Annotated in this window: 49 protein-coding genes (1 of these 49 running past the window's edge); 27 read left to right on the plus strand and 22 right to left on the minus strand. The window is 63.2% G+C overall.

The annotated features are described in order from the left end of the window. Together xdhC and NKH13_RS25390 are read left to right on the plus strand one after the other, a co-directional pair. On the plus strand, nucleotides 1–1,030 hold the 3' portion of the coding sequence (gene xdhC, locus NKH13_RS25385; protein ID WP_352915248.1) for a xanthine dehydrogenase accessory protein XdhC. 65 nt of this gene lie to the left of the window's left edge; 1,030 of the gene's 1,095 nt are visible here — the last part of the coding sequence; the start codon falls outside the window, past its left edge; the stop codon is at nucleotides 1,028–1,030. 70 nt (nucleotides 1,031–1,100) lie between these two features. Continuing rightward, nucleotides 1,101–1,604: a hypothetical protein gene (locus NKH13_RS25390; RefSeq protein WP_352915163.1), complete on the plus strand. Its 504-nt coding sequence runs from the start codon at nucleotides 1,101–1,103 to the stop codon at nucleotides 1,602–1,604. 43 nt (nucleotides 1,605–1,647) lie between these two features. Here NKH13_RS25390 and dps read toward each other — a convergent pair whose 3' ends face one another. The 4 genes from dps to NKH13_RS25410 all read right to left on the minus strand — a co-directional run bounded on the left by dps (nucleotide 1,648) and on the right by NKH13_RS25410 (nucleotide 5,538). Next, nucleotides 1,648–2,136: a DNA starvation/stationary phase protection protein Dps gene (gene dps / locus NKH13_RS25395; RefSeq protein ID WP_352915165.1), complete on the minus strand. Its 489-nt coding sequence runs from the start codon at nucleotides 2,134–2,136 to the stop codon at nucleotides 1,648–1,650. Nucleotides 2,137–2,284: 148 nt separating this feature from the next. Then, nucleotides 2,285–3,538, minus strand: coding sequence for an LLM class flavin-dependent oxidoreductase (locus NKH13_RS25400; RefSeq protein WP_352915168.1), 1,254 nt, complete (start codon nucleotides 3,536–3,538; stop codon nucleotides 2,285–2,287). Beyond that, nucleotides 3,535–4,542: an LLM class flavin-dependent oxidoreductase gene (locus NKH13_RS25405; RefSeq protein WP_352915170.1), complete on the minus strand. Its 1,008-nt coding sequence runs from the start codon at nucleotides 4,540–4,542 to the stop codon at nucleotides 3,535–3,537. The genes NKH13_RS25400 and NKH13_RS25405 overlap by 4 nt, the downstream gene beginning before the upstream one ends. A gap of 75 nt (nucleotides 4,543–4,617) precedes the next feature. Next, complete coding sequence (locus NKH13_RS25410) at nucleotides 4,618–5,538, minus strand: LysR family transcriptional regulator (protein WP_352464534.1); 921 nt, start codon at nucleotides 5,536–5,538, stop codon at nucleotides 4,618–4,620. Between the two features lie 139 nt (nucleotides 5,539–5,677). On the opposite strand from NKH13_RS25410, the gene NKH13_RS25415 reads away from it, so the two are divergent. The 4 genes from NKH13_RS25415 to NKH13_RS25430 all read left to right on the plus strand — a co-directional run bounded on the left by NKH13_RS25415 (nucleotide 5,678) and on the right by NKH13_RS25430 (nucleotide 10,050). Next, entirely contained in the window at nucleotides 5,678–6,895 is a 1,218-nt protein-coding gene (locus NKH13_RS25415; RefSeq protein ID WP_352717309.1) for a urate hydroxylase PuuD, read from the plus strand. Nucleotide 6,896: 1 nt separating this feature from the next. Beyond that, nucleotides 6,897–8,210 carry a guanine deaminase gene (guaD, locus tag NKH13_RS25420; RefSeq protein WP_352915173.1) on the plus strand — a complete coding sequence of 438 codons (1,314 nt, stop codon included), beginning with the start codon at nucleotides 6,897–6,899 and terminating at the stop codon, nucleotides 8,208–8,210. A 74-nt stretch (nucleotides 8,211–8,284) separates the two neighbouring features. Continuing rightward, entirely contained in the window at nucleotides 8,285–8,788 is a 504-nt protein-coding gene (locus NKH13_RS25425) for a heme-degrading domain-containing protein (protein WP_352717312.1), read from the plus strand. Further along, nucleotides 8,785–10,050, plus strand: coding sequence for a glycerate kinase type-2 family protein (locus tag NKH13_RS25430; protein ID WP_352915177.1), 1,266 nt, complete (start codon nucleotides 8,785–8,787; stop codon nucleotides 10,048–10,050). Before NKH13_RS25425 ends, NKH13_RS25430 begins: the two co-directional genes overlap by 4 nt. A 2-nt stretch (nucleotides 10,051–10,052) precedes the next feature. On the opposite strand, the gene NKH13_RS25435 is transcribed toward NKH13_RS25430, so the two are convergent. The 5 genes from NKH13_RS25435 to NKH13_RS25455 all read right to left on the minus strand — a co-directional run bounded on the left by NKH13_RS25435 (nucleotide 10,053) and on the right by NKH13_RS25455 (nucleotide 16,430). Next, nucleotides 10,053–10,784 carry a UdgX family uracil-DNA binding protein gene (locus NKH13_RS25435; protein WP_352915250.1) on the minus strand — a complete coding sequence of 244 codons (732 nt, stop codon included), beginning with the start codon at nucleotides 10,782–10,784 and terminating at the stop codon, nucleotides 10,053–10,055. A gap of 78 nt (nucleotides 10,785–10,862) precedes the next feature. After that, nucleotides 10,863–12,284, minus strand: coding sequence for a glutamine synthetase family protein (locus NKH13_RS25440; protein ID WP_352915179.1), 1,422 nt, complete (start codon nucleotides 12,282–12,284; stop codon nucleotides 10,863–10,865). 14 nt (nucleotides 12,285–12,298) lie between these two features. Continuing rightward, nucleotides 12,299–13,681, minus strand: a complete 1,383-nt coding sequence (locus tag NKH13_RS25445) for an aspartate aminotransferase family protein (RefSeq protein WP_352915181.1) — start codon at nucleotides 13,679–13,681, stop codon at nucleotides 12,299–12,301. Nucleotides 13,682–14,245: 564 nt separating this feature from the next. Continuing rightward, nucleotides 14,246–15,220, minus strand: coding sequence for a WD40 repeat domain-containing protein (locus NKH13_RS25450; RefSeq protein WP_352915184.1), 975 nt, complete (start codon nucleotides 15,218–15,220; stop codon nucleotides 14,246–14,248). Nucleotides 15,221–15,374: 154 nt separating this feature from the next. After that, nucleotides 15,375–16,430, minus strand: a complete 1,056-nt coding sequence (locus tag NKH13_RS25455) for a CobW family GTP-binding protein (protein WP_352915187.1) — start codon at nucleotides 16,428–16,430, stop codon at nucleotides 15,375–15,377. Between the two features lie 201 nt (nucleotides 16,431–16,631). Here NKH13_RS25455 and NKH13_RS25460 point away from each other — a divergent pair, with 201 nt between their 5' ends. Continuing rightward, entirely contained in the window at nucleotides 16,632–17,354 is a 723-nt protein-coding gene (locus NKH13_RS25460) for an intradiol ring-cleavage dioxygenase (protein WP_352915190.1), read from the plus strand. Between the two features lie 203 nt (nucleotides 17,355–17,557). Further along, nucleotides 17,558–18,040, plus strand: coding sequence for a MarR family winged helix-turn-helix transcriptional regulator (locus tag NKH13_RS25465; RefSeq protein ID WP_352915193.1), 483 nt, complete (start codon nucleotides 17,558–17,560; stop codon nucleotides 18,038–18,040). Between the two features lie 2 nt (nucleotides 18,041–18,042). Here NKH13_RS25465 and NKH13_RS25470 read toward each other — a convergent pair whose 3' ends face one another. After that, complete coding sequence (locus NKH13_RS25470) at nucleotides 18,043–18,915, minus strand: AraC family transcriptional regulator (protein ID WP_352915195.1); 873 nt, start codon at nucleotides 18,913–18,915, stop codon at nucleotides 18,043–18,045. Between the two features lie 51 nt (nucleotides 18,916–18,966). Here NKH13_RS25470 and NKH13_RS25475 point away from each other — a divergent pair, with 51 nt between their 5' ends. From NKH13_RS25475 to NKH13_RS25495, 5 genes are all read left to right on the plus strand, one after another. Next, a complete protein-coding gene (locus NKH13_RS25475; protein WP_352915198.1) occupies nucleotides 18,967–19,374 on the plus strand; it encodes a DUF2000 family protein in 408 nt (135 codons plus the stop codon). Nucleotides 19,375–19,561: 187 nt separating this feature from the next. After that, the gene (locus tag NKH13_RS25480; RefSeq protein ID WP_352915201.1) at nucleotides 19,562–20,446 is read left to right on the plus strand and encodes a DMT family transporter; all 885 of its coding nucleotides are present in this window, start codon (nucleotides 19,562–19,564) and stop codon (nucleotides 20,444–20,446) included. A 68-nt stretch (nucleotides 20,447–20,514) separates the two neighbouring features. After that, nucleotides 20,515–21,537: a LacI family DNA-binding transcriptional regulator gene (locus NKH13_RS25485; RefSeq protein WP_292658373.1), complete on the plus strand. Its 1,023-nt coding sequence runs from the start codon at nucleotides 20,515–20,517 to the stop codon at nucleotides 21,535–21,537. Next, a complete protein-coding gene (locus NKH13_RS25490) occupies nucleotides 21,534–22,514 on the plus strand; it encodes a 2-hydroxyacid dehydrogenase (RefSeq protein ID WP_352915203.1) in 981 nt (326 codons plus the stop codon). Before NKH13_RS25485 ends, NKH13_RS25490 begins: the two co-directional genes overlap by 4 nt. Before the next feature lie 153 nt (nucleotides 22,515–22,667). Continuing rightward, nucleotides 22,668–23,063: a hypothetical protein gene (locus tag NKH13_RS25495; RefSeq protein WP_352915204.1), complete on the plus strand. Its 396-nt coding sequence runs from the start codon at nucleotides 22,668–22,670 to the stop codon at nucleotides 23,061–23,063. 14 nt (nucleotides 23,064–23,077) lie between these two features. Here NKH13_RS25495 and NKH13_RS25500 read toward each other — a convergent pair whose 3' ends face one another. Beyond that, nucleotides 23,078–23,851, minus strand: a complete 774-nt coding sequence (locus tag NKH13_RS25500) for a gamma-glutamyl-gamma-aminobutyrate hydrolase family protein (RefSeq protein ID WP_352915205.1) — start codon at nucleotides 23,849–23,851, stop codon at nucleotides 23,078–23,080. Nucleotides 23,852–24,135: 284 nt separating this feature from the next. Here NKH13_RS25500 and NKH13_RS25505 point away from each other — a divergent pair, with 284 nt between their 5' ends. After that, nucleotides 24,136–25,245, plus strand: coding sequence for a TRAP transporter substrate-binding protein (locus NKH13_RS25505; RefSeq protein WP_352492671.1), 1,110 nt, complete (start codon nucleotides 24,136–24,138; stop codon nucleotides 25,243–25,245). Between the two features lie 396 nt (nucleotides 25,246–25,641). Here NKH13_RS25505 and NKH13_RS25510 read toward each other — a convergent pair whose 3' ends face one another. The 4 genes from NKH13_RS25510 to NKH13_RS25525 all read right to left on the minus strand — a co-directional run bounded on the left by NKH13_RS25510 (nucleotide 25,642) and on the right by NKH13_RS25525 (nucleotide 30,155). Next, on the minus strand, nucleotides 25,642–26,667 hold the full coding sequence (locus tag NKH13_RS25510) for a zinc-dependent alcohol dehydrogenase family protein (RefSeq protein ID WP_352915207.1): 1,026 nt from the start codon (nucleotides 26,665–26,667) through the stop codon (nucleotides 25,642–25,644). A 16-nt stretch (nucleotides 26,668–26,683) separates the two neighbouring features. Then, nucleotides 26,684–28,462, minus strand: coding sequence for a TRAP transporter large permease (locus tag NKH13_RS25515; RefSeq protein ID WP_352915253.1), 1,779 nt, complete (start codon nucleotides 28,460–28,462; stop codon nucleotides 26,684–26,686). After that, nucleotides 28,462–29,046 (minus strand): TRAP transporter small permease subunit, encoded by a 585-nt coding sequence (locus NKH13_RS25520; RefSeq protein WP_352717329.1) that lies wholly within the window; start codon nucleotides 29,044–29,046, stop codon nucleotides 28,462–28,464. The genes NKH13_RS25515 and NKH13_RS25520 overlap by 1 nt, the downstream gene beginning before the upstream one ends. A 203-nt stretch (nucleotides 29,047–29,249) precedes the next feature. Then, on the minus strand, nucleotides 29,250–30,155 hold the full coding sequence (locus NKH13_RS25525) for a branched-chain amino acid ABC transporter permease (RefSeq protein ID WP_352915209.1): 906 nt from the start codon (nucleotides 30,153–30,155) through the stop codon (nucleotides 29,250–29,252). Nucleotides 30,156–30,296: 141 nt separating this feature from the next. Between NKH13_RS25525 and NKH13_RS25530 the strand changes: the two genes are divergently transcribed. The 11 genes from NKH13_RS25530 to NKH13_RS25580 all read left to right on the plus strand — a co-directional run bounded on the left by NKH13_RS25530 (nucleotide 30,297) and on the right by NKH13_RS25580 (nucleotide 43,995). Further along, complete coding sequence (locus NKH13_RS25530) at nucleotides 30,297–30,905, plus strand: CGNR zinc finger domain-containing protein (RefSeq protein ID WP_352915212.1); 609 nt, start codon at nucleotides 30,297–30,299, stop codon at nucleotides 30,903–30,905. Then, nucleotides 30,898–31,428, plus strand: a complete 531-nt coding sequence (locus tag NKH13_RS25535; RefSeq protein WP_352717333.1) for a hypothetical protein — start codon at nucleotides 30,898–30,900, stop codon at nucleotides 31,426–31,428. Before NKH13_RS25530 ends, NKH13_RS25535 begins: the two co-directional genes overlap by 8 nt. A gap of 224 nt (nucleotides 31,429–31,652) precedes the next feature. Beyond that, nucleotides 31,653–35,132, plus strand: a complete 3,480-nt coding sequence (locus tag NKH13_RS25540) for an indolepyruvate ferredoxin oxidoreductase family protein (RefSeq protein ID WP_352915214.1) — start codon at nucleotides 31,653–31,655, stop codon at nucleotides 35,130–35,132. Between the two features lie 152 nt (nucleotides 35,133–35,284). After that, nucleotides 35,285–37,606, plus strand: coding sequence for a putative bifunctional diguanylate cyclase/phosphodiesterase (locus tag NKH13_RS25545; RefSeq protein ID WP_352915216.1), 2,322 nt, complete (start codon nucleotides 35,285–35,287; stop codon nucleotides 37,604–37,606). Nucleotides 37,607–37,767: 161 nt separating this feature from the next. Further along, the gene (locus NKH13_RS25550) at nucleotides 37,768–38,538 is read left to right on the plus strand and encodes an N-acyl amino acid synthase FeeM domain-containing protein (protein WP_502908300.1); all 771 of its coding nucleotides are present in this window, start codon (nucleotides 37,768–37,770) and stop codon (nucleotides 38,536–38,538) included. A 119-nt stretch (nucleotides 38,539–38,657) separates the two neighbouring features. Beyond that, nucleotides 38,658–38,807, plus strand: a complete 150-nt coding sequence (locus NKH13_RS25555; protein WP_013528205.1) for a DUF3096 domain-containing protein — start codon at nucleotides 38,658–38,660, stop codon at nucleotides 38,805–38,807. 173 nt (nucleotides 38,808–38,980) lie between these two features. Further along, the gene (locus NKH13_RS25560) at nucleotides 38,981–39,205 is read left to right on the plus strand and encodes an aa3-type cytochrome c oxidase subunit IV (protein ID WP_292658309.1); all 225 of its coding nucleotides are present in this window, start codon (nucleotides 38,981–38,983) and stop codon (nucleotides 39,203–39,205) included. Nucleotides 39,206–39,286: 81 nt separating this feature from the next. Beyond that, the gene (locus NKH13_RS25565) at nucleotides 39,287–40,561 is read left to right on the plus strand and encodes a Re/Si-specific NAD(P)(+) transhydrogenase subunit alpha (protein ID WP_352717338.1); all 1,275 of its coding nucleotides are present in this window, start codon (nucleotides 39,287–39,289) and stop codon (nucleotides 40,559–40,561) included. Continuing rightward, nucleotides 40,561–40,983 carry an NAD(P) transhydrogenase subunit alpha part 2 gene (locus NKH13_RS25570; protein ID WP_502908312.1) on the plus strand — a complete coding sequence of 141 codons (423 nt, stop codon included), beginning with the start codon at nucleotides 40,561–40,563 and terminating at the stop codon, nucleotides 40,981–40,983. Before NKH13_RS25565 ends, NKH13_RS25570 begins: the two co-directional genes overlap by 1 nt. A gap of 6 nt (nucleotides 40,984–40,989) precedes the next feature. Further along, entirely contained in the window at nucleotides 40,990–42,387 is a 1,398-nt protein-coding gene (locus NKH13_RS25575; RefSeq protein WP_352915219.1) for an NAD(P)(+) transhydrogenase (Re/Si-specific) subunit beta, read from the plus strand. Nucleotides 42,388–42,525: 138 nt separating this feature from the next. Further along, on the plus strand, nucleotides 42,526–43,995 hold the full coding sequence (locus tag NKH13_RS25580; RefSeq protein WP_352915221.1) for a hypothetical protein: 1,470 nt from the start codon (nucleotides 42,526–42,528) through the stop codon (nucleotides 43,993–43,995). Between the two features lie 109 nt (nucleotides 43,996–44,104). Here NKH13_RS25580 and NKH13_RS25585 read toward each other — a convergent pair whose 3' ends face one another. The 4 genes from NKH13_RS25585 to NKH13_RS25600 all read right to left on the minus strand — a co-directional run bounded on the left by NKH13_RS25585 (nucleotide 44,105) and on the right by NKH13_RS25600 (nucleotide 51,180). Then, entirely contained in the window at nucleotides 44,105–45,022 is a 918-nt protein-coding gene (locus NKH13_RS25585) for a hypothetical protein (RefSeq protein WP_352915223.1), read from the minus strand. Nucleotides 45,023–45,267: 245 nt separating this feature from the next. Beyond that, nucleotides 45,268–47,739, minus strand: coding sequence for a DNA topoisomerase (ATP-hydrolyzing) subunit B (gene gyrB / locus NKH13_RS25590; protein ID WP_352915225.1), 2,472 nt, complete (start codon nucleotides 47,737–47,739; stop codon nucleotides 45,268–45,270). Between the two features lie 146 nt (nucleotides 47,740–47,885). After that, entirely contained in the window at nucleotides 47,886–50,552 is a 2,667-nt protein-coding gene (locus tag NKH13_RS25595) for a caspase family protein (protein WP_352915226.1), read from the minus strand. Nucleotides 50,553–50,610: 58 nt separating this feature from the next. Continuing rightward, nucleotides 50,611–51,180: an NADPH-dependent FMN reductase gene (locus tag NKH13_RS25600; protein WP_352915229.1), complete on the minus strand. Its 570-nt coding sequence runs from the start codon at nucleotides 51,178–51,180 to the stop codon at nucleotides 50,611–50,613. A gap of 184 nt (nucleotides 51,181–51,364) precedes the next feature. On the opposite strand from NKH13_RS25600, the gene NKH13_RS25605 reads away from it, so the two are divergent. Beyond that, nucleotides 51,365–52,738 (plus strand): cytochrome P450, encoded by a 1,374-nt coding sequence (locus NKH13_RS25605; RefSeq protein ID WP_352915231.1) that lies wholly within the window; start codon nucleotides 51,365–51,367, stop codon nucleotides 52,736–52,738. 21 nt (nucleotides 52,739–52,759) lie between these two features. Here NKH13_RS25605 and NKH13_RS25610 read toward each other — a convergent pair whose 3' ends face one another. Continuing rightward, complete coding sequence (locus NKH13_RS25610) at nucleotides 52,760–53,734, minus strand: complex I NDUFA9 subunit family protein (RefSeq protein WP_352915233.1); 975 nt, start codon at nucleotides 53,732–53,734, stop codon at nucleotides 52,760–52,762. A 105-nt stretch (nucleotides 53,735–53,839) separates the two neighbouring features. On the opposite strand from NKH13_RS25610, the gene NKH13_RS25615 reads away from it, so the two are divergent. Continuing rightward, a complete protein-coding gene (locus tag NKH13_RS25615; RefSeq protein WP_352915236.1) occupies nucleotides 53,840–54,250 on the plus strand; it encodes a hypothetical protein in 411 nt (136 codons plus the stop codon). 57 nt (nucleotides 54,251–54,307) lie between these two features. Here NKH13_RS25615 and NKH13_RS25620 read toward each other — a convergent pair whose 3' ends face one another. Both NKH13_RS25620 and NKH13_RS25625 read right to left on the minus strand, forming a co-directional pair. Then, a complete protein-coding gene (locus NKH13_RS25620; protein WP_352915238.1) occupies nucleotides 54,308–55,309 on the minus strand; it encodes an Ldh family oxidoreductase in 1,002 nt (333 codons plus the stop codon). Between the two features lie 119 nt (nucleotides 55,310–55,428). Continuing rightward, nucleotides 55,429–55,804, minus strand: a 376-nt coding sequence (locus NKH13_RS25625) for an ABC transporter permease subunit (RefSeq protein WP_352915240.1), incomplete at its 5' end; no start/stop codon positions are given.

Consider the following 55,804-nt stretch of genomic DNA (forward strand, 5'->3'; position numbering starts at 1 on the left):
GGTGGCCGGGACAAAAGGTTCGACGCCGCGCGAGACGGGTGCCTTCATGCTCGTCTCAGGATCGGCCACTTTTGGCACGATCGGCGGCGGCCAGCTCGAATATATGGCGATCGACAAAGCGCGGCAGATGCTTTTCTCCCCCCTTGAGGGGGGTGAGGAGCGGCCGGCCAATGGCCGAGAAAAAGCCAACGATTTGACTTTTTCAGCGACGAACGCCCGGAGCCATAGCGAAGGGCAGGCCGCGGAGCGGCCAGAGGGGGTCGTATCAGAAGGCACCGCCAGAGCGTCGAGCACTGCCGCGGCGACCCCACCCGGCGGCTTCGCCGCCACCCTCCCCTCAAGGGGGAGGGATATCCGCGCCACCCTCGACATCGCGCTAGGCCCGGAGATCGGGCAGTGCTGCGGCGGCAGGGTCGAGCTGCTGATCCGGCTGGTCGACGCCGCGCTTGAGGCCAAGCTTGTTGCGGAGGCGGAGGCCGAGGAGGCGCAGCTGCCGCATGTTTACATTTTCGGCGGCGGCCATGTCGGCCAGGCGCTGGCCTCGGCGGTGGCCTTGCTGCCGGTGCATGTCGTCGTTGTCGAGACGCGAGCCGAAGCGCTGGAAGGCATGCCGGAAGCGGTCGAAACCAAGCTGACGCCGATGCCTGAGGCGGTGGTTCGCAAGGCGCCGGCCGGCTCCGCCTTTGTCGTCCTCACCCACGACCACGCGCTGGATTTCCTGATCGTCGCCGAGGCGCTGAAACGCCGCGATGCCGCCTATGTCGGCATGATCGGTTCCAAGACCAAGAAGGCGACGTTTCGGAACTGGTTCCTGAAATCGGCGGACGGAAGCGAGGCGGAATTTGACCGCCTCGTCTCGCCGATCGGCGGTTATGCAATCAATGACAAGCGCCCGCAGGTGATCGCCGCGCTCGCCGCAGCCGAGATCATGACGGCGCTGGCGAGGTGTCATTTACCTGTCAACGGACTAACAGAGTACCCCAAAGCACCAAGCGGCGGTCGGTCGACCGCATCCTCGCAGACTTTTTGATGCTTTTGTACGGAAGACCTTGGCTTATGGAGCAGTTGGCGCCGTAAGACCGAGAAAACACGAGCAGCACATGTTGGTGAAACAGCTTGTCGGAGCGCTTCTGGCCGCTTTTGCGGTTTCTCTGGCGTTTGCCATAGGATCGCGCACGCGCGCTACGCGACACGCCGGCGAGCAAACACTCCGCGCCACCTGGTTTTTGCATGTGTTTGCGGTCCTGCTTGCGGGCTTTGTCGCGATAATTTTGGTTGCCGGATATAGCGAAACAAGGAGCGAGCAACTTCCCTGGGTATATGGCCTGCTGGTTGGCTTTGGTCTGACTCTGATCGGGTGGATTTGGTTCTTCTATCTTCGTGTGGTCTTTTGGAACATCGAGGGCGTAGGGATTCGACAGCCATTCGTGCCCCCACGCTTTATTCCGTGGGAAGACATCGAATGGGCTGGTCGCAAATGGACAGGAGATTTCCAGCTTTGTTCCAAGAAAACCAGCATTAGCTACACCGCGTTCCAGGGCGGACACGATGAGCTAAATCGCCGGGTGAAGCTCGAGGTGCCGAAGTTCGAGAGGAATTTCTAATCGAACCTCGGCGCGCCGAGGAAATAGCGCCGTCCAAAAAGAGCTATTCCTTCTCCTGCGTATGTGCCTCCAGGAACCACAGCAATTTGTCGAGGGAGCGTGAATAGGCGGTGAAGATGTCGGCGGTGTCGGCGTCGCCCGCACCTGCCGCTTCGTCGATTGCCGCGCGTGCCCGCTTGGCGGTTGCGGCATAGCGGTCGATCAGCGCCGCCAGATGATCTCGGGTCTTGTGGATGTCGGTCGGATAGGCCTCGAGCATAGTCGCCTTCGACACCTCCTGCGATGTGCCGAGCGCCGTGCCGCCGAGCTGTACGGCGCGCTCCGCAATGGTGTCGACATGGCCGTCGATCTCCTCGCGGAACGTGTCGAGCATCTCATGGATGGCGATGAATTGCGGTCCCTTGACGTTCCAGTGCGCCTGCTTGGTGACCAGCGCCAGATCGATGGCGTCGGCGAGGCGGGCGTTGAGAAGATCGATACACTCTTTCTTGGCGTTGGATTGCAGGTCGTTGCGGGTGGCGATGGCATCCATGGTCGGCTCCTGTGGCGGTTGCGTCCGCCTGGTTTGAAGAGGGTGAAGTTTGTGGAAGGTCAATCGAACATGCGCGCAGACGCCCATCATCGCCGCGCGGCACAGCATCCCAAAACGGCGATCTCCGACTTTCGTTCCGCTCGTCGTTTTACGCCGGCCGTTTCAAGCCCAGGTGGTCGCGCAACGTGCTGCCTTCATAATCCGTACGAAACAGCCCGCGCCGCTGCAACTCCGGCACGACAAGCGTGGCAAAGGCATTGAGTTCGCCGGGAAAATAGGACGGCATGACGTTGAAACCGTCTGCCGCGCCACCCTCGAAGCGTGCCTCGAGCTCGTCGGCGATCTGGGCCGGCGTTCCGACGACGCGCCAATGGCCGCGCGCGCCGGCGAAATGGCGGGCAAGCTGGCGAATGGACAGCTTGTCGCGGCGGGATTGCTCGATGACCAGCGCCTGCCGGCTCTGCATGCCTTCGCTGGCCGGCAGCTCCGGCAGCGGTCCGTCAATGGGATAGCGCGCGAGATCGGATATGCTGAGATAGCTGGAAAGCAGCGCGACACCGACGTCGTCCGGGATCAGTTCCTGCAATTCATCATGTTTTGCCCGGGCTTCCGCTTCGCTTGCCGCGACGACTGGCGCGACGCCGGGCATGATCTTGAGGTCGTCCGGCTTGCGCCCATAGGCAGCCAGCCGTCCCTTGAGGTCGTCGTAGAAGGCCTTCGCTTCCTCGAATGTCTGCGCCGCCGTAAAGACCACGTCGGCGGTCCGGGCGGCGAGGTCACGACCCTCGTCCGACGCTCCCGCCTGTACCATGACCGGTGAACCTTGTGGCGAGCGCGGCAGATCGAGCGGGTCGCGCACCGAAAAACTTCTGCCTTCCTGTCCACCCTGGCCTCGCCAAAGGCCGGCAACCACGGCAGCGAATTCGCGCGCCCGTCCGTAACGGTCCGCATGTGGGCGCAGACCGGTCGAGCCGAAATTGGCGGCCTCGATCTGGCTGGCCGAAGTGACAAGGTTCCAGCCGGCACGCCCGCCGCTCAGATGGTCGAGCGACAGGAAGGTCCGCGCCAGCCCGTAAGGCTCGTTGTAGCTCGTCGACGCCGTGGAGACGAGGCCGATGCGCTCCGTCTGGACGGCGAGCGCGGCAAGCAAGCTGATCGGCTCGAAGCCGATCGAGCGCGACGTTTGGCTGGCGATGTTGACATTGGCCTCGCGCACGCCGGCGGCGTCCTCGCAGAAGATCATGTCGAACTTCGCCGCCTCCGCCGTCCGCGCCAGCTGGATGTAATGGTCGATGTCGATGCCGGCCGTGACATGCGCCTGCGGATGGCGCCAGGCGGCGATGTGGTGGCCTGTCGCCCACAGGAAGGCGCCGAGCTTCATCTGGCCTCGACCGGCGCTCATTGCCGATCCTCCCCGGCAAGCCCGAGGTGGGAGCGCAGTGTCGCCGCGCTGTAGCCGGACCGGACAAGGCCGCGGCGGCGAAGCTCCGGCAGCACGAGGCCGATGAAATCGTCGAGCGCCGACGTGAGCGGCGTGTCGATGCTGAAACCGTCGCAGGCTTTCGAGCGAAAGCACTCTTCGAGCCTGTCCGCAAACATGTCCGGCGCGGCGATTATTTCGGCGCTGACGGTAACATTCATCAGCACTTTCAGCCCCTCCGGCCTGCGCCCGAAGGCAAGCGCACGACGCTTCAGCTCGCCAGCCCAGTCGATCGATCGCTCATCCAGCAGGAGGACATCGGCGGTGCGGGCGGCGATATCCATGTCGGGCTCGGACAGGCCGGACATGACCAGCACCGGCGTGTCCTGCGGCGACCGCGCCACGTTGAGCGGCCCGCGCACGGAAAAATATTCGCCCTTGTGGTCGAGAAGGTGCATCTTCTCGGGATCGAAGAAGCGGCCGCCAACTTTGTCGAACAGCAGCGCGTCTGCGTCCCAACCTTTCCACAAGCCTTGCACGATGCCGATGAATTCCTCGGCGCGCAGGCGGAAATCGTCGCCGGAAAACCCTTCCGGTCGGCTGAAATTGGCCGCCTCGCGCGGTTCGGGCATCATGCTCGCGTTCCAGCCGGCGCGGCCATGGCTGATAATATCGAGCGAAGCGAAACGGCGCGCGAGATTGTAGGGCTGGTGGGCGACCGTCAACGCTGCAGCGACGAGGCCGATCCTGCTTGTCACCGTCGCCAGGGCCGCCACCAAGGTCGTTGCTTCGAAGCGCATTTGCCGGTTCAGCCCGCCTGCAACCGGCGCGGAATCGCCGAGCAACACCATGTCCAGACCGGCCGCTTCGGCTTCTTGCACGAACCGCGTCAGCAGACTGAAGTCCAGGCCGGCGTCGGGCGGATGGGAAGGGGCGGCTTCCGGAGACAGTGAAACGGCGAGACACATGGTGGCGCCGTTGGCCATCGCTTTTCCCTGTTGAGCGAGATTCCTTGGGAATTATCTCGTCGGCTGGACGGAAAGCAACCGGCCAGCCGGCGATCATTTGCCGGCCAGAATATCCCTGATCAGCCGCTGGCAGCGCTCGGCCATGAAGTCGAGCAACAGCCGCACCTTCGGATCCTGCAGCTTTTTGTGCGGGTAGACGGCGGCAAACTGCACCGGCGTCGGCGGCGTATTGCTCAGGATCACCTTCAGCCGCTGGTCGCGGATAAACGGCTCGACCTCGAAGCGCGGCTTGTTGATGATGCCGCGGCCGGACAGCGCCCAGCCGGTCAGCACGTCGCCATCATCGGTATCGTAGGGGCCGTGCACCTCGAACTTTTGTGGCCCGTTCGGCGTCTGCAACGTCCACACATATTCGCGCGCGCCGGAATAGCGCAGCATCAGGCAATCGTGCTTCTTGCCGATCAACTCCTGCGGCTCGGTCGGCTCGCCGCGCACGTCCAGATATTGCGGAGCCGCTACCAGCACGCGCTCGCATTCCATGATGCCGCGCATCCTGAGGCTGGAATCCTCGATAATGCCCAGCCGGAAGGCAACGTCGATGCCTTCTTTCATGATATCGACATTGTGATCGGAAAGCCGGAGCCGCACCTCGATATCTGGATACCTGTCGTGGAAATCCGGGATGCCGGATGCCACCAGCCGCCGCCCGAGGCCGAGCGGCGCTGTCACCTTTATCGTGCCGCGCGGCTGGCCGGATAACGCGCTGACCGCCGCTTCCGCCTCGGTGACCGCCTCCAGCACCTGCTTGGCGCCGGAGTAGAACACCGTGCCGTGCTCGGTCGGCATCAACTGCCGCGTCGTGCGGTTGAACAGCCTGACGCCCAGGTGCTTCTCGAGCTCCTTGATCCGGTTGGAAGCGACCGCCGGCGAAATGCGCATGTCGCGCCCAGCCGCCGACAAATTGCCGAGCTCGACGACGCGGACAAAAACGGCGATGTTGTCGAGATAGGCCATGCGGCTTCCGTGGCTCTCATGTGGCTGCGTATGATCAGCCTAGTATTTTCCAATTTTTTTTGAAAGTCATCGTGCAGCTCGGCCCTTTCCGTTTGCGCTCCAGCCCGTAAAGTCAGCCGATCGGCAGGGACGATTTTTCATGATGGATTTCGCGATATTCTGGGATTGGCTGAGTTTCGCCGTGCGCTGGCTGCACGTCGTTACCGGCATCGCCTGGATTGGATCGTCCTTTTATTTCGTCGCGCTCGACCTCGGGCTGCGCCAGCGTCCGGGCATGCCTGCCGGAGCCTTCGGCGAGGAATGGCAGGTGCATGGTGGCGGCTTCTACCACGTGCAGAAATATCTGGTGGCGCCGGCCGAAATGCCCGAGCACCTGACCTGGTTCAAATGGGAATCCTACGCCACCTGGCTGTCGGGCTTCGCCATGCTGTGCGTCGTCTACTATGCCGGGGCGGACCTGTTCCTGATCGATCCGAATGTCCTTGCCATGTCGGTGCCTACAGGCATCTTGCTGTCGCTGGCGACGATCGGCGTCGGCTGGGTGGTCTACGATCTCTTGTGCCGTTCGCCGCTCGGCAACAGCGACACCGGCCTGATGCTGGTGCTGTATGGGGTGCTGGTATTCATGGCCTGGGGACTGACCCACCTGTTCACCGGTCGCGCCGCCTTCCTGCATCTTGGCGCCATCACCGCGACGATCATGTCGGCCAACGTTTTCATGGTCATCATCCCCAACCAGAAGATCGTCGTCGCCGACCTGATCGCCGGCCGCAAGCCCGATCCGAAATACGGCAAGATCGCCAAGCAGCGCTCGCTGCACAACAATTACCTGACGCTGCCGGTTTTGTTCCTGATGCTGTCGAACCATTATCCGCTGGCGTTCGGGACAGAGTTCAACTGGGTCATCGCCTCGCTGGTGTTCATCATCGGCGTGCTGATCCGGCACTATTTCAACACTAGGCATGCGCGCAAAGGCAATCCGACCTGGACCTGGCTGGCGGCGGCCGTCCTGTTCGTCGTCATCATCTGGCTGTCGACGGTGCCGAAACTGCTGACCGGCGAGGTCAAAACGTCCTCGGCGGCACAGGTCTACGTCGCCTCGGCGCATTTTCCCGCCGTGCGTGATACAGTGCTTGGCCGCTGTTCGATGTGCCACGCGGCCGAGCCGTCCTACGAGGGCATTTACCACGCGCCGAAGGGCGTGATGCTCGATACCGATGCCGGCATCGCCGAGCACGCCGGCGAGATCTACCTGCAGGCCGGGCGCAGCCACGCCATGCCGCCCGCCAACGTCACCCAGATCACCGACAAGGAACGGGCGCTGCTGGTGGCATGGTTCGAAGGCGCGGGGAAATAGCATGACCAGCACGCTGCTGCGCGGCCGCACGCTGTCGTTTTTGCGCTGGCCCGAAACTGTCGACGACCATTCCGCCTGGCGTTACGAGCAAGATGGCGGCCTGCTGCTCCGCGACGGCAGGATCGTTGCCGCGGGCGCCTATGCCGAGGTCGAGAAAAAGGCGGGCGAGGGAACAAGAAAGATCGACCACAGGCCGCATCTGCTGCTGCCCGGGTTCATCGATGCGCACGCGCATTTTCCGCAGATGCAGGTCATCGCTTCCTTCGGCGCCGAGCTGCTCGACTGGCTGAACACCTACACTTTTCCGGAAGAGACCAAATTCCAGAACGCTCAGCATGGCCGCCGTATCGCCAGGCTGTTCCTGGACGAAGTGTTGCGCCACGGCACGACGACGGTCGCGGCCTATTGCTCGGTGCACAAGGAATCGGCCGAAGCGTTCTTTGCCGAGTCGCACGACCGCAACATGCTCAACATCGCCGGCAAGGTGATGATGGACCGCAACGCCCCGGAAGGCGTGCTCGACACGCCGCAATCGGGTTATGACGACAGCAAGGCGTTGATCGAGGAGTGGCACGGCAGGGGGCGCCAGCACTATGCCATCACCCCGCGCTTCGCCATCACTTCGTCGCCCGAGCAATTGGAGATGGCGGGCGCGCTCTGCCGCGAATATCCTGATCTGCACATGCAGACGCATCTGTCGGAAAACCACGCCGAGATCGCCTTCACGCAGCAGCTTCATCCGCAGGCGCGCGACTATACCGATGTCTATGAGCATTACGGGCTGCTCGGGCGCAGAAGCCTGTTCGGCCATTGCATCCATCTGTCGGAACGCGAGGCGGATGCGCTTTCCGATAGCGGCTCGGTGGCGGTGTTCTGCCCGACCTCCAACCTGTTTCTCGGCTCGGGCCTCTTCGATTATCAGCGCTATCGCCGCCGCGAGAAGCCGCTTCGCATCGCCGCCGCCACCGATGTCGGCGGTGGCACCAACTATTCGATGCTGCGCACCATGGACGAGGGCTACAAGGTGATCGCGCTGAACGGTGAGAAGCTCAATCCGTTCCAGTCCTTCTGGCAACTGACCCGCGGCAATGCCGAGGCGCTGTCGCTTGCGGAAAAGATCGGCACCCTGGAGGAAGGCAGCGACGCCGATATCGTTGTGCTTGACGCCCGCGCCACGCCGGCGATGCGACTGCGGGTGGAGACGGCGGACACGCTCGCCGAGGAGTTGTTTCTGCTGCAGACGCTCGGCGACGACCGCGCCGTGCATGAGGTCTATGTCGCCGGCCGCGCGGCCAAGACGGATATGGCGGTTTAGCCGTCGTATGCGGCCGGCTTGACCGGGCGGCAGCCATCCGGCAAAGCGTGCGGCGAAGTTGACAGGGGAACGACATGGCCGTTGCGGACGACATCGCTCTGATCGAGAAACAGGAAGCCACGCTTGTCTTTTCGGCCTTCGATGAAGCCGTCGCTTTCGAGATCGGCTCGGCGATCCGAGATCGGGCTCTCAAGGAAAACCTGCCGATCATCGTCGATATCAGAACCTTCGACCGGCCGCTGTTCTATGCGGCAATGCCCGGCTCGAACGCTTCCAATCCGGACTGGGCGCGGCGCAAGATCAACGTCGTGCGGCGGTTCCTGAAAAGCACCTACCGCATGGTGCTGGAGCAGCAGCGCCCCGACCGCAGCTTCAAGCCCGGCGAGGGGCTGGACGTTGCCGACTACGTGCTGGCCGGTGGCGGCTTTCCCATCACTGTCAAGGGCGCCGGCGTCATCGGCGTGATCGCCGTCTCGGGCCTGCCGGAGCGTGAGGACCATGGTGTGGTCGTCGATACGCTTTGTGAGTATCTCGGCATCAATGCGCGCGAGCTGGCATTGCCGGCGGAAGCAAAATGACAGAGGTAGACCCCAAGCCCTTTCTCATTTCGATCTTCAACGCCGCCGTTGCCGCCGCCGATCCCCAGAGGACAATCAAGGATCATTTGCCGGCAAGGCCGAAGGGCCGCACGATCGTCATCGGTGCAGGAAAAGGCTCGGCGCAGATGGCGGCGGCTTTCGAGAAAGTGTGGGACCGGCCGATCGAGGGGCTGGTCGTCACCCGCTACGGCTATGGCGCGGCCTGCCGGCGCATCGAGATCATCGAGGCGGCGCATCCGGTGCCGGATGCCGCGGGGCTCGAGGCTTCCCGGCGGCTGCTCGAAAAAGTCCAGGGACTGACTGCGGACGACCTCGTCGTGGCGCTCATTTCGGGCGGCGGCTCGGCGCTGCTGCCGTCACCAGCCGAAGGTCTGACGCTGGCCGATGAGATCGCCGTCAACGAGGCGCTGCTCGCCTCCGGCGCGCCGATCGCCGCGATGAACACCATCCGCAAACATCTTTCCTCGATCAAGGGCGGCAGGCTGGCGGCCGCCGCATATCCTGCCAAGGTGGTCTCGCTGGTTGTTTCTGATATTCCGGGCGACGATCCGGCTCTGGTCGCTTCTGGTCCGACCGTGCCGGATATAGGCAGCCGTGAGGACGCATTGGCGTCGATCGCTGCCTATGGCATGAACCTGCCGGCCTCAGTCATGGCGCATATCAATTCGCCGGCGGCCGATGCGCCGCGTCCGGACGACCCGCGTTTTATCCGCAACGAGGTGCATCTGATCGCTTCCGCCGGCGTCTCGCTGGAAGCCGCAGCGACCGAAGCGACGCGCCAAGGCATTCAGGCGGTCATTCTCTCCGATTCCATCGAGGGCGAGGCGCGTGAGGTCGGCGGCGTCCACGCTGCGATCGCGCGCGAAGTGGCGACGCGCAACCGGCCATTCGCAAAGCCGGTGCTGATCCTGTCGGGCGGCGAGACGACGGTGACCTTGCGCGCGAAAGGCAAAGGCGGCCGTAACTCGGAATTCCTGCTCGCCTTCGCCATTGGCATCAGCGGCATGGCCGGCGTGCACGCACTGGCCGCCGACACCGACGGCATAGACGGTTCGGAAGACAATGCCGGCGCCTTCGCCGACGGCTCGACGGTGTCGCGGATGCGCGAGGCGGGCGTCGATGCCAAGGCCATGCTTGCCGGCAACAATGCGTGGACCGCGTTTAACGCCGTCGGCGATCTTTTCGCGCCCGGACCGACTGGGACGAACGTCAATGATTTGAGGGCGATCCTGATCAGATAGGTTCAGGCCGCCATCAGCCTTTTCACCGCTCTCATATCCTGCAGGAACCGCTCGCGTTCGGCCTGCTTGTCCGCCGGCTCGCGAATGCGCAGGATGAAGGACGGGTGGATGGTGACGAAGACACGCAAGCCATCGTCGCGCTCCACGACCGCCCCGCGCATCTTCATGATCGGCACCACCTTGCCGAGCAGCGCCTGCGCCGCCGTTGCGCCGAGCGCTACCGCCAGATTGGGCTTGATCAGATCGATTTCCTTGTCGAGCCACCAGCGGCAAGCCTGCACCTCGCCGGCGTTCGGCTTGGAGTGGATGCGCCGCTTGCCGCGCGGCTCGAACTTGAAATGCTTGACCGCGTTGGTGACGTAGACTTTCAGCCGATCGACGCCGGCATCGTCCAGGATCGCGTCGAACACCTTGCCCGCCGGACCGACGAAGGGCTTGCCCGCCAGGTCCTCCTGGTCGCCCGGCTGTTCGCCGACGAAGATCACCTTAGCTTTATCAGGGCCCTCACCGAACACAGTCTGCGTGGCGTCGTGCCATAGCGGACAGCGGCGGCAGATCTTGGCCGTTTCGCGCAGTTCAGGAATCGTCCTGGCGTCGATTTCTGTCGTTTCCGGGGATTTGCCGGTCGGCAAGCCTCTCGACTCCACCTTGGCATGGCGCGACGTGGGGGTCGTCTGCATCCTGGCGATCATGGCTAAGGCGGCCTTGTCCGCTTCTGTGATCAGAACCGGAATGAGCGAAGCCGCCGGAAGGTTCCTTCAAAACTGGTCCGGTCGGAACTTCGCCGAGCGAAGACTCTGCCGAACAGGGCCCTACACCTCGTGCAGATAGAGGTGATAATCCAGTTCGCTGACCGTGCGCGCCACGCGCAGATATTCCGACTGCTTGATCGCCACGAACGTCCGGTGCAGGTCTTCGCCCAATGCGCCCTTGAGGAAGGTCGACGCCCTTGCTGCCTCGATCGCGGCACGCCAGTCGACCGGCATCGTCGTGCGCGTGACGGCCGATTCGTAGCCATTGCCGGTGGTTTCGGGACCGGGATCGAGGCCCTCGTCAAGGCCTTTGACGATGCCTGCCAGCACCGTTGCTGCCACCAGGTAAGGATTCGCGTCGACGCCCGATGGCCGGTGCTCGATGCGGCGGTTCTTGGCATCGCCGGCCGGCACACGCAGTGCCACCGAACGGTTGTTGACGCCCCAGGTCGGCGCCACCGGCGCATAGGATTGCGAGACGAAGCGCCGCCATGAGTTGGCGTGCGGCGCAAAGACCAGCATCGATTCCGCCATCGTCTGGATCAGTCCGCCGAGCCCGCGCAGCAGCGGCAGCGACCAGCTTTCGCCGCCGGTTTCGGCAAAGACGTTCTTGCCGGCATCGTCCAGCAGCGAGACATGAAAATGCATGCCAGAGCCGGCATACTTCTCGATCGGCTTGGCCATGAAGCAAGCGGTGACACCATGCCGACGTGCCTGCGCCCGCACCAGACGCTTGAGCATGACGAGATCGTCGGCCGCCCGCATCACGTCCTTGCGGTAGTTGAGCGTCAGCTCGTACTGGCCGGGCGCATATTCCGAGATGACCGTCTCGGCCGGGATGCCTTGCACCTTGGCTGCGGCGTAGATGTCGGAAAACAGCGGCTCCATGCCGTGCAGATGGTCGACGGAATAGACCTCCGTCTTGGCCGAGCGGCGTCCGTCGAGCACCGCGTGCGCCGGCTGCACCTTACCTTCGGCATCGCGCTCGTTGGCGAGCAGGAAGAATTCGAGCTCGAAGGCGCCAGCCGGATGCAGGCCCTTGGCCGCGAGGATGTCTACCTGGCGGGCGAGTGCCAGCCGCGGGTCGGACGACATCGGCTGGCCATCGAGATGGTACATCGCCATCAGCACCTGGCCGCGCGGCGGCTGTGTGCCGAACAGCGGCACCAGTGTGCCGGGGATCGGCCACGCCCGCAGGTCGCCGTCGCCGGTCGTCCAGATCAGCCCGGTCTCGTGAACATCCTCGCCGGTGATGTCGAGGCCGAGGATCGAGATCGGCATGTGCCGGCCACCCTCGAAGATGCTCATCAACTCGTGCCGGCGCACGATCTTGCCGCGCCCGACGCCATTGGCGTCGGTCAGCACGATGTCGAACGCTTCGATCTCGGGATGAGCGTCGAGAAAGGCCTGCGCCTCGGCGGGCGTCGAGCCCGAAGGGGATGCCGTGACCAGGTTCAAACTTTGCTTGGGCGCTTGTTTCATGCCGCAAGCTTGTCTCACGCCGTAAGCTTTGCCGCAACCGCGCCGAAGGCAGTGATCAGCCGGTCCACCTGGGCGGCGCTGGTCGCAGGAGAGATCAGCATCATGTTGTGGAAGGGTGCGATCAGCACGCCGCGATTGACCAGCGCAACGTGGACCGCCGCCTCGAGCTCCGGTGCATGCGCAGCTTCCGCCTCGCCGCCATTCCTCAACGGGCCCGGCGCGCAGATGAACTCGACGCGGGCGCCGACGCGAGCAACATGCCAGGGCAGACGATAGCGATCGATGACGGCAGTCAGCCCGGCGTCGAGCCGCCGCGCCAGATGGTCCATATGGCTGTAGTTCTCGTCGGTCATGACGTATTCCAGCGTGGCGCGCATCGCTGCGAATTGCAGCGGATTGGCCGACAGCGTTGTCCCCATGCCGGAGTAGCCGGGCTCTTTCCGGCTGATATAAGCGGCATAGCGGGCCGCAACGTCTTCGCTCATCCCCCAGACGCTCGCCGGTACGCCGCCGGCAATCGGCTTGCCCAGCACGAACAGGTCCGGTTCCAGCCCGTATTTGCTTGTATAGCCACCGGGACCGGTCGAGATCGTGTGCGTCTCGTCGATTAGAAGCAGCGTGCCGGTCGCACGGGTGAGACGCCGCAAGCTATCATGAAAGCCGGCTTCGGGCAGCACCATGCAGGAATTGGTCAGCACCGGCTCGGCGATGACGCAGGCGACATCGTGGCCCCGGAGTGCCGCGTCGAGCGCCGGCAGATCGTTGAACTCGACGACATCAGTCGCGCGCGTCAGGTCGCGGAACTCGCCGGCCAGTCCCGGTCGATTCACCGCTTTCCCGGCGACCAGCCGCACCATCGTCTCGTCGACCGAGCCATGATAGCAGCCGTTGAAGACCAGTATCTTCTCCCGGCCGGTAACGGCGCGGGCAACGCGCAGCGCGAAGCGGTTGGCATCGGTCGCCGTCGTCGCGATCTGCCACAACGGCAAACCGAAACGCTGCTGCAGCAGCGGCCCGATGGCGAGTGCGTCCTCGGCAGGCAGCATGTAGGTCAGGCCGCGTCCGGCCTGCCAGCGGATGGCGCGTGCGACCGACGGCGGCGAATGACCGAACATCGAACCGGTGTCGCCAAGGCAGAAATCGTCGAGCCGGTTGCCGTCGATATCTCTGATGATGGCGCCCCTGGCACTATCGACGAGGATCGGGAACGGCGTCGGCCAGTCGTTCATCCAATGCATCGGCACGCCGCCGAAGAAGCCGGGCAGGCCATGGCCGATTTTCGCCATCGATTTTGGCCGCGCCCGGCGGAAGACTTCTGCCTCGGTCGCGCGCAACTCGGCGATCCGGGCCGGGCCGATGCCGCCGATGGAAGTCTTTGAATGGTTGATTACGTTCATGGCGGCCCTCTCAGTCGCACTTTAGACAATCGGCATCCGCCACCGCAATTGGCCGGGCGGCTGCCCTGTGTTGGGTCAGCGGTCATTTGAATGAAAACAGGCGCTTGACCGCGAGCCGCCTTCGGGCGCCAATGGCACTTCGGCTGGAGGGGACAGGATGGTGCGGGCGATCGTCTGCGCAGCAACGCTGCTGTCGTCGGTTGGTGCGGCTCTGGCGTCCGGCGGCATCTGGTGTTCCGCCGAGGATGCAGCCGTCAAATTTCAGGTCGGTGCCGGGGTCACCAGAGGCATGGGCGGGCCGACCTTCAATTTTAGCGGCGAGCTCGAAATTCTGGGCAGGCCGGCTGGCGACAGTCTGCGCAAGACGGTGTTCGAGGATCAGAATCTCACGCAATATTGGCTCGACAACAAGGAATTGCGGCTGCTCGTCTACCACGAACGGCAGGTCGAAAACGCCTACGGCTATGTCGAACTGACGATCCTGACCAAAGCCAGCGACGAAGGCGTCTATGACGGCCGCTATTTGCTCTCAATCTATGATGTTACGGCCGATACCGAAGCAGGCTACGCCGAAATATCGATGACGCCGCAATCGCCGGCAGCGCTGCCGAACGCGACGCGGCGCTCTTCCTTGTCCCACATCATGGAGGTGACGGCGCCCTTGCCTGGCCGGCGCAACAGCACTTCCCTGGCGTCGGCGAAGCGCACCGCCATCACCATGCCGTCATCATAGCCGATAGCAACGACGTCCTGGCTCGGGTGACAGGCGACGCAGGTGACCATCGCATTGCCGCGCGTGCCGAGTTCCAGCGGCGCCTTGCCCATCGGCCCGTCCTTGCCAGAAAACGGCCAGACGATCGCTGCCGGCGCGCCGGAACTCGCCAGCCATTTGCCCTTGGCGCTCCACGACAGGCTTTTGACCTTACCTGGGTAGCCGGACATCCGCATGTGCTTGCCGTCGGCGAGCTTCCAGCCATGCAGCGCGTTTTCCTGCATGGTGGTGACGACGAAGCCGCCGTCCGGCGAGAAGGTGATGCCGGTGTGGGCGCCGGCCCATTCGAGTTCGGCCGGCTTGCCGTCGGCGGCCGGGAAATGCAGCGTCGCGCCATTGTAGCGGGCAACGCCGAAGCGCATGCCCTTGGGCGAGAAGGCAAGCCCCTCGACCGAGCGCGGATGCGAGAATTCCCTGGTCTTGCCGTCGGCAAAGCGCACATAGGCAATCTTGCCCGAAGCATAGGCAATAGCGCCTTGCGGCCCGGCGGCGACGCTGGTTATCCATTTCTTGCCTGCGGTCGCCAATTCCGCTGTATTGCCGTCTGCGGTCACGGCAAAGATCTTGCCGTCCTCACCACCGGTGATCAGCCGGTCGTTCGCCGCATCATGGAAGGCGGCGAGCAGCCCGTCATTGGCCTGCACCGTCTTGTGGCCATGGTCGAGCCGATGGATTGTGCCGTCAGCCAGCGCAAAATGCGGCACGTCGCCGAGGAACACGGCGGCGAGGCAGTGGCCTTCGAGATCGAGCGGGGCGACTGTCGGCATGAGAGATCATTCCGTTTGAGATTTCTGCTGCCTCACCCTTAAGGGGTTGAGCTGCGGGTCTCAACCCGTGCTTCGGATCGTCGTGAGGAGAGACCGCCAGCGTTGCGGACTACCCCTTCTCCCACAAGGGGAGAAGGAAGAAAGGGCAGCTAAATCAAGCGGCCTGGCAGGCCTCGAAGCTTGTCTTCAGCCGCTCGGCGTCGAGTTCGCGACCGATGAACACCAGCCGGCTCTCGTGCTTCTCGCCGTCCTTCCAGGCGCGCTGGTGGTCGCCTTCGATGATCATGTGCACGCCCTGGATGACATAGCGCTCGTCATCGCCTTTCAGCGCAATGATCCCTTTCAGCCGCAGGATGTTGGGGCCTTCCATCTGGGTGACCTTCTCGATCCACGGGAAGAACTTTTTCGGGTCCATCTCGCCGCCGCGCAGCGACACCGACTGCACGGTCACGTCATGGATGTCGGAAGGGTGCGCATGATGATGATGCCCGTCATGATCGTGGCCGTCGTGATCATGGTGATTGTGGTCATGATCATGATGGTCGTGATCGTCATGCGCCTCGAGGAAGTGCGGATCATTCTCCAGCGCCCGGGACAGGTCGAACGCACCGCGATCGAGCACCTCGGACAGCGCCACGCCGGCGCGTGTGGTGCGATGGATTCGTGCCGCCGGGTTGATGGCGCGGATCGTCGCCTCCACCTTGCTCAGCTCTTCGGGAGTGACCAGGTCGGTCTTGTTGAGCACGACGACATCGGCAAAGGCGATCTGGTCCTCGGCCTCGCGGGAATCCTTGAGGCGCAGCGGCAGGTGCTTGGCGTCGACCAGTGCCACCACCGCATCGAGCCTGGTCTTGGAACGCACGTCGTCGTCCATGAAGAAGGTTTGTGCTACCGGAACGGGATCGGCGAGGCCTGTGGTCTCGACGACGATGGCGTCGAAGCGGCCGGGTCTGCGCATCAGGCCTTCGACGACGCGGATCAGGTCGCCGCGCACGGTGCAGCAGACGCAGCCATTGTTCATCTCGTAGATTTCCTCGTCGGATTCCACGATCAGCTCGTTGTCGATGCCGATCTCGCCGAATTCATTGACGATGACGGCGTAGCGCTTGCCATGGTTTTCCGAAAGGATGCGGTTGAGCAGTGTCGTCTTGCCGGCGCCGAGATAGCCGGTGAGGACGGTTACGGGGATCTGCGTCTGTGCGTCGCTCATATTGTGCCTCGAATAGGGATTGTCGGCTCCATATAGGATGTGTGCTCGGCTTTTGCACGAGGCAAACCGGTGGGCCAAAGAGAGGCTGGTATTGCCGAACTTTCCTCACATTGCCGAACTTTCATTGGCGCGGGTTGGCGGTGGGGCTTAGATAGGCAAAGGGTCATTCACCGGGGGCTGTTCGCGTTGAAGAGGCGCCAGATGTCGGACAAGTCCTTGCCACTAACCCGTCGGCAGGCGCTCGGTCTCGTTGCGGTTACCGCTGGCGGCATATTCCTGCCCGCCGGTGCAAGGGCCGGGCAGGTTTCGCCATATGCCGGGCTTGCCTTGTTCGAAGCCGGTGCCGGCGTCTGCGCCATCACGCCCGAGGTCGCCGAAGGGCCGTTCTATTTCGACCCGAAGCTCGAACGCGCCAATATCACCGAGGGCAAGAAAGGCATCGCCCTCAATGTGCGGCTGCAAATCGTCGACGCCTCCTGCCGGCCGCTTCCCGGCGCACGCGTCGATATCTGGCATTGCGACGCCCAGGGCGCCTATTCCGGCTATCCCGGACAGGGCGACGGGCAGGATATCGACACGTCTGGCCAGAGCTTTCTCCGGGGCTGGCAGAGAACCGATGAAAGCGGCATTGCTTCTTTCGCCACCATCTATCCCGGCTGGTATCGCGGCCGCACCACCCACATCCATTTCAAGATCTTCCCCGACGACCGCTCGGTGATGACCGGCCAGATGTTCTTCCCCGACAGCCTCAGCGATCAGATATTCGCCACCGTCGCGCCCTATAACGACCGTCCCGGCAAACGCGACACATCGAACGCGCGGGACGGCATTGCGCGGCAGGCCGGGCCGCTGTCTCAGGCAGCGCTGCGGGAAATGGCGGACGCCTTTCAGGCCTTGATGGTGGTCGCGGTGAAGGCCGGTTGAGAACGCCTCGTCACGTCCCCATCCAGCCATTGCGGAAAGTCGTTTGTCATCTAACTGAAATAAACATCTGGCATTAGCCACGGCGAACACCGCGATGCTTGCCGGCAAAGCTATTTTCCGAGCCGGAATGTTTTCGATCGTCATTGCCAATCGGCGGCCTGCTTCTATGCTGCCCGCACCGGTTCGGCCGAGGAGGGATGAGCATGGCCAAGGCGGACAAGACTGCAACAATGAGCCGGCTGCATTCGGCGGCGCGGCTGGCGCGCACGGCGCTCGCCGCCCGGCTTCTGGCGCATGGCTTCTATGCCGGCCAGGACCAGATCATGCTGGCGCTCGACCGCGATGACGGGCAGACGCCCGGCAATCTTGCCGGCCGCCTCGGCGTGCGTCCGCCGACCATCACCAAGACCATCAACCGGCTGCAGGCGCAGGGTTTTCTGGAGAAGCGCGCCTCGTCCGCCGATGCCCGCCAGGCGCATATTTTCCTCACCGACACCGGCCGCGAAATCATCCACGCCATCGAGAAATCGGTGAAGAAGACCGAAAAGCAGGCATTGAAGGGTCTCGACAAGAAGGATCAGAAAGCGCTGTTCAAGCTGCTTGCGCGTGTCGAGGCGAACCTGTCGAACGGCGAAATGGTGCTCCCGGATGACGAACTGGATATCGAGGACAAAATCCTAGAATAAGGTCACGCGTTCGCCGCTGACGGCCGTCGCGTCAGTGCCGACCAGCGTCCCGGCGTGACGCCGAACGCCTTCTTGAAATGCCGATTGAAATGGCTTTGGTCGCTGAAGCCGGCCGCGATGGCGATCTCTGCCAGCGGTTCGTTGGCTTCGATCATACGGCGGGCTCGCTGAAGCCGGCGCATCAACAGGAACCGGTGCGGGCTGGTGGAGAAGGTGGCGCGGAAGTGCCGCGACAGGGCATAACGGTCCAATCCGGTTATCGCCTCCAATTCATCCGAACGTACAATCCGCGCGACATTTTCCTCCAGATAGTCGCGCGCCAGGCTGGCGGCGCGCCACGCGGTTTTCGCTACCGGTTTCGCCGGCTGACCGGCGTGCCCGGCCAGGCTTTGCATAAGCTGCGTCATGAAATCGACGACAAACAGCTCGTCCAGTTCCTGATCCAGCGGCCCGAGCGCCGAAAGCAGCGTCGCGCGGAGATCGCGGTCTGTCACTACGGCATCCCCGACGAAAGGCAGTGACCCGCCGCCGAGGCAATCGAGCATCAGGGACGGCTCCAAATAGAGCATTCTGTAACGCAGGCCGTCTTCGGTGCCGGCACCGCCATCGTGCAGTTCGTCGGGATGAAGGATAATGATCTGGCCAGCCAAGCTCTGATGCGTTTGGCCGCGATAGCGGAAGCGCTGCACGCCATAAAGCGTCACCCCGATCGCATAGGTGTCGTGGCGATGGAGATCGAAGGCGTTGCCGTGGAACCGGGCCTCGATGCGTTCCATGCCGGCAGCACGGGGTGCCGGTACGATGCAGTTCTCGGCTGCTTCCACGCACAAACGTCCAAGACCTTGAAAGGCTTCCCCGTCTAGACCGTGCGGCATCGATTCACTCGCAGCCTCGGATTGGCCCCCTTTCGGATTGGAAACTGTCGCATGTTCGATACGAAATTTGCAATCGTGCTCAAGGATGATCTTCCCGTCTGGCAAAAGCTCAACGTCACCGCCTTTCTGACCAGCGGCATCGTCGCGCAGTTTCCCGACATTATCGGCGACCCCTACCGTGATCGCGCCGGCAATATCTACAACCCGCTGTCGATCCAGCCGGTCATCGTGCTTTCGGCGGACGGCCAGACGCTCGGCGCGATCCACCGGCGGGCGCTGGAGCGTAGTGTGACGGTCTCGCTCTATGTCGAGGAAATGTTTTCGACTGGGTATGATCTGGCCAACCGTGCCGTCTTTGCCGAATTTGCGCCGGAGGATGCCAAGGTGGTCGGCATCGCGCTTCGCGCCGAAAAGAAGCTCGTCGACAAGATCACCAAGGGCGCCCGCATGCACGCCTGAGTCGTCGGCCACCAGGGACAAAAACTGAGCCTGGTCGGCGGCGTTCGTTGTGCCAGCCTGTTTTGGCTTGCCGGCAGGCGACAATTGCCGCATTGGTGAGGGACTGCCTTGCTTCCCGTCCGGCCTGAAATTGAATGCTCCCCCAAGACATGACGAAAGCGCGACGTCGCCGGCGGCGATCCTGTGCATGCTTTCCGTCTACGTGTTTTTCACCTTCCTCGACACCAGCAGCAAATACCTTGTCCTGGCCGGCGTCTCGGCGCTGATCGTCGCTTGGACCCGCTTCGCGGTCCATGTCCTGATCGTCGGCGTCTTTCTGCGCGGATGGCGTGAGCCGCTGCGCTTTCGTCCCGCCAACCTGCCGGCGCACATCACGCGCGGTCTCCTCCTGTTCGGATCGACGATATGCAACATTCTGGCGCTGCGGACGCTGCAACTGGCGGAAACCACCTCGATCTACTTCTTCGGCCCGATGGTGATCACCGCGCTTGCCGGTCCGTTGCTAGGGGAATGGGCCGGCTGGCGGCGTTGGCTGGCGATCATGAGCGGCTTTGTCGGCGTCCTCATCATTACCCGGCCGGGCATCGGGGTTTTTGGCGTCGGCCATCTCTTTGCGCTCGGCTCGATGCTGTCGAACAGTTTTTACGTCATCATGACGCGCCGCATGTCCGCGACGGAAACCTCGGAAAGCCTGATCCTGTTTTCGGCGTTGGCGCCAGCCGTGCTGCTGCTGCCGACACTGCCGTTTTCGCTTTCGCTGCCGCAGGATGGCTGGCACTGGTTCATATTGCTGATGCTCGGCGTTTTCGGCGCCCTTGGCCATTGGCTTCTTGTGCAGGCCTATCGCCTTGCCACCACCACGGCCCTGGCCCCCTATCCATATTCGCAGATGATCTGGATGATCGTCTCCGGCCTGATCGTCTTCAACCAGTTTCCCGATCGCTGGACGCTGGCCGGTGCCACAGTCATCGTCGCCAGCGGCCTCTACATCGTCCACCGCGAGCACCGGCTTCGCTTGCGCAACCGCGCGACGCTGGACGCGGAGGCGGAAGCGCTGGCAAAAAAACTTTGATTTGCTCGGGATCGATGGCATAAGAGCCGGCCTTTAAACAGTTTAAATTGCTTCAGGAGCGCAGGGCGCTGGCACAGAAGATCAAGCTTTCGACCATCGCGGATGCGCTCGGCGTGTCCACGGCCACGGTCTCGCTGGCCTTGCGCGACAGCCCGCTGGTCGCCGGCGGCACCCGCGACCGCATCAAGGAACATGCCCGCGCCATCGGCTATATCTACAACCGCCGCGCCGCCAGCCTGCGCACCTCGCGCTCGGGCATAGTCGGCGTCGTCGTCCACGACATCATGAACCCGTTCTTTGCCGAAATATTGCGTTCGATCGAGAGCGAGCTCGACCGCAGCCGGCAAACGTTCATCCTGTCGAACCACTACGACCAACTCGAGAAACAACGTACCTTCATCGACACGCTTCTGCAGCTGGGCGCTGACGGCGTCATCATGTCGCCGGCCATCGGCACGCCGCCCGAAGACATAATCATGGCCGAGGAGAACGGTCTCCCGGCAGTGCTGATTGCACGCACCGTCGAAGGTGCCGACGTGCCGGTGTTTCGCGGCGACGATGCCTATGGCACCGGGCTTGCCACCAATCATCTGATCTCGCTTGGCCACAAGCGCATTGCCATGATCGGCGGCACCGACCAGACCTCGACCGGCCGCGATCGCTATCAGGGATATGTCAACGCTATGGAGTCGGCAGGGCTTGAGGTCAGGCCGTCCTGGCGCATCGCCGGCCCGCGCACCAAGCAGGCCGGCTTCGAGGCCGCCGGGCAGTTCCTGGCGCTGAAGGACAGGCCGACCGCGGCCTGCTGCTGGAACGACCTCGTCGCCATCGGCCTGATGAACGGCATTGCGCGCGCCGGGCTGGTGCCGGGCATCGACATCTCTGTTACCGGCTATGACGACCTCGAGGAGGCGGCGATCGCGACGCCGGCGCTGACCACCGTCTGGAACGGCCAGCGCGAGGTTGGCCGCCGCGCCGCCAGCGCGCTGCTCGACAAACTCAACGGACAGACGGTGCGGCCGTCGCAGGAACTGATCAAGCCGGAACTGCATGTGCGCCAGTCGACCGGCAAACCGGTGGAACGTGCATGACAAAAACCGAACAGCAAGCTGTCGCCATTCTGGTGCCGGGCCAGTTCAACGATCATGCGGTCGGCCGCATCGACGGGGCGTTCAGCCGCGTTCGGATCGAACGCGCCGATCCCTCGCTGGTCACCGACGAGATGCGCCTTACGGTGCGCGGCATAGCCGCCTTTGGCGGCATAAGCGCCGCGTTGATGGACGCGCTGCCAAAGCTCGAGATCATCGCCAATTTCGGCGTCGGCTATGATTCGGTCGATGTCCGCCACGCCGCACGGCGCGGCATCATGGTCACCAACACACCGGATGTGCTGACCGAAGAGGTCGCCGATACGGCGCTCGGCCTGTTGATCAATACCATCCGCGAACTGCCGCGCGCCGAGGCCTGGCTGCGCGACGGAAGTTGGCTGCGCAACGGCAACTATCCGCTGAGCCGGCTGACCTTGCGCGGTCGCCATGTCGGCATCTTCGGCATGGGCCGCATCGGCCTCGCCATTGCCCGCCGGCTCGACGCTTTCGGGCTGTCCATTGCCTATCACAACCGGCGCCGCGTCGAAGGCCTGTCCTATGACTATCACCCGACGCTGAAAGGTCTCGCCGAGGCGGTCGACACGCTGATCTCGGTGGCGCCCGGCGGGGCCTCGACGGAAAAGGCGGTCAATGCCGAAATCCTCTCGGCCCTTGGGCCGAACGGCGTCTTCGTCAATATCGGCCGGGGCAGCACGGTCGACGAACCAGCCCTTGCCGCCGCACTTGCCAGCGGCAGCATCGCCGCTGCCGGGCTAGACGTCTTTGCCGACGAGCCAAATGTGCCAGCGGCGTTGCTTGCCGCGCCCAACACCTCGCTTTTGCCACATGTCGGCTCAGCCTCGCAGCACACCCGCCGCGCCATGGCGGACCTGTGCGTCGACAATCTGGTCTCGTGGTTTTCGCAGCGCAAGGCGCTGACGCCGGTGCCGGAGACGGCAAATGTCAAGGCAAGGCCGTAAGCGGGTTGCCATATCTATTAACTTCAGCTTAACCCTTCGGAATCATTCTGGTCCTTCCTAGTGTATGTCCGCCTGACAGCACATGACAGCAAGATGAAGCGCGCCTCCTGATCTCTTCGAACGCGGCGCGCTTGAAATGCGCGGAGAAACAGGATGAAAACGGTTCCCGCATTGATGGCGACTGCTGCGCTGTTAGGCAGCGTCCAGCTGTTTTACGCCGGTAGCGGTCAAAGCCGCGCAGCCAGTGAGTCAACACCTTCGTCTGGCAACTACAGGCTGGTAGCCCATGGCGACGAGGCGTCTTGTGCGGTCAGCCGCGGCGCCGAGATTTCGCAAGGGCTGTCGCTGTTGACGGTTGCCCCGAATTGCCGCCGGGTGTTGCCCGGTGTCGAGCAGGCGAAGTTCTGGCGAGAGCAGGATGACGGTACGGTCACCTTCAGCGCTAACGGCACCGATCCGATCGTCATGTTCTCAGTCGCCGACGGCGATGGTTACGAATCCTACGCGCCGGCGCTGCCGCTGCTGACGCTGGCGTCGGCCGGCGACTGACGAGCGCGGCAGGACTATTCCGCCGCGGCGCGCGCGCCCGATTTCGCCGCCTGATGCAGGCGCACCGCATCGCCGAATGCGCGAAATATCTTTACCGAGATGCTGTCCGATTTGACCCAGTATTCGGGATGCCACTGGACGCCGACGGCGAAAGCCCGTGCATCGCGCACCGAAACCGCCTCGACTGTGCCGTCGGCGGCGACCGCTTCGACCTGCAGCTTCGGGCCAAGCCGGTCGACCGCCTGGCGATGCACCGAATTGACCATGATGTCGCCGGCGCCGAAGACCCCGGCCAGGCAGCTGCCGGGTTTTATCGACACGCTCTGACGGATGGCGAAGCGCTCGTCCTGATTGTCGCTCGCCGGCGCACGATGATCGAGCGAACCGGCGCGTTCCTGGATTTCGGTGGCCAGCGTGCCGCCCAGTGCCACATTCATCTCCTGGATGCCGCGGCAGATGGCGAGCAATGGCACCCCGCGCTCCACCGCCCGGCGGATCAGCGGCAGCGTGGTGGCGTCGCGGGCGGGGTCGTAGGGACCATTGGCTTCGCTGGCGTCACCGCCATAGAGCGAGGGATGAACGTTCGACTTGGAACCGGTGACCATGACGCCGTCGACGGAGGAAAGCAGTTCGTCGAAGTCGAGCCGGTCGCCGAAGGACGGCACCAGCAGCGGGAATACGCCTGCCCCCGAAAGCGCCGCTTCAAGATATTGCTGCGGCGCGGCATGCCAGGTGTAATTGTCGAACTGGCGGACGTCTGTCGATATGGCGACGAGCGGCTGGTGCATTTGGTCCGGATCCCATCGGGTGCAGCGAATTATCTGCCTGCAAAATAGGCGATCCGAAGGCGCATTTCCATGGCAAGTTTCGGCGTGTCGCGTAGGCCAGTTAATCGACCTTAGACTATAGTTGCAAGATCTGCCCAACGCCGTGAATTTCCCCGAAATGCGCCACTCAAACCGGGCTGCCGCGCTGGACTCGACTCCTTGCCTGTGTATTGTCGGGCTCGAAGCCGATCCGGGCGCCGAAGCGTCCCGAATGTCGGTCAGTGGATCCAAAAGGGAGGAACTTCATGGATCGTCGTTCGTTCATCCGCAAGGCCGGCACCGCCGGCGTTGGCGCCGCGGCCGCTGCCGCGACACTTGCCGCGCCGGCCATCGCCCAGTCCAATCCGAAAGTGACCTGGCGGCTGGCGTCGTCCTTCCCGAAGTCGCTCGATACGATCTATGGTGGCGCCGAAGTGTTTTCCAAGATGCTGTCGGAGGCGACCGACGGCAACTTCCAGGTCCAGGTCTTCGCCGCCGGCGAACTCGTTCCCGGCCTGCAGGCCGCCGATGCCACCACTGCCGGCACCGTCGAGGCCTGCCATACGGTGGCATACTATTACTGGGGCAAGGACCCGACCTGGGCGCTGGGAGCGGCGGTTCCGTTTTCGCTCAATGCGCGCGGCATCAACGCCTGGCACTATCATGGCGGCGGCATCGATCTGTTCAACGAGTTCCTGGCGACGCAGGGTCTGTTCGGGCTGCCGGGCGGCAATACCGGCGTGCAGATGGGTGGCTGGTTCCGCAAGGAGATCAAAACGGTCGCCGACCTTTCCGGCCTCAAGATGCGTATCGGTGGTTTTGCCGGCAAAGTGGTGCAAAGGCTCGGCGTGGTTCCGCAGCAGATCGCCGGTGGCGACATTTATCCGGCGCTGGAAAAAGGCACGATCGATGCCGCCGAATGGGTCGGCCCCTACGACGACGAGAAGCTCGGCTTCTACAAGGTTGCGCCCTATTACTACTATCCCGGCTGGTGGGAAGGTGGACCGACTGTCCACCTGATGTTCAACAAGGCGAAATACGACGAACTTTCGCCGGCTTACAAGTCGCTGGTGCATACTGCCGCTCAAGCGGCCGACGCCAACATGCTGCAGAAATACGACTATCTCAATCCGGCGGCGGTTAAGCGGCTGGTTGCCGGCGGGGCCAAGTTGAGCCCGTTCAGCCAGGAGATCATGGCCGCCTGTTTCGAAAAGGCCAACGAAGTCTATGCCGAGATGGAAGCCTCGAACGCGCCGTTCAAGAAGATCTGGGACTCGATCAAGGCGTTCCGCAAGGAGCATTATCTCTGGGCGCAGGTGGCCGAGTACAACTACGACACCTTCATGATGGTCCAGCAGCGCAACAGCAAGCTCTAGAACATTCTGCGACGCCGAGTGGCTCCACTCAGCGTCGCAGAAATGGGCTAAAACAAAGCGGATGCCCGGTTTTATTTGAATGCATTCCGCCCCAGGAAGACGTGGTTCTTGTCAAAAGGACCCTGAGCACGCCTCGCGTTCCTTCCCTGTCAGCCTCGGACGCACTGACTTCCCCCAGTATTCCCACCCGGCGTAAGGCAATAGAACCCAGTCGACTTGATGCGGCCACGCATCAGTTGCTGGACCTCACCCGGTTTGCAGGCCGGCGTCGGCATAGGCAGAGTTGGAGGGGTCGCCTTTCCCCGGCTTCATCAGCCGGGCTTTATCAGATTGAGGATGAAGCCATCGATGCCACGCAGAACCGCGAAGCCTGCCGGTGGCAACTGGCCCGATGGATCAGCCCTGAGGCACAACCAGGACTTTGACCTCGCCTGGCGCCGGCGGGTTGGCAATGATCGCCACCGCCTCGTCGAGGCTGACTTGTCGCGATATCAGCCGGTCTACCTCGATCGCCCCCGAGGCGATAAGATCGGCGGCCCGGCGATGGGTAAAGGGATTGAGGAAGGAGCCCAGGACCTTCAACTCGCGGAACAGCAGGTCGAACGGTTCGAACGCCGCTTTCATGCCTTGCGGCATCACGCCGACGACGACAATTGTGCCGCCCGCTTTGGCCAGCCGCATCGACTGCTCGACGGTGTCTTTCACGCCGGCGCATTCGAACACCACGTCGACGCCGCCCGGCATCAAACCCGACCGGCCGACGATCGCGTCGATGACGTCGGAAGCACCGGGATCGACCGTCGCCGTTGCGCCCAGTTGCTCGGCAAGAGCCCGCCGCGAGGCCTGACGCGTCGACAAGATGATGGTCGTCGCACCGGCGAGCTTTGCCAGCTGAACGGTGAGCAGGCCGATCACGCCGCCGCCGAGCACCGCGACCGACGAGCCCGGTTTGATCGCGGCAAGGTCCACGCCATGCAGGCAGCAGCCGAGCGGCTCGCAGAACGCGCCATGCGTCGGCGCCAGATTGCCTGGCAAAACGAAGGCCTGTTTCTGCGGCAGGACAAGATATTCGGCAAAGCCACCATCGCGATGGATGCCGATGGCGCGCAAATTGCCGCAGAGATTGACCCGGCCGGCCTGGCAATGCGCGCACCGGCCGCAGGCGATGTTAGGATCGCCGGTGACGCGGTCGCCGACGGAAAAGCCGGATACGGCAGGTCCGATCGCCTCGACGATGCCGGAGAATTCATGCCCGAGCGTCACCGGCGGCGTGCACGGGAATTCACCATGGAAAAGATGCCTGTCGGTGCCGCAGACGCCGCACGCCTCAATCCGCACCAGCAGCTCGCCCGGCCCGGCGGTCGGTTTCTCGACCTCGCACACGGCGAGGCCCCCCACTCGCTCCAGTCGCACCGCCTTCATGGCTGCCGGGCCTTCTTCAATTGAAACTCGGTGGCTGCGACAGATCGATTGCCGGGGCCGCCGGTTTCGCGGGCGGTTTTTCGTCGAAGCTCGGCGGCTGCGACAAATCCGGTGTGGAAGGTGAGGCCGGGGCAGTGCCGCCGTTGGCCGGCGGCGTGCCAAGCGGCGACAAGCCGATGCCAGGCGTTTCCGGCACCTGGTAGTTGATGGTGCCCGGATCGACGACGGTGCCTTTATAGTGCATCACCATCTGCGGGAAGGCGATGGTCAGGCCGATCATGATCACCTGGATGCAGACGAACGGCACCGCGCCCCAATAGATCTGCCCTGTGGTGACCGGCGCGATCTGCTTGCCGCTGAGCCGGTCGAGATAGGGCACGCGCGCGGCGACCGAGCGCAGATAAAACAGCGCGAAGCCGAAGGGTGGATGCATGAAGGAGGTCTGCATGTTGACGCCTAAAAGCACGCCGAACCAGATCAGGTCGATGCCGAGCTTGTCAGCCGCTGGCGCCAAAAGCGGCACGATGATGAAGGCAAGCTCGAAAAAGTCGAGGAAGAAGGCGAGCACGAAGACGAGGATGTTGACGCCAATCAGGAAACCGACTTCGCCGCCCGGCAGCGACGTCAATAGGTGCTCGACCCAGATGTGGCCATTGACGCCGTAGAAGGTCAGCGAGAACACCCGCGCGCCGATCAGGATGAACAGAACGAAGGACGACAGCCTGGTCGTCGAGGCCAGCGCCTGCTTGACCACGTCGAGCGACAGCCGCCCCTTCATCGCCGCCATTGCCAGCGCGCCGACGGCGCCCATGGCGCCGCCTTCCGTCGGCGTGGCGATGCCAAGGAAGATGGTGCCCAGCACCAGGAAGATCAGCGCCAGCGGCGGGATCAGCACGATGATCACCTGCTGCGCAAGCCTGGACATCAGGTTGATCTTCAGGCGCTGGTCGATGATCGCCACGACATAGATGAAGATGACGCCAATACTGGCGCCGAGGATATCGGCGTTGCCGCCATGGTTCGGCGCAAGGTAGCGATACGCCGCATAGGAAACCACCACCGCCGCCAGCAGCGCCGCCAGCAGCGACAGCACACCGTGGCCGAGCGTGCGGGCCTCCAGCGGCAGGGCCGGCATCGACTTCGGCCGGAAGATCGACATGAGCAGGATGTAGAGCATGTAGATGCCGGTCAAAATGAGCCCGGGGATCAGCGCTCCCTTGTACATATCGCCGACCGAGCGGCCGAGCTGGTCGGCCAGGACGATCAGCACCAGTGACGGCGGGATGATCTGGGCGAGCGTCCCGGACGCGGCAATGACGCCGGATGCCAGCCGGCGGTCGTAGCCGTAGCGCAGCATGATCGGCAGCGAAATCAGACCCATGGCGATGACGGAAGCTGCCACCACGCCGGTCGTCGCGGCGAGCAGCGCGCCGACGAAAATCACGGCATAGGCCAGGCCACCACGGACCGGTCCGAACAACTGGCCGATCGTGTCGAGCAGGTCTTCAGCCATGCCGGATCGTTCGAGCACGATGCCCATGAAGGTGAAGAACGGGATCGCCAGCAGCGTATCGTTCGACATCACCCGGCTGCCATAGAAATTATCCGGCAACGCGTGCAGCAACGGCCAAGCAAGGTTGATCGAGCCGCCCGAATAGGGCGACAGCAGTACGCCGATGAAGAAGAACATCAGGCCGTTGGCGGCAAGCGAGAAGGCGACGGGATAGCCGATCAGCAGGAAGACGATCAGCGAGGCGAACATGATCGGCGCCATGTTCTGGGCGATGAACTCGATCACGAGCGCACCTCTTCGACGAGCGCCTTTGCTTCGAGTTCAGCCTGTTCATGCACCGATATGAACGGAGTGGGATCGTCCATATGACCGCGCATAATGGCGATTTTCTTGATGATTTCGGAAATGCCCTGCAGCGCGAGCAGGAAAAAGCCGACCAGCAGGATCGCCTTAGCCGGCCAGATGATCAGCCCGCCGGAATTGTTCGACATCTCGCCGCTGCGATACGATAGCGACACATAAGGAACGAAATAGACCACCATCAACGTCACGAACGGCATCAGGAAGAAGACGTGACCGAAAAGGTCAATCCAGTGCTGCACGCGGCGCGAGAACATGCCGTAGACGATATCGATGCGGATATGGTCGTTCTGCTTCAGCGTGTAGGCGGCGGCCAGCATGAAGGCGGCGCCGAACAGATACCATTGCAATTCCAGCCAGGCGTTCGAGGACATGTCGAACATCTTGCGGATGACAGCGTTGGCGGCGCTTACCAGGATTGCCAGCAGGATCAGCCACGAAACCCATTTGCCGATGAATTCGTTCAAACGGTCAATGGTTCTGGAAAGAGCGAGAAGCCCTGCCATGCATTCCTCCCTTGTGTCAGAGCACGCCGGTTCCCTGTCCGTCGCGTCGCTGTGGACCAACGGTATGCAGTGCGTGGTTCGGCGGGTCAACATGGGACAGCCCGCATAAACACAGTTGTGAGGTGACGTTCGGCAAAATGCTGCCGCGTCCTTTGCATGTCCAAGGACATGCGGCTCTTCATCCAACCAAAGTCGGATGCGGCTCAGGCGATCTTCTGTTGGTCGCGGCCGGCGCCGATCAGCACAAGCATGGCGACGAGGAACAGGTACATCCAGCCGTCCCGCCATTCGAGCGGAAAATAGCCGGCCCATAGCGATTCGGCCATGCCGAAGGCGGCTGCGCCCAGTGCCGCCCGCAGCGGCGAGAGATAGCCGCCCACTGCGGTCACGAACAGGATCTTCAACCCGTAGACCAACCCTGTGCCGAAGCTGATGTTTCCGTAGTAGAAGGCGGCGAGCACGCCAGCCAGTGCCGCGCAAAGGCCGCCGAAAAGCACCGCACGCCGAGACACCACGCGGACATCGACACCGCACATCGCAGCGGCCTTTGGATCGTCGGATACGGCACGCCAGCTTCGGCCGAAGCTGGAATGTGTGAACCCCCACGCAGCCAGCGCAATAGCCGCCAGCACGGCGGCGCAATCGAGCAATTGGATCAGCGTCAACGTCGCCTTGAAGCTGGCATTCTGCGCGAAGACGATGGTCTGGGCCAGCATTGGCGGCAACCATAGGTCATGGGTATCGGCGGCGATGCGGCTGGCTTCCGACAAGACCAGCAATATGCCGAGCGTCGTCACCACGATGGCGTTAGGCGAGCGGTCGGCCAGCGGTTCGAAGATGCTTCGCGACAGGACATGGCTGAGCAGCGCCGCATAAAGGAATGCCGCCGCTACGCCGAGCGCGACCGATGCAAACAGCGTCAGCCACAGGGCCTGATAGCCGAACGCCGCGGTGAGGATCATCGTATGCCCGCAAAAGGCGAACAGCGCGCCATAGGCAAGATTGGTGCGGTGCAGGATGCCGTTGGTCAGCACGTAGCCGAAGGCAAGCAATGCATAGAGCGCGCCCGAATGCAGCCCGTTCAGAACCTGCTGGAAGAAATAGAGCATGCAAGACCCTCGATGCATGCCCCGCAATCGGGGCAGAGGTTTGGGACGAACGACATTCTCAATACGGCGATCGCCTCAGTGAGGAGCGTTGCACCCGGAATCTAACTTGTCAAACGCGATTTATCGGTTAGATTTCGCCGTATGACAGTATCCTGGACTCCGCACCGCTTCACCGGTGGCATGCTTGCGCTCGACACGGCGAACACCGTCGTTTTGCGGAACGATCCGGAGAAAACCTTCGACCGTTTCGACGATCCGGCCGAGATCGCCCGCTTTGCAGAAGCGGCGAGCGGCTTTCGCGCCGCCGAGCGCGGCGGCAGGCGGCTCGTTGCGCCGGCGCCTGAAAAAATCGCACCGGTGGTGCTGTCGATTCGCGAGACGACCGATCGGCTGTTTCGCGGCGCGGTGTCGAAAGATGCGATCGCGACCGGCGATATGCCAAAATTCCTGGAAGCCTGCGCCGATGGCCTCGCCCATAGCCGCACCGAAATCGGCACGCCTGGAAAACCGTTCGGTGATCCGGCGACGCCGATTGCCTTCGAGGCGGCGCTCGCGGTCTCGGCGCTGTCGCTGCTGCGCGGCGACACAATCGCCAGGCTGCGGATATGTCCCAACTGCAGCTGGCTGTTTGTCGATAAAAGCCGCAATTCCAGCCGCCTCTGGTGCGACATGGCGGTGTGCGGCAACCGACAGAAGGCAAACCGATACTATCGCCGCCGGACCGCGGCCAGGGAGGTCACCAATGTCTAAAAGATTCTCGCGCGCGATGATTGTCGTCGCGGCGTTGTTCGCGGCGGCCGCGCTCGGCGCCTGCCGTGATTCCGGCAAGGACCAGCTGTTCGCCATTTCCGGGAAGCTGTTCGAGTTCAATTACCGGCTGGGTATCGCCACCTATGTCATCACCCTCAATCCGCTGCGGCCGGTGGGTGAGGGGCAGGTCGCTGTGGTCTCCTTCCAGAACCCGGCCGGTGGTGATCCGATCATCGTCACCCAGAAAATATGGCCGAAGCTGCCGCATGTGACGCTCACCAGTCCGCCACTCACTTGTGTCGTCAAGGACAAGCCCTATGCGGTGTCGATCCGCATCGAGGATTCCAGCGGCAAGTTGCTGCAGAGTTTCGAGACCACTCTGACGTCCTCGCTCGACCAGTCGGTCTTGCCCGACCGGCCTCTGGTGGTCGGGCCAGTCTACGAGCTCAACAAGGACTTGGCCGGCCATGTCGACGGCAAGCTGCCCGGCGAACCGAAGCCCAGTTGCCCAAAGGCTGCATGATGCGACACCAGCGGCACCGACCGCCGCCGGAATTTTCGTGCTCGGCCATCCTGCCCGACAGGCGTTTCGTGGCGCCACACGGCCGCGCACGGATCGTTTGTTGCGGACCGCCTGGCACCTTCGATTTTGTTTGACCTCCCCGGCAAGGGAAGAAAGACTGTGGGCACTCGACTCCGACGTTGGCCGCGCACCTCCAGGCGCGGCCTCCGCACAGGAAATGCCTGATGACGCTGCACAATGTCGCGCTCGACGACAAGTTCGACCTGGCAAAGGAGCGCATCTTCCTGTCGGGTGCCCAGGCAGTCATCCGCATGCTTCTGATGCAGCGCGAGCGCGACCGCCGGGCTGGCCTGAACACCGCCGGTTTCGTCTCCGGTTATCGCGGCTCGCCGCTCGGCGGCCTCGACATGCAGCTGTGGAAGGCCAGGAACCAGCTCGCTCAGTCGGACATCGTCTTCCAGCCCGGTCTCAACGAGGAGCTCGCCGCCACCGCCTGCTGGGGCTCGCAGCAGGCCGAATTGCTGGGCGAGGGCACCCATGACGGCGTTTTTTCGGTCTGGTACGGCAAGGGTCCGGGCGTCGACCGCTCCGGCGACGTGTTCCGCCACGCCAATCTCGCCGGTTCGTCGAAACATGGCGGCGTGTTAGCCCTGATGGGTGACGACCACATGGCCGAATCCTCAACCAACGCGCATGCCACCGAGTTTCTGTTCGTCGACACCATGGTGCCGATCCTCAATCCGGCCGGCGTCCAGGAGATAATCGACTACGGCCTCTACGGCTTTGCCATGTCCCGCTTTGCCGGCACCTGGGCGGCGATCAAATGCGTCAAGGACAACATCGAATCGACGGCCTCGGTCGATGCCGCGCTCGACCGGCTAGATATCGTCATCCCGGACTTCGACATGCCGCCCGGCGGCCTCAACATCCGTAATGAGATCGACATGCTCGGTCAGGAAGAGCGGTTGCATGAATACAAGCGCGCCGCGGCTTCGGGCTTCATCCACGCCAATGGGCTGAACCGGATCGTCTATTCGGGCGGCAGCAGCCCGAAGCTTGGCATCGTCACCATCGGCAAAAGTTATCTCGACGTTCGCCAGGCACTGGAAGACATCGGCATCGATGAAGCGGCCGCCAATCGTATCGGTATCAGGCTGTTCAAGGTCGGCTGTCCGTGGCCGCTCGACCTGCAGCACATCGCCGACTTTGCTCGCGGCCTCGACACCATCGTCGTCGTCGAGGAGAAACGCTCGCTGATCGAGGTGCAACTGCGCGAGAACCTTTACGGCACCGCGACGCAGCCGGTCATCGTCGGCAAGAAGGACGAGCGCGGCGACTGGCTGTTCCCGGCCAAAGGCGCGCTCGACCCCAACGATATTGCCATCGCGCTCGGCGAGAGGATTTTGCGAACGATCGGCCCGTCGGAAGAAATCGCTGCGCGGGTGGCGAAGTTGCGCCAGTTCCAGGCGATGCTGGCCGACACGTCAGACATCGCCTCGCGCACGCCCTTCTTCTGCTCCGGCTGCCCGCATAATTCCTCGACCAAGGTGCCGGACGGCTCGCTCGCAGCCGCCGGAATCGGCTGTCATTTCATGGCGCTGTGGATGGACCGCAATACGGTCGGCTTCACCGCCATGGGCGGCGAGGGCGCGCAGTGGGTCGGCCAGGCGCCGTTCTCGAAGCGCGAGCACATCTTCCAGAATCTGGGCGATGGCACCTACAACCACTCGGGTGTGCTGGCGATCCGTTTCGCGCTGTCGACCGACGCCAACATCACCTACAAGATCCTCTACAATGACGCCGTCGCGATGACCGGCGGTCAGCCGCACGAGGGCGGCCTGACGGTGGACATGATCGCCAGGCAGGTGCGCGCCGAGGGCGTCGAGCGCATCGCCATCGTCACCGACGAGCCGGACAAATATACCGGCAAGGTGGAATTTCCGGCCGGCGCCACCATCCACCACCGCGACGATCTCGATCTCGTCCAGCGCGAGTTGCGTTCGGTCAAAGGCGTCTCGGTGCTGCTCTACGACCAGACCTGCGCCGCCGAGAAGCGTCGCCGCCGCAAGCGCGGCACCTTCCCTGATCCCGACAAGCGCATCTTCATCAACGAACTGGTCTGCGAAGGCTGCGGCGATTGCGGCGTGCAGTCGAATTGCGTCTCGATCCAGCCGGTCGAGACCGAATTCGGCCGCAAGCGCAAGATCGACCAGTCGAGCTGCAACAAGGACTTCTCTTGCGTCAATGGTTTCTGCCCGTCCTTCGTCACCGTCCACGGCGCCAAAATCAGGAAAGCTGAAGGCATAGCCGGCGCGGCCGACCCGCTCGCGGGGGTGCCGGCGCCGGCGCAATTTACGCTCGGTGAACAAGGCTGGGCGGCGATCATAGACGGTGTCGGCGGCACCGGCGTCGTCACCATAGGTGCAGTGCTCGGCATGGCCGCGCACCTGGAAGGCAAGGGCTGCGGCATGATCGACATGGCCGGCCTCGCCCAGAAGGGCGGCTCCGTGTTCACCCATGTCCGCATCGCCCGCACGCCGGACGACATCCACGCCATTCGCGTATCGGCCGGCAAGGCCGACCTCGTGCTTGGCTGCGATCTCGTCGTTTCGGGTGCCAAGAAGGTGCTGGCCGCGGTGCGCGAAGGCCATACCATCTTCCTCGCCAACACCGCCGAGATCATGCCGGGCGAGTTCGCCCGTTCGGCCGATTTCACGCTGCCCGTCGAGCGGCTGAAGAAAGCGATAAGAACTGCCGCGGGCGACGACAGGGCGCATTTCTTCGACGCCACCCGCACCGCCACCGCGCTGTTCGGCAGCTCGCTTGGCGCCAACATGTTCATGCTCGGCTTCGCCTTCCAGCACGGCGGCTTGCCGCTGTCGGCGGAGGCGGTCGAGAAGGCGATCGAGCTCAACGGCGAGGCGGTGGCGATGAATGTCGCGGCATTTCGCTGGGGCCGCCGCGCCGCCCACCAGCCGGATTTCGTCCGCAGCCTTCTCGCCCAGCCGGGCAAGGCCACGCAGCATGCCGCCATTGCCGAGACGCTGGACAATATGATTGCTCGCCGCGTCGCCTTCCTGACCGCCTATCAGAACGCCGCCTATGGCAAGCGCTATGCCGACAGACTGGCGGCGCTGCGCAAGGCCGAAACCAATGCTGTGCCTGGGTCGACCGTGGTGACCGAGGCTGCCGCAAAGAACCTGTTCAAGCTGATGGCGATCAAGGACGAATACGAGGTGGCGCGGCTTTATACGGACAGCTCCTTTGCCGCAGAGCTCGCAAAGCATTTCCAGAGCTACGACAAGCTCGAATTCCATCTCGCACCGCCGATCATGGGCAGGCGCGGCAGTGACGGCAGCCCGAGGAAATCGAGCTTTGGCCCGTGGATGATGAACGGGTTCCGCCTGCTGGCGGCGATGAAGGGCCTGCGCGGCACCGCTTTCGACCTGTTCGGCTACAGCGCCGAGAGGCGTATGGAGCGGCAGCTTCTTGCCCTCTATGAAGCCGACCTGGAGCTTGTCGCCGGCGCGCTGGCGCCGGGCAAGATCGAGGCCGCTGCCGCGCTTGTTTCGGTACCGGCGCTCATCCGCGGCTTTGGCCACGTCAAGCGGGCCAGTGCCGAAAAAGCCGCCGGCGAACGCCAGCGTCTGCTCGACCGCCTTTCGACGGCGCCGCTGCGGCCGCAGCTTCAAGCCGCCGAATGATTCCGCACCGTGATACGCCTTGTTTACCTGAACTGTAGTTTCCCTGTTTCCGCAGCGTCACCAATGGATGCCGGCAGGGCTCGAAACGCCGCTCTAAACCTTTCTTAAGGCCAATGTGACACTGCTGGGTTCCCCAGGGTTGGGATCCAGGCGTGAATCTGAGACGAAAAAACGAGATTCCGGTCGACGTTTACATTCCGTTCGTGGAAACTCTGTTTCGCGACGGGTTCACGCTGTCGATCGGCCTTGTTGCGCAGACACTCCTCGTCATTCTGGTCTATTGGAAGACCATGGACTTGGCGTATCTTCTAGTTGCCGCTGGGCTCATCATTGTCGGTACTCTGCGCCTTCGCAACATCCGGAAATACGGGCGACTTCCTTCCCCCACGACATGGGAGGAAGCGCACAATCGTGAAAACGATTACATAATTTTTGGTTCGATGCATGGTTTCATGCTTGGCGCATTCTGTTTCGTCAGTATCTATCTGGCAAATGACAGCCACGACAACTATGCCGAAATAGCCTCTGTCTGCGTCACGTTGGCATCGGTCACGTCGATTGCCGGCCGCAATTATGGTTCGCCGCGCATGGTTATGATTTTTATCATAACCACCACATGGCCCATATCGCTTGGCTTTATCCTGCGCGGCGATATCTACCACATCATCCTCGGTCTGATGTCGGCCCCCTTTCTGTTTGCGATCAAGCGGTTCGCCGACATCGTCCGCGAGGTCCTGTTTACCGCCTTGTCGGAGGAAAAGAAGGCGAACCGCATCGCGCAGCGTTTCAACCGCGCGCTCAACACCATGTCACATGGCCTTGTCATGCTTGGTCCCGACGGCCGGGTGGCGGTGGCCAATGCCGAAGCCGCGCACCTGATGTCGCTCAAATCGCCCGATGCGCTGCTAGGCCGCTCCATCCACGGTCTGCTGATGCGCGGCGCTGCAGGCGGCATGTTGGCGCCGAAGGATTGCCGTTACATCGAAGCCCAGCTGACGCGTGCGTTGCGCGAGGGCCGCGACCGCAAGGTCCTGGTCTCGCTCGCCAACGGCCAGCACTATGAATTTTCTGCCCGGGAAGGCAGCCAGGAACTGGGCGTCGTCACTTTCGAAGATGTGACCGCCCGGGTCGAGGCGGAAGACAAGATCCGCTTCATGGCGCGCTACGACAGTCTCACCGGCCTGCCCAACCGCGCCTACTTCCACGAGTTGGTGGTGGAAGCCATGGCCTCAGGGGATCCCGACCGTCTCTGCGGGCTGGTGGTGCTCGATCTCGATGATTTCAAGAGCGTCAACGACACGCTCGGCCATCCGGTCGGCGACGGATTGATCTACGCCGTTGCCGAGCGGCTGGCGGCAGTCGCTGGGCCAGGCATCACCGTCAGCCGCTTCGGCGGCGACGAGTTCATGATCTTCTTCGAGCGTGTCGAGGATGAAAGCCACCTGAACGGCCAGGTTGATGAGATCTTTGTCAATCTACAGGGCGAGGTCGATGTCGCCGGCCACGGATTACGCATCCAGGCCAGCGGCGGCGCGGTGCTGTCGCGGGTCAAGGATACCGACGTTGACGCCATGATCGTCAAGGCCGACCTTGCACTCTACAAGGCCAAGGAGCTTGGCAAGAACGGTTGGCGGCTGTTCGAGGCCTCCATGGATGCTGCCTTTCGCAGCCGTCAGCTGATGAAGGCGGATTTGCGCAGCGCCGTGGAAAACAAGGAATTGCGGGTGGTCTATCAGCCGATCGTGGCGATGAGCACGATGCGTATCGCCAGTTGCGAGGCGCTGTGCCGCTGGGATCATCCCGATCTCGGGCCGATCTCTCCCGGTATCTTCATTCCTCTGGCGGAGGAAATGGGCATCATTTCCGACATCAGCACTTTCGTCCTGCATGCGGCGTGCACCGAATGCGCCAAATGGCCATCCCAGACCAGCGTATCGGTCAATCTCTCGGCCAAGGATTTTCGTAACCGCGACGTTATCCAGAAGGTTCGCGAGGCGCTTGCCGGTTCCGGTCTGCCGGCCGGCCGCCTCGAGATCGAAGTCACCGAGACGGCGCTGCTCGACGACAAGTCGCTGACACGCCAATATATCGAGGAATTGAAGCGGCTCGGCGTGCGTATTGCACTAGACGATTTCGGTACCGGCTATTCGAGCCTGAGCTATCTCCACAAACTGCCGCTCGACAAGATCAAGATCGATCGCTCGTTCCTGATCGACGTCACCCAGAACAGCCGGTCGCTCGAATTGCTCAAGGGCATCGTCAACCTATCGCGACCGCTGGGACTTTCGGTTACCGTCGAAGGTGTCGAGACCTTCGAACAGCTCAAGATCCTAGCATTGCAGGTCAAGCCGGACCTGGTCCAGGGCTTTCTGTTCGGGTCGGCACTCAGCGCGTCCGGCATCGAGACGATGTCGAGCACCGTCTGGCCCTTCGCCAAGGACATCCAGACCGCAAGGAAGGCGCCGCGGCGCTGACTTGCGCTGAAAAACCGCGTATTTTAGTATAATTTTATTAATTGTTAACCTTAACGAGCGGTAAACGACCTCCTACTTATTTTCATCTTTACATCTCATGACCCGTCCGTAGTGTCGGCTGGTGGCGGTAATCGCGGGGAATAGAGTTCATGTGTGCCCAGTTGAGTTCGCTCGGCCATGCGGCGGGCGCTGGTGGGAAAGATGCGTCCGAGACCATGTCCAGCTTCGCGCAACATGTTTATGCGCTGCTTGACCGGACGGAGTACCGACGCTGTGAAAGCGGCGAGGACTTCGAAAGCATTTACAGGCTGCGCTACAATTCCTATCGGATGAACGATCTGGTGCCCGAGAATGCGTCCCGTCAGGTCCATGACGAGTTTGACGAACTGCCCAATTGCCATACGTTCGGAATCTACATCGATGGGCGGCTGGTCAGCACAATGCGCCTGCATAACGTGTCTGCTGATAACGCGACATCACCAGCGCTCAGCGTCTACAAGGACTTGTTGATGCCGCGTCTGGCGGCCGGCGAAGTCTTTATCGACCCGAGCCGTTTTGCCGTGGACGCCGAATGGTCACGGCTTTACCCGCAGATCCCTTATGTGACGCTGCGCCTTGCCGGCATGGCTTGCTTCCATTTCGGCGCCCCTTATTGCATATCCATGATCCGCGAGGACCATGCGGCTTTCTACAAGCGCATCTATCGGGCGCGACCGATCGGCGATGCGCGGCCCTATGCCGGCGTGATCAACTGTTTCGCGCTGCTTTATCAAGCCGATGTCCTGGCGATCAAGAACGAAACCTACGCCCGCTTTCCGTTCTTCCGCTCGACGCCGATGGAGCAGCGCATGTTGTTCGATACGCCCGGTGCCGGCGAACTCGCCCCGCTGACCATCCTGCCCACCGCCAAGTATTTTCGCGAAGCCGCCTGAACGAGCTCATGGAGCCTTCCGGTCGCTTCGGCGTTCTGGGCAAGGGTGCTGGTGGTAGGTTGGCATGGCCGACATCCGCCACGCATCGCTTCGACTGCGATCCGATCAAAGGAACCGATATGACCATTTCCACGCTCGCCCTTACCCCGCTTATCTCGCTGATTGCAGGCGTGCTGATCCTGGTGATGCCGCGGCTGCTCAATTATATCGTCGCCCTTTATCTGATCGTTGTCGGCCTGCTCGGGCTGTTCCCGCATCTCGCCGGCTAACGACATCGGCAATGGCGGACCTGCCATCCATTGGGATTGGTATCGCCGCGCTCCGCGCAGCGATTTCAAGTTTTGCTTGAGATTGTTGGCTGCGGCGATGCGGCATTAGCGCCATTGCCCTTAACGCGGCTTTTCGCTATGTGCCTGAAAGATGTCTTCGAAGGGGTATTCCTATGGCTGAACACACGCCGACCGGTCCTGTCGAACTGGGCGCGAAGATGGACTATGCCGAGCATGATCGGACCTATGCAGGCTTCCTCAGGCTCGCGAAATACGGATCGCTCTTTTGCCTCGCTGTGCTTCTGGCAATGGCTTTCGGCTTTTTTGCGGGAGGCTTCTTCTCAGGAACTATACTGTTCGTTCTGATCCTGGCCGTCGGCGCCTTTATTCTCCGATAACTCCTCCAACCTTTGTCGAAGGCACCGCCCGGGGTCGGTCGGCGTCTTGCGGTAGCGGGTTCCGGCCGAAAGGATCATGCGGTGGGACAGACGGTTTTCATCCCTCGTGAGCTCGACGCGAACGAGCCGCGTGTCGCGGCCTCGCCCGACACGGTGAAGCGGCTGGCGGCACTGGGTTTCGACGTGATTGTCGAAACCGGCGCCGGCACGGCGTCGCGCATTCCCGACGAGGAGTTCGCCAGGGTCGGTGCCACGATCGGCAAGGCCGGCGATGCAGCCAGGGCTGATGTGGTGCTGAAGGTGCGCCGCCCCACGGACGCCGAGCTGAAGGGCTACAAGTCCGGCGCCGCTGTCATCGCGATCATGGATCCCTACGGCAACGATGCTGCCGTCGCAGCCCTTGCCAGGGCCGGTGTTACTGCCTTCTCCATGGAGTTCATGCCGCGCATCACCCGCGCCCAGTCGATGGACGTTCTATCCAGCCAGGCCAACCTCGCCGGCTATCAGGCGGTGATCGATGCGGCTGCCGAATATGACCGGGCGTTGCCGATGATGATGACGGCGGCGGGCACCGTACCGGCTGCGAAGGCGTTCGTCATGGGCGTCGGGGTCGCCGGTCTGCAGGCCATCGCCACCGCGCGCCGCCTCGGCGCCGTGGTCACCGCCACCGACGTACGTCCCGCCGCGAAGGAGCAGGTCGCCTCGCTCGGCGCAAAATTCCTGGCCGTCGAGGACGAGGAGTTCAAGGCGGCCGAGACGGCCGGCGGCTACGCCAAGGAAATGTCGAAGGAGTACCAGGCCAAGCAGGCGGCGTTGACCGCCGAGCACATCGCCAAGCAGGATATCGTCATCACCACGGCGCTGATCCCCGGCCGTCCGGCGCCGAAGCTGGTTTCGGCGGCGATGGTCGCCTCGATGAAGCCGGGCTCGGTGATCGTCGACCTTGCGGTCGAGCGCGGCGGCAATGTCGAGGGCGCCGAAGCCGGCAAGGTGGTGACCACGGCCAACGGGGTAAAGATCGTCGGCCATCTCAACGTTCCCGGTCGCGTCGCCGCCTCCGCTTCGCTTCTCTATGCCCGGAACCTCTATGCCTTCCTCGAGACGCTGGTCGACAAGGCGGCGAAGACGCTTGCCATCAACCACGACGACGAACTGGTCAAGGCGACGATGCTGACCGATGGCCGCAAGGTCGTGCATCCCGCCTTCGTCAGGGCTGAGCAGGAGCCGCCAAAGGGCCAACATGTCGAACCGCCGGCCATTCCGGCCAAGACGATGGTTGCCGAGGCTTCGGCGAAGCCGGCTGCGAAGAGGCCGGCCGCTTCGAGGAAGCCCAAGACCACCGGAGGGATCGCGTGATGGATCAGACCCTGCAGAAAGCCCTCGACCAGCTCGACCAGGCCACAGCTGCCGTGCGGCTCGCCGTGCAGAACCTTGCCGTCGCTCCCGGCACTGAGGCGGCCGGCGACGCCGCGCACGCGCTGTCTGGTGGCGCCATCGATCCCTTCGTCTTCCGCTTCGCCATCTTCGTGCTGGCGATCTTCGTCGGCTACTACGTCGTCTGGTCGGTGACGCCGGCGCTGCACACGCCGCTGATGGCGGTCACCAACGCCATTTCCTCCGTCATCGTCGTCGGCGCGTTGCTGGCCGTCGGCATCTCGGCCTCAGGGCTTGCCACCGGTTTCGGCTTTGTTGCGCTGATGCTGGTATCGGTCAACATCTTCGGCGGCTTCCTCGTCACCCAGCGCATGCTGGCTATGTACAAGAAGAAGGAAAAGTAGGCCGCTATGAACGCCAACTTCGCCTCCTTCCTCTATTTGGTCTCCGGCATCCTGTTCATCCTGGCATTGCGCGGCCTGTCGCATCCGACCACCAGCCGCCAGGGCAACATGTACGGCATGATCGGCATGGGCATTGCCATCGCCACGACGCTGGCGCTCGCGACCCCTTCGGCCGGGCGCTTCGCGCTGATCGTGGTTGGGCTGCTGATCGGCGGCTCGGTCGGTGCGGTCACGGCACGGCGCATTGCCATGACCTCGATGCCGCAGCTGGTCGCCGCCTTCCACTCGCTGGTTGGTCTTGCCGCGGTCATGGTGGCGGCCGCCGCCATCTATGCGCCGGAAAGCTTCGGCATCGGCACCGTCGCCGATATCCACGCCCAGGCGCTGATCGAGATGAGCCTTGGCGTCGCCATCGGCGCCATCACCTTCACCGGCTCGGTCATCGCCTTCTTGAAGCTCGACGGCCGCATGTCGGGCAAGCCGATCATGATCGGCGGCCGTCACTTCATCAACGCAGCCCTGGGCATTGCGCTGATCGTGCTGATCGTGCTGCTCGTCACCACTGAATCCAAGCTGGTCTTCTGGCTGATCGTTGCCGCCTCGCTGGTGCTGGGCGTCCTTCTCATCATCCCGATCGGCGGCGCCGACATGCCGGTCGTCGTGTCGATGCTGAATTCCTATTCGGGCTGGGCCGCCGCCGCACTCGGTTTCACGCTCGGCAATCTGGCGCTGATCATCACCGGCGCACTGGTCGGCTCGTCGGGTGCCATCCTGTCCTACATCATGTGCAAGGGCATGAACCGGTCGTTCATCTCGGTCATCCTCGGCGGCTTCGGCGGCGAGACATCAGCCGCTGCCGACGACGGCATCGAGCGCACGGTAAAGCAGGGCTCAGCCGAGGATGCCGCCTATCTGATGATGAATGCGCAAAAGGTCATCATCGTGCCGGGCTACGGCATGGCCGTCGCCCAGGCACAGCACGCGCTGCGCGAGATGGCCGACAAGCTCAAGGCCAACGGCGTCGACGTCAAATACGCCATCCACCCCGTCGCCGGCCGTATGCCCGGCCACATGAACGTGCTCTTGGCCGAAGCCAACGTGCCTTATGACGAAGTGTTCGAGCTGGAGGACATCAACTCTGAGTTCGCGCAGGCCGACGTCGCCTATGTCATCGGGGCCAATGACGTCACCAATCCCTCGGCTCGTGACGACAAGTCCTCACCTATCTACGGCATGCCGATCCTCGATGTCGACAAGGCGCGCACCTGCCTGTTCGTCAAGCGCTCGCTCGGCTCCGGCTATGCCGGCATCGACAACACGCTGTTCTACAAGGACGGCACCATGATGCTGCTCGGCGACGCCAAGAAGATGACCGAGGAGATCGTCAAGGCCATGGATCACTGAAAAGGCGTCGTTGCCAACTCACTGCCGGTCGTCGAATACAGCCCGGCTCCGCGCCGGGCTTTTTCTTGGCTGTTACCGGTTCTGAAGCTACGATGCCGACCCCGTCGTGTTGCTAACGGCGTCATCGTGGAGGTGCTGGTGCCCGACCCTGGTCCTGCTGCATCGCCGGCCGCCGATCTGACCGCAGCAGAGAAGGCGCCACGCAAGCGCAGCCAGGCGGTGGTGGTCGTGCACGGAATGGGCGAACAGCGGCCCATGGACACGTTGAGGGGATTTGTCCAGGCCGTATGGAGCCACGATCCGGCCCGTGCTCCGTTCTATGCCCATGTCGCCGATCCGGCCGACCCGATGGGTGCGAAAATCAACCAGAGCTGGATCACGCCCGACAGCCGGACCAATTCGCACGAGCTTCGCCGGATCACCACGCCCTATGATGTCGATGGCCGCCGCACCGATTTCTACGAGCTTTACTGGGCCGACATCACCCAGGGCACGACCCGGAGCCGCCTTGCGGCCTGGGTGACGACCCTGCTCTGGCGCAAGCCCGCCGATATTCCGCACGATGTGCGCAAACTCTATGTCGTCACGCTTTTGGCCACCATCGTCGTCCTCGGCGCGGCGCTGGCGCTCGCAACGTCGACCTGGCAAGGCTACATCTCCTGGACGACCGGCGTGCTTGTCACGGTTCTGGCGTCGTTCGTCATCTGGTCGGTGGACCAGTTTGGCTTGCCTTATTTCGGCGATGTCGCCGCCTATGTCCGGGCCGAAGCGGCAACGGTCGAGAAGCGGGCGCTGGTCCGCGAGCGTGGCCTCAAGCTGCTGAAGCGCCTCATGATCGACGACGCCTATGACCGCGTCGTGCTGGTCTCGCACAGCCTGGGGTCGATCATCGCCTATGATCTGCTGCAGATATTGTGGGCCGATTTCAGGCCTCGAAAGCTGGAAGCCATTCGCGACAGAGCGCGGCTGAAGGCGATCCACGCCGTGGATAAGGCGACGCTGGCCGCCGATGCCTCCGCTTGGCCCGACAGCCTCGACGACCTCCCCGTATTCCGGCGCAACCAATGGGAGCTCTACCGGCAGCTTCGCGTCGGCGACGTCGATCATCCGCTGCCGTGGAAGATCAGCGATTTCGTCACGCTCGGCAGTCCGCTGACCCACAGCGAGTTTCTGATGACCTACAACCTCGCCGAATTCAGGCGCGGCATCGCCGAGCGCCTGTTTTCGGCATGCCCGCCGATCGCCGACAGGGCGGCGGGCGGGACCATGCTCTACCAGGAAGGGCGCAGCCATTCCGGCAAGCCGCAGCGGGCCGTGCATCATGGCGCGGTGTTTGCCGCGACGCGCTGGACCAATATTTTCGACAGGGGCAATGGCTGGCTGACCGGCGACCCGATTTCAGGGCGGATGACGGAGAACTTCGGTCCCGGCGTGGAAAACGTTCAGGTCGAGCTGCGCGGCTCGCGCGGCCGCGTCTTCACGCACAGGCTCTATTGGTCGCTGGTGGCGAGCGGTGTCGAGATCAACGCGCCGGCCGGCGCACAGCCACGCTCGCACCTAGCCGTGCTGCGCGATGCGGTCGATCTCGGCCGCAAGCTGGGGGACTGAGCTTTCGTCGGCGGCGAGCAGCGCACGACAATGCTGCGCCGGCAGTTCAAAGCAAGGTCCCCTTCGAGGGTAATCTTCCCGACGCGGACCGAGTTCGCTTAGTCACCGATCAACGATTGGTCAGGAAAATCGCTTCCTCGTCGTCGCGCTGCCTGCCGCCAAGTGCTGCAGCCGCGCTGGCAATGAAGGCCCCGACGACCAGCGAAAGCGCGCCAATCAGCGAGAAGGTGGCGCCTGCCTTTCTGGCGGTGTCTGCCGCCTGCTGGGCCTTGACCTTGGCGTCCTGCGCTTTGGCGATTACCGCATCGACGCGAGCGGTGGCATCCGCTTCGGACAGGCCTGTGCGGGCGGCTACTAGCCGCGACAGATAGGTCTTGTCGTCGGCCGATATTTCGCCTGCTGCGCCACTCGCGATCAGAATGCGCGATGCCTGCGCGGTTGCCGCGGCGTCGCTCTCCGGATTGGCGGCAGCGAGCCTTGCCGGATCGGCCGGGCGGAACAGCGTATCGACGAAATACGATGTGGCGTTGTCAGTCGAGGCGCTACCCGCGTTTGCAGCAGCACCTGCCGAAGCACCCAGTGCCGCGCCGGATGCCACAGTCGAAGCGGCCTGGACACCGGTACCTATCGCGGCCGAAAGCGCCGTGCCGAGCACGCCGGCGACGAGCAGCGTCGCCAGCGCCCAGGCCAGGAAGCCGTGAGCGGTATCGCGGAAGAAGACTTCATCGGTGTGGATGCCGACCCATTTGGTGCGCAGGCGTCCGGCGAGGTAGCCGCCCAGGGCCGACGACAGCCACTGCACGACGATCAGCCAGACGGCGGTGGAAACGGCGAAAGTGGTGACTGACGCACCCGAGCCGGACCATGGCGACACCATGCTCAGCCCAAGCCCGGAGCCGAGCAGCATCAAAGTGAAGGTAAGCGTCGACGCAGCAAAGGCGCCGGCGACGATTGGTCCCCAGCTGACGGCGGGGGAAGCGGATTCCGCCGGTGCGGAAACGTCGACAGCTGTTACGGTGGACTGCATCGAAGCCTCCCTACCGTGCGAACAGCATGATCAGAATAATGATCGGAATTGGGACTCCGAGAAGCCAGAGCAAAATGCCACGTCCCATGGATGCCTCCTGCGGCGATTGTGATCGACTACAATGCCTTGAAAGCCTTTCCGTTCCGGCGGTCCTGGTGATCTTTGTTGCTTGCAGCAGTCGGCATTGGTGCGCCGAGGCGCACCAATGCACTTCATGCCTGGCGGCTGGGTATCTGGATCGCGGCTCAGATGTCCAGATTGGCGACCGACAGCGCATTTTCCTGGATGAATTCGCGCCTTGGCTCGACCTCGTCGCCCATCAGCCGCGAAAACAGGGAGTCCGCGTCCGTTGCGTCATTGACCCTTACCTGTAAGAGCGAGCGCACATTCGGGTCGAGCGTCGTTTCCCAGAGCTGCTCGGCGTTCATCTCACCAAGGCCCTTGTAGCGCTGCATGGTCAGGCCCTTGCGGCCGGTGGCAAAAACGGCGTTGAGCAGTGCGAGCGGCCCCGAAATGGTTTCGGAGACGTCCTTGCGGCGCAGCACTGGCGGCTCGCCGTAGATTTCTGCTAGGCGCGGCGCATAGCGGTCGAGCTGGCGTGAGTCGGCGGAATTGATCAGCGCCAGATCGAGATGCGCGAATTCCTTGACGCTGCGCACCGTACGCTCGAAGACGTAGCCGCCGATGCCCTCGTTCGAGGTCGACATGCGGCCTGTCCAGCCACGCTCGGTATCCTCGGCGATAATGTCGAGACGGCGGGCAACACGCTCGGCCATCTCGTTGGCGCGGCCGAGATCGGTGAAGATCTCCGGGTTGAGCGCGCCGGCAATCGCTGCCTGCTCGACCACGCCTCTGTTATAGCGCGTGTGCAATCCGTTGATGAGCTGGCGGACAGCTAGGGCGTCGTCGATGGCGCTGCGCAGGTCCTGCCCGGCCCGCACCTCGCCCGTGCTGAGCGCAAGCGACGCCTCTTCCAGCCCCGAGCCGATCAGGAATTCCTCGAAGGCGGCTTCGTCCTTGATATATTGCGAGCTCTTCCCTCGCGTCACCTTATAGAGCGGCGGCTGCGCGATGTAGAGATGACCGCGTTCGATCAGTTCCGGCATCTGCCGAAAGAAGAAGGTCAGCAGCAAGGTGCGGATGTGGGCGCCGTCGACGTCGGCGTCGGTCATCAGGATGATCTTGTGGTAGCGCAGCTTGTCGGCATTGAACTCGTCCTTGCCGATCGAGGTGCCGAGCGCGGTGATCAGCGTGCCGATCATGTCGGAGCCGAGCATGCGGTCGAAGCGGGCGCGCTCGACATTAAGGATCTTGCCGCGCAGCGGAAGAATGGCCTGGTTCTGGCGCGAACGGCCGCCCTTGGCCGAGCCGCCGGCGCTGTCACCCTCGACGATGAAGATTTCGGATTTCGCCGGATCGCGCTCCTGGCAATCGGCCAGTTTGCCGGGCAGCGAGGTGACGCCGAGCGAACTCTTGCGGGTGATGTCGCGTGCCTTGCGCGCGGCTTCGCGCGCGGCAGCGGCCTGGATAACCTTCTCGATGACCGCCTTGCCCTCGGTCGGGTGCTCCTCGAGCCAGGTGCCGAGCGCTTCGTTGACGAGCCCTTCGACCACCGGGCGAACCTCGGACGACACCAGCTTGTCCTTGGTCTGCGAGGAGAATTTCGGGTCGGGAACCTTGACCGATAGCACTGCCGTCAGCCCTTCGCGGCAATCGTCGCCGATCAGCGCCACCTTTTCCTTCTTGGTCAGGCCTGAGGAATCGCCATAGCCGGTTATCTGCCGCGTCAGCGCACCGCGGAAGCCGGCCAGATGCGTGCCGCCGTCACGTTGCGGGATGTTGTTGGTGAAGGCCAGCACGTTCTCGTGGTAACTGTCGTTCCACCACATAGCGACTTCGACGGTGATCCCATCGCGCTCGGCGCGGATCGCGATCGGCTTGTCGAGCAGCGGCTTCTTCGTCCGGTCGAGATATCTGGCGAACTCTTCCAGCCCGCCATCATAGTGCAGTTCATGGCGCACGATGTCGGCATGGCGGGCATCGGTCAAAACGATGCGCACGCCGGAGTTCAGAAAGGCGAGCTCGCGCAGCCGGTGCTCCAGCGTGCCGTAGTCGAACTCGACCATGGTGAAGGTTTCGGACGACGGCAAAAACGTGATTTCGCTCCCGCTGCGCCCTTCATAGGTGCCGGAGACCTTGTGTTGTTCGTAGGTGCCGGTGACCCGCAGCGGCGCGTCCGCATCGCCATGCGTGAAGCTCATCTCGTAGATCTGGCCGTTGCGGCGGATTTTCAGTTTCAGCCAGGCCGACAGCGCGTTGACGACCGACACGCCAACGCCGTGCAGGCCGCCCGACACCTTGTAGGAGTTCTGATCGAACTTGCCGCCGGCATGCAGCTGCGTCATGATCACTTCGGCCGCCGAAATGCCTTCGCCGGTGTGGATATCGGTCGGAATGCCGCGGCCATTGTCGATGACCGTCACCGAGCCGTCCGGATTGAGCGTCACCGTCACCAGGTCGGCATGGCCGGCCAGTGCTTCGTCGATGGCGTTGTCGACCACCTCATAGACCATGTGGTGCAGGCCCGAGCCGTCGTCGGTGTCTCCGATATACATGCCCGGCCGCTTGCGAACGGCATCCAAGCCCTTCAAAACCTTGATGGAATCGGCGCCGTATTCGGCTTCAACGCCGTTGGCGATGTCGGTCTGTTCGCTCATGAAAACCTGTCTGATTGATGCCGTGTGCAGAGCGCGAAAAATCGGCTTCGAATCGCGCATTCCTAATGTCATAGATATAGGCGCAAAAGGCGGTTTTTCCAAGGTTTGCAGGCATTTCCGAACGGAATGACCGTCGCGTCGGCCGGCTACCGGCGCCTGGCTTCGATCCTGGCCAGCCGCTCCCGCAGGAACTTGACCATGAACTTGTATCGCGGCGCCAGCCGACCGGTCCGGTCGAGCTCGAGCGTCATGTCGAGCGCCTTGGAAAGCACGGCCTTCGGGTCCTTTGCGACTTGCGCGTAGTCGATATAGGCGACCACAAGGTCGCGTTGCCGGGTGGCGTTGTCCGGATCGGACCGGGCAAGTTTCTCGCGAATGGCCAGGCTGTCCTGAAGGGCTTGCCGGGCTCCCCTGACGTCGCGCTGCCTTAGGCGCAGCGTGGCGACTTCGGACAGCGTTATCGATAAGTCCCGCTGCCAGTCGGAATTGGCGGGATCGAGCTTGGCCAGCCGCTGCGCAATCGCGTAACTGTCAAGATAGGCTTTCAGCGCGCCTTTGTGGTCGCCCTGTATCGCCAGGACGCCGGCGACCTTCTCGAGGCAAACGGACAGGTCGCGTTGCCAATCGGTGTTGCTCGGGTCGCCGGCGGCGAGCGCGCTGGCTTGTGAGAGTGCCTCACGATAAGCCGAAAGTGCCGCCGGCCAATTCTCCTGGTCGCTCAGCGCGTTGCCGATCTTGGCGTTGCCGACCGACAGGTCGCGTTTCAGCTCGGTGTCGTCCGGATCGCGTTTCGCCAGTTGCTTGACGATCGCCAGACCTTCCTTGTAGGCCGCCAGCGCCCCGGCGGCGTCACCGCGTTCGCGCAGCAGGTCGCCTATCGTATCGTGGCTGACCGAGACGTCACGCTGCCGGTCGGCGTCTCCCGGTTTGTCCGCCGCCAGCGCCAGCCGCACCTTCAGGCTCTCTTCATAGGCCGCCTGTGCGTTGTCCAGTTGGCCTGCGACATGGGCAAGGTGACCGATCTCGTCGTAGGTGATGGTCAGGTCGCGCTGCAGTTCGGCACGGTCGGGCTCTCCGGCGGCGAGCTGTTTCTTGATCGACAGGCTTTCCTGGTAGACCTCTGCGGCGCCGGCCAGATCGCCTTGCGTCGCCAATACGTTGCCGATCTTGTCCTCGGTCATCGCGAGGTCGCCGAACCACTCCAGATTGTCCGGTTCTGCCTCGGTCAGGCCCTGCAGAATGGTCTTGGCCGTCTCATAGTTTTGCAGAGCTGTCGGCAGATTGCCTTGCGCCATCCGCACGTTGCCGAGCTTGACGTGGCTGACGGCGAAGTCGCGCTTCACGTTGGGATCGGTTTCATGATGCGACCGCCGCTCGAGATCGGCTTGCAGCGCCTCGAAGGCGTGGCCGGCCGCATCGATATTGCCGACCGTGGTATAGAGCTTGCCGAGCTCGTCCAGCGTGCGGATCAAGCGGTCAGCGTCGTCGAGCGACAGCACCACCTGCCCGGCTTCGCCATAAAGCGCGAGCACGGATTCATAATCCTTGATGGCTGTGGGGTAGTCGAGGTCGGCGCGCGCCGCCCCGCCGGACAAATAGCGCGTCGCGGCTTCGGAGAGCGTGCGGCTGACGAAATTGGCCTTCAGCGCGTTGCGCGAGACATTGTCGATCTCGGCTGCCTCGGCGAGCTTTTTGCGCGCCGCATCGAACGCTCCCAGCGAAAGCTGCTCTTCGGCCTGCCGGCGCAAAGCCGACACTCTGAGATCGTCGGATCCAAGCGTCTGCATTTCGCTCCGCACCTTGACGAAGGCGTCGGCTGCCTCACGCAGCCTGGCGTTCAGACTGTCCGCGGAGAGGTGGCCGGAATCGGAACTGATCAACGCGCCATAGAGCGGTGCCAGCGGCATGTCGGCGTCGCTGGCGATCTTCTCCACTTCGCCGCGCATCTCGGGCGTCACCTCGGCCATGGCCAGCAACAGGCGTTCGCGTTCCGGCAGTTTCTCCTTGGCCGAGGCGGCAAAGAACAGCTGCGGCAGGCCGCTCTCGACATAGGGCAATTGCTTTCCGCGCGAGAGATCGTAGACCTCCTGTTGCACGAGCGTCAGCACCGAGCGGATCTCGAGACCTTCGGTGCCGAGATATTTCGTCAGCGCCGCGGTGAACGGCGAATTCTGGCCGGTCCCATCCGCTGCGGTCTCGCCGGGCGCCGCCGAGAAGGCAAACAGGATGTTTTCTGCCCGCCCGATGCGGCCAAGACCCGGCCGGACCTTGTCGCTGACCTCTTTTACCAGCGCCGTTGCGCCGCGACCTTCGCCGCCCGTAGCCGCAAACGGATCGCTGCGGCAGGCATCGAGCACGATCAGCCCGACCTTGCTGGTGGCGGCGACGGCCGCGCGGATCACCTCCAGCGGCAGGCTGGTCCTTTCCAGCGTAGCGAGCGACGACGCGTCTGCATCGACCGGCAGGAGCCGATTCTCGCCGGCGATCTCGACGCCGTGGCCGGAGAAGAACACCAGTGCCACGTCGGCGCCTTTGGCATCCTCGCGGAAATCATCGAGCGCCCGGCGCATGCGCCGCAGGTCGCGGTTGGTTTCGAGGAAGACCTCGAAACCGAGCTTCCTCAGCGCCGTTTCCATGACCTCGCCGTCATTGACGGGATTGGCGAGCGGCCGGATCAGCCGGTAGTCGTTCTCGGCGATGACCAGCGCAACGCGCCGCTCCGCCATGGCAGCGGAGGCCGTCGAGAGGATCAGCAGCAAGGCAAACAGAAAACGCAAATCGAACCGCCCCGGCCCGGTCATTTGCCGGAGCATTCCATCTCTTTATGGCATGAGCAAGTTATGGCATCGGCAAGTTCGGCCGTTCGCGTTGTCAGCCGACCCGCATCGGCCTCAGCGCTTCGCTCCAGCGGAACAGCTCGTCCAGCATGGTCCTGGCCCCGCCGAGCACCTGCTCGCTGGGCAGGAAGGCGCCGGTCTCATCGAGCAGCTTCTGGTACATCGGCAGCGCCACGCCTTCCGGAATCGGCATGACGCCGACGGCGGTCAGCAACGGTTTGACCGCCTGCGCCGCTCGTAAGCCGCCGGAGACACCGCCGTAGCTGAGGATGGCGGCCGGCTTGTATCGCCATTCCCTGAGCAGGTAGTCGACCGCGTTGACGATCGCGGGGGCGGCGAAATAATTGTATTCCGGCGCTACGAAGACGAATGCGTCGGCGGCGTCGATTGCTTTCGACCAGGCTTTCGTGTGGCTGTTTTCGTATTTGCCGAGTCTCGGATGATGCGGTTCGTCCAGCACTGGCAGGTTGAAGGCGGCGATATCGGTGAGCAACGGCTCGAATTTGCCGTGTTCGCGCGCAAAACTTTCCAGCCAGTTTGCGAAAACGGGTCCGGCGCGACCCGGCCGCGTGCTGCCGATGATGACGTTCAACTGGTGCTTCATGGCAGGCTCCCGCCGGTTAGTGGCATCTGTGGTGCTGCCACCTAAGACACGCAGCCGGACACAGCAAGCAGGCACTTTCCGGTGCCCCGGTCACATTCCAGAGAGCGGATGCTTCGCCTTGTCGTCCGGTCACATGGACGCCTGCCTTGCACGCCACTACATTGAGGTGTCAGCGGAGCAAGTCATGGACAGTCAGCCCGTCCCCTTCGTCCCGCCAGCGCCGAAGCCGCGCACCGCGCCGCCCTCGACGTTGGAGATGATCCGCATCGTCTACCGCAATCCGCTCGAATTGTGGGGCGAGGCGACCTACAACGAGCCCTGGATTTCGGTGACCGGCGTCGGCGGGCCGCTGGTCATCGCCAACGATCCCGGCCTCATCCGCCATGTGCTTGTCGACAACGCCAAGAACTACAAGATGGCGACGGTGCGCCAAAAGATCCTGCGGCCGATCCTGCGCGACGGCCTGCTTACCGCCGAAGGCGAAGTGTGGCGGCGTTCGCGCAAGGCGATGGCGCCGGTGTTCACGCCGCGCCACATCTTCGGCTTCGCCGAGCCGATGCTGAAACGCACGCTCGAATTCGTCACCCGTTACGAGCAAGGTGGCACGTCGGATATCGCCCACGACATGACGCTGCTCACCTTCGACATCCTGGCCGAGACACTGTTTTCGGGCGAGATATCGGGCGAACCCGGCAGCTTCGCCAAGGAGATCGACCGCCTGTTCGAGACGATGGGCCGGGTCGATCCGCTCGACCTTTTGCGTGCGCCCGACTGGCTGCCGCGCCTGACCCGCATCCGCGGCCGCAAGACCATGGCCTACTTCCGCAAGATCGTCACCGACACGGTGCAGATGCGCGAGGCGCGGCTGAGGCGCGCTCCGGACACGGTGCCGCAGGATTTTCTCACGCTGCTGTTGAAGGCGGAAGGACCGGGCGGGCTGACCCGGGCCGAGGTCGAGGACAACATCATCACCTTCATCGGCGCCGGCCACGAGACTACAGCCAGGGCGCTCGGCTGGACGCTCTACTGCCTTGCCGAAGCGCCGTGGGAGCGCGAAAAGATCGAGCACGAGATCGATGCGGTGTTGGCGCGTGAGCCCGACCCGACGAAATGGCTCGACGCCATGCCGCTCACCCGTGCCGCCTTCGACGAGGCGCTCAGGCTCTATCCGCCGGCGCCGTCGATCAACCGCGAACCGATCGAGCCCGAAACCTGGAACGGCCTCTACATACCGCGACGTGCCGCGGTGCTGGTGATGCCGTGGGTCGTTCACCGCCATCGGAAATTGTGGGACCGGCCGGACGCTTTCATGCCGGAACGCTTTCATCCGGGGAACCGCGAAAAGATCGACCGTTTCCAGTATTTGCCGTTCGGCGCCGGCCCCCGCGTCTGCATCGGCGCCAGCTTCGCCATGCAGGAGGCAATCATCGCATTGGCGATCATGCTGTCGCGCTATCGTTTCGATACCACCGCACAAACTCGCCCCTGGCCGGTGCAGAAGCTGACGACGCAGCCGCAAGGCGGCCTGCCGATGCAGGTCACCCGGCGCGCGTCGTAGGCAACCGCACGTCCGTTCGTGTTATGCGGCGGACTTGCGTTGGAACTGGCCGGCGGCGCGGTAGCGCCAGAGATAGCTTGGCAGGATGGTTCCGATCGACCGTGGCTGGATACCGAGGCCGGCGAGCGTCCTGTTGTCCTTGACGGCGGCATCCGACACCACATTGTGCTGGCGCAACAGCAGGACCTGGTCCTTGGTCAACAACGGATTGGGCAGCAGCCCGAGAATTGATGCCTGGAGGTTCGCCAGCCACCATGGCACGGGCAGCAAAAACCGCTTGCGTTCGATGATGACAAGCAGCTCTTGCATGCATTCCTTGAAGGTAAGCACCTGCGGCCCACCGAGTTCATAGATCCGGCCGCCCTGGACCTTGCCGTCGACCGAGTGCGCCACCGCTTCGGCGACGTCGCCGACGTAGACCGGCTGGAATTTCGTCTGCCCGCCGCCGATCAGCGGCAGCACCGGGGAAAAGCGGGCCATGTTGGCAAAGCGGTTGAAGAAACCGTCCTCCGGCCCGAAATTGATCGATGGCCGCAAGATCACGGCGTCCTGGACCGTCTCCAGAACCGCCTTTTCGCCGAGCGCCTTGGTACGCGCATAGTCCGATTGCGCGTGGAGATCCGCACCCAGAGCCGAGATATGGGTGAGGCCGGCGCCGACGGCGCGCGCCGCTTCGGCGATAGCGCGCGTGCCGAACTCGTGGACGGCAGTGAATTTCTGCCGGCCGGCTTCATACGGGATTGCCACCAGATTGACGACATGGTCGGCGCCTTGCACGGCGCGGTCGACCGACCAGCGCACCCGGACATTGGCCTGCACCGGCTGGATCTGCCCGACATTGCCGAGCGGCTGCAGGTGGCCGGCGAGATCGGGCCGGCGGCAGGCGACCCGGATGCGGTAGCCGCGCTTGGCCAGCGCCCGCACGACATGACGACCGACAAAGCCGGAGCCGCCGAAAACGACGACGAGCTTTGGGGTCTGAAGGATTTCGGTCATGGCTGGCTCCGGCGGGCTATCCAGATGGCTTGATTGAAGCCGTTTCATAGTCGGTTTCGCGCCAAAGGCAAAGGGCGACGATAGGTCGCCCGGCATTGTTGAAGCATGGTTTTCCGGATCCGTTCGAAACGGCAGAAAATCCTGCCGACGCGCGGCTTTGGGGTGACTCCATTCGGAACAGGAACCTTTGTTCGGTCGGCGATTTTAGATGTATGGTTTGATTCCGAATGGAGGATATTGCCGATGACGACAAAATGCGTTGCGATCTTCGCTCTGGCTTTCGCAACAGGCTGCAGCATTGGCCCTTCGGCGTTCGCCGGAAACCGGCATCACCACCAAGCTCAACCCGAACGCTACGTTCCCGCCAATGGCGACATCATCGACATCCTGTTCGGTGGCCCGCGTTACTATGACAACCACTTGTTCACAACGGCCGCCGAACCCTGCTCCTACAACAGAGTAGGACCGGAAGCGAATGCGCTGAACGTCATCAACGATCATCATTGCGGGAAGTAGGCTCGCGCTGCCGGATCGGCCGGCGTCGTCAGCCACTCATCGGACAAACGATTTTCTTCAGGATGAATAGCGGGCGGCGAACTCGGAAATGCGCTGCACCACGGCTTTCGGCGCGCTTATGCCGCGGGCCGCCGCCTTCTCAGCCGCTTCTGCCCGGGCACGCCCTGGCACATGCACGCCATAGCGCCGCAGCAGCCGGTCGAGTTGGTCCTTCATCCGGTTCTCGAAGTCCGGATCGAGCAGCTTGGGCTCGACGGCGAGCACGAACAGGCCGGTCCCCGGACTGTCCGGCCCGCCGCTGAACCATGGCGCATCGAGCGACCAGTTGGCGCCCGACAGGCCCGCAGCCAGCACTTCGACCATCAGCGCGATGTTGGCGCCGCGCTGGCCGCCAAAGGCAAGCATGGCGCCCTTCATGGCGGCTGCCGGGTCGGTGGTCGGGTTGCCGCTGGCGTCCAGTGCCCAGCCTTCGGGGATCTTCTTGCCGTCCTCGGCCGCCTTGCGGATGTTGACGAAGGCGGTGGCGCTCGACGACTGGTCGATGACCAGCGGTGCCCCGTCCGCAGCGGGTGCGGCAAAGGACATCGGGTTGGTGCAGTAGACCGGTTTGACCGAGCCCGATCCGGCAAGCACGGCCGGGCCGTTGGTGGCGGCGAACGACACCAATCCCTGCACGGCCAGCCTTCCGGTGAAATAGCCGAGCGCGCCGCACGTATAAGCATTCTTCTGCGAAAAGATGGCGACGCCGAACAGCCGCGCCGCCTTGGCGAGGTCATCGATCGTGCGGTCGAAACCGGTATGCGCCAAGCCGCCGCGCGCATCGGAGAGATAGACCGCGAGCGCCGGCCTGGTGATCACCGGATCGGCGTTGCCGTCGATACGGCCGGCCTCCAGTGCTTCAAGATAATCGATGAAGTGCGACAGCCCGACGGTCGACAGTCCTTCCGCCTCGGCCGCGACGATCGAGGCAGCCAGCGACTGCGCCGCCTCTTCGTTGGCGCCAGCGCCAAGTGCGGCCATCCGGCACAGCCCTGTCGCCTGGTCGAGACTGAGTTGCATTGTGATTGCCATGGATATCTGAGCGAATGGGTGAATGGTGAATAGTGAGTGGGATTTAGCCGGTAACACTACGGGCTACTGACTACTGACTATTCACCATTCACCATTCACCATTTTACCTAACCCATCTTGTTCGGAATCCGCGCCTCGAGCCGGCGGAAGCCGAAGACCAGGACACCGGTGATGGACATATAGACCAACGCCAGAAGCAGCAAGGGTTCGTAGGTGACGAAGAGATCCTGGCGCACCCGCGAGGCCACGGCATAGATGTCGACCATGGTTATCGTCGCCACCAGCGGTGTTGCTTTCAGTTGGAGAACGGTTTCGCCCGCCAGCGTCGGCAGCGCCCGGTGGATGGCCTGCGGAAGCCATATGCGCCTGAAGATCTTCCAACGGCTCATGCCGAAAGCGCGGGCCGCCTCGAGTTGGCCATGCGGCACCCCGGCGAAGGCGCCACGCATCACTTCGCCTTCATAGCCGGCATACGAGATCGTC

Origin of the sequence: Mesorhizobium sp. M1348, assembly GCF_040317925.1 — a bacterium.
In the GTDB taxonomy this organism is placed as follows: Bacteria; Pseudomonadota; Alphaproteobacteria; order Rhizobiales; family Rhizobiaceae; genus Mesorhizobium.

Coding starts and splice junctions, on each gene's coding strand:
- NKH13_RS25480 (WP_352915201.1), top strand. CDS start 19,562: ATGCTTTCCGTCTACGTGTTTTTCACCTTCCTCGACACCAGCAGCAAA.
- NKH13_RS25540 (WP_352915214.1), top strand. CDS start 31,653: ATGACGCTGCACAATGTCGCGCTCGACGACAAGTTCGACCTGGCAAAG.
- NKH13_RS25555 (WP_013528205.1), top strand. CDS start 38,658: ATGACCATTTCCACGCTCGCCCTTACCCCGCTTATCTCGCTGATTGCA.
- gyrB (WP_352915225.1), bottom strand. CDS start 47,739: ATGAGCGAACAGACCGACATCGCCAACGGCGTTGAAGCCGAATACGGC.
- NKH13_RS25400 (WP_352915168.1), bottom strand. CDS start 3,538: ATGAGCGCCGGTCGAGGCCAGATGAAGCTCGGCGCCTTCCTGTGGGCG.
- NKH13_RS25620 (WP_352915238.1), bottom strand. CDS start 55,309: ATGCAACTCAGTCTCGACCAGGCGACAGGGCTGTGCCGGATGGCCGCA.
- NKH13_RS25610 (WP_352915233.1), bottom strand. CDS start 53,734: ATGACCGAAATCCTTCAGACCCCAAAGCTCGTCGTCGTTTTCGGCGGC.
- NKH13_RS25615 (WP_352915236.1), top strand. CDS start 53,840: ATGGTTTTCCGGATCCGTTCGAAACGGCAGAAAATCCTGCCGACGCGC.
- NKH13_RS25430 (WP_352915177.1), top strand. CDS start 8,785: ATGACAGAGGTAGACCCCAAGCCCTTTCTCATTTCGATCTTCAACGCC.
- guaD (WP_352915173.1), top strand. CDS start 6,897: ATGACCAGCACGCTGCTGCGCGGCCGCACGCTGTCGTTTTTGCGCTGG.
- NKH13_RS25445 (WP_352915181.1), bottom strand. CDS start 13,681: ATGAACGTAATCAACCATTCAAAGACTTCCATCGGCGGCATCGGCCCG.
- NKH13_RS25425 (WP_352717312.1), top strand. CDS start 8,285: ATGGCCGTTGCGGACGACATCGCTCTGATCGAGAAACAGGAAGCCACG.
- NKH13_RS25500 (WP_352915205.1), bottom strand. CDS start 23,851: ATGCACCAGCCGCTCGTCGCCATATCGACAGACGTCCGCCAGTTCGAC.
- NKH13_RS25525 (WP_352915209.1), bottom strand. CDS start 30,155: ATGCTCTATTTCTTCCAGCAGGTTCTGAACGGGCTGCATTCGGGCGCG.
- NKH13_RS25605 (WP_352915231.1), top strand. CDS start 51,365: ATGGACAGTCAGCCCGTCCCCTTCGTCCCGCCAGCGCCGAAGCCGCGC.
- NKH13_RS25585 (WP_352915223.1), bottom strand. CDS start 45,022: ATGCAGTCCACCGTAACAGCTGTCGACGTTTCCGCACCGGCGGAATCC.
- NKH13_RS25570 (WP_502908312.1), top strand. CDS start 40,561: ATGGATCAGACCCTGCAGAAAGCCCTCGACCAGCTCGACCAGGCCACA.
- NKH13_RS25405 (WP_352915170.1), bottom strand. CDS start 4,542: ATGGCCAACGGCGCCACCATGTGTCTCGCCGTTTCACTGTCTCCGGAA.
- NKH13_RS25465 (WP_352915193.1), top strand. CDS start 17,558: ATGGCCAAGGCGGACAAGACTGCAACAATGAGCCGGCTGCATTCGGCG.
- NKH13_RS25415 (WP_352717309.1), top strand. CDS start 5,678: ATGATGGATTTCGCGATATTCTGGGATTGGCTGAGTTTCGCCGTGCGC.
- NKH13_RS25575 (WP_352915219.1), top strand. CDS start 40,990: ATGAACGCCAACTTCGCCTCCTTCCTCTATTTGGTCTCCGGCATCCTG.
- dps (WP_352915165.1), bottom strand. CDS start 2,136: ATGGATGCCATCGCCACCCGCAACGACCTGCAATCCAACGCCAAGAAA.
- NKH13_RS25455 (WP_352915187.1), bottom strand. CDS start 16,430: ATGAGCGACGCACAGACGCAGATCCCCGTAACCGTCCTCACCGGCTAT.
- NKH13_RS25600 (WP_352915229.1), bottom strand. CDS start 51,180: ATGAAGCACCAGTTGAACGTCATCATCGGCAGCACGCGGCCGGGTCGC.
- NKH13_RS25505 (WP_352492671.1), top strand. CDS start 24,136: ATGGATCGTCGTTCGTTCATCCGCAAGGCCGGCACCGCCGGCGTTGGC.
- NKH13_RS25510 (WP_352915207.1), bottom strand. CDS start 26,667: ATGAAGGCGGTGCGACTGGAGCGAGTGGGGGGCCTCGCCGTGTGCGAG.
- NKH13_RS25390 (WP_352915163.1), top strand. CDS start 1,101: ATGTTGGTGAAACAGCTTGTCGGAGCGCTTCTGGCCGCTTTTGCGGTT.
- NKH13_RS25450 (WP_352915184.1), bottom strand. CDS start 15,220: ATGCCGACAGTCGCCCCGCTCGATCTCGAAGGCCACTGCCTCGCCGCC.
- NKH13_RS25520 (WP_352717329.1), bottom strand. CDS start 29,046: ATGGCAGGGCTTCTCGCTCTTTCCAGAACCATTGACCGTTTGAACGAA.
- NKH13_RS25560 (WP_292658309.1), top strand. CDS start 38,981: ATGGCTGAACACACGCCGACCGGTCCTGTCGAACTGGGCGCGAAGATG.
- NKH13_RS25595 (WP_352915226.1), bottom strand. CDS start 50,552: ATGCTCCGGCAAATGACCGGGCCGGGGCGGTTCGATTTGCGTTTTCTG.
- NKH13_RS25440 (WP_352915179.1), bottom strand. CDS start 12,284: ATGAAACAAGCGCCCAAGCAAAGTTTGAACCTGGTCACGGCATCCCCT.
- NKH13_RS25470 (WP_352915195.1), bottom strand. CDS start 18,915: ATGCCGCACGGTCTAGACGGGGAAGCCTTTCAAGGTCTTGGACGTTTG.
- NKH13_RS25410 (WP_352464534.1), bottom strand. CDS start 5,538: ATGGCCTATCTCGACAACATCGCCGTTTTTGTCCGCGTCGTCGAGCTC.
- NKH13_RS25535 (WP_352717333.1), top strand. CDS start 30,898: ATGTCTAAAAGATTCTCGCGCGCGATGATTGTCGTCGCGGCGTTGTTC.
- NKH13_RS25495 (WP_352915204.1), top strand. CDS start 22,668: ATGAAAACGGTTCCCGCATTGATGGCGACTGCTGCGCTGTTAGGCAGC.
- NKH13_RS25490 (WP_352915203.1), top strand. CDS start 21,534: ATGACAAAAACCGAACAGCAAGCTGTCGCCATTCTGGTGCCGGGCCAG.
- NKH13_RS25475 (WP_352915198.1), top strand. CDS start 18,967: ATGTTCGATACGAAATTTGCAATCGTGCTCAAGGATGATCTTCCCGTC.
- NKH13_RS25530 (WP_352915212.1), top strand. CDS start 30,297: ATGACAGTATCCTGGACTCCGCACCGCTTCACCGGTGGCATGCTTGCG.
- NKH13_RS25460 (WP_352915190.1), top strand. CDS start 16,632: ATGTCGGACAAGTCCTTGCCACTAACCCGTCGGCAGGCGCTCGGTCTC.